Annotated in this window: 57 protein-coding genes (2 of these 57 running past the window's edge); 29 read left to right on the top strand and 28 right to left on the bottom strand. The window is 70.8% G+C overall.

The window, feature by feature from the left end:
• From ACFTXQ_RS06940 to ACFTXQ_RS06930, 3 genes are all read left to right on the top strand, one after another.
• On the top strand, positions 1-328 hold the end of the coding sequence (locus ACFTXQ_RS06940) for a response regulator (RefSeq protein WP_382636600.1). 353 nt of this gene lie to the left of the window's left edge; only the last 328 of its 681 coding nucleotides appear in the window; the start codon falls outside the window, past its left edge; its stop codon occupies positions 326-328.
• An 89-nt stretch (positions 329-417) separates the two neighbouring features.
• The gene (locus ACFTXQ_RS06935; RefSeq protein ID WP_382636598.1) at positions 418-1,527 is read left to right on the top strand and encodes a sensor histidine kinase; all 1,110 of its coding nucleotides are present in this window, start codon (positions 418-420) and stop codon (positions 1,525-1,527) included.
• A complete protein-coding gene (locus ACFTXQ_RS06930) occupies positions 1,524-2,207 on the top strand; it encodes a YoaK family protein (RefSeq protein WP_382636596.1) in 684 nt (227 codons plus the stop codon). Before ACFTXQ_RS06935 ends, ACFTXQ_RS06930 begins: the two co-directional genes overlap by 4 nt.
• A gap of 66 nt (positions 2,208-2,273) precedes the next feature.
• On the opposite strand, the gene ACFTXQ_RS06925 is transcribed toward ACFTXQ_RS06930, so the two are convergent.
• The 8 genes from ACFTXQ_RS06925 to ACFTXQ_RS06890 all read right to left on the bottom strand — a co-directional run bounded on the left by ACFTXQ_RS06925 (position 2,274) and on the right by ACFTXQ_RS06890 (position 12,823).
• Complete coding sequence (locus ACFTXQ_RS06925) at positions 2,274-3,644, bottom strand: sugar porter family MFS transporter (protein WP_382636594.1); 1,371 nt, start codon at positions 3,642-3,644, stop codon at positions 2,274-2,276.
• Positions 3,645-3,680: 36 nt separating this feature from the next.
• Positions 3,681-4,733: a glucose 1-dehydrogenase gene (locus ACFTXQ_RS06920; protein ID WP_382636592.1), complete on the bottom strand. Its 1,053-nt coding sequence runs from the start codon at positions 4,731-4,733 to the stop codon at positions 3,681-3,683.
• A gap of 27 nt (positions 4,734-4,760) precedes the next feature.
• Positions 4,761-5,069: a hypothetical protein gene (locus tag ACFTXQ_RS06915; RefSeq protein ID WP_382636591.1), complete on the bottom strand. Its 309-nt coding sequence runs from the start codon at positions 5,067-5,069 to the stop codon at positions 4,761-4,763.
• A 206-nt stretch (positions 5,070-5,275) separates the two neighbouring features.
• Positions 5,276-6,001 (bottom strand): respiratory nitrate reductase subunit gamma, encoded by a 726-nt coding sequence (gene narI / locus ACFTXQ_RS06910; protein ID WP_382636589.1) that lies wholly within the window; start codon positions 5,999-6,001, stop codon positions 5,276-5,278.
• Entirely contained in the window at positions 5,998-6,633 is a 636-nt protein-coding gene (gene narJ, locus ACFTXQ_RS06905; protein ID WP_382636758.1) for a nitrate reductase molybdenum cofactor assembly chaperone, read from the bottom strand. Before narJ ends, narI begins: the two co-directional genes overlap by 4 nt.
• Before the next feature lie 71 nt (positions 6,634-6,704).
• Positions 6,705-8,327 (bottom strand): nitrate reductase subunit beta, encoded by a 1,623-nt coding sequence (narH, locus tag ACFTXQ_RS06900; RefSeq protein WP_382636587.1) that lies wholly within the window; start codon positions 8,325-8,327, stop codon positions 6,705-6,707.
• On the bottom strand, positions 8,327-12,016 hold the full coding sequence (locus ACFTXQ_RS06895) for a nitrate reductase subunit alpha (protein WP_382636585.1): 3,690 nt from the start codon (positions 12,014-12,016) through the stop codon (positions 8,327-8,329). Before ACFTXQ_RS06895 ends, narH begins: the two co-directional genes overlap by 1 nt.
• Positions 12,017-12,493: 477 nt before the next feature.
• Entirely contained in the window at positions 12,494-12,823 is a 330-nt protein-coding gene (locus ACFTXQ_RS06890) for a hypothetical protein (RefSeq protein WP_382636584.1), read from the bottom strand.
• Between the two features lie 141 nt (positions 12,824-12,964).
• Here ACFTXQ_RS06890 and ACFTXQ_RS06885 point away from each other — a divergent pair, with 141 nt between their 5' ends.
• The gene (locus ACFTXQ_RS06885; RefSeq protein WP_382636582.1) at positions 12,965-13,426 is read left to right on the top strand and encodes an RpiB/LacA/LacB family sugar-phosphate isomerase; all 462 of its coding nucleotides are present in this window, start codon (positions 12,965-12,967) and stop codon (positions 13,424-13,426) included.
• A 63-nt stretch (positions 13,427-13,489) separates the two neighbouring features.
• On the opposite strand, the gene ACFTXQ_RS06880 is transcribed toward ACFTXQ_RS06885, so the two are convergent.
• The 3 genes from ACFTXQ_RS06880 to ACFTXQ_RS06870 all read right to left on the bottom strand — a co-directional run bounded on the left by ACFTXQ_RS06880 (position 13,490) and on the right by ACFTXQ_RS06870 (position 15,801).
• Positions 13,490-13,960 (bottom strand): hypothetical protein, encoded by a 471-nt coding sequence (locus ACFTXQ_RS06880; RefSeq protein ID WP_382636580.1) that lies wholly within the window; start codon positions 13,958-13,960, stop codon positions 13,490-13,492.
• Positions 13,961-14,224: 264 nt separating this feature from the next.
• Positions 14,225-14,557, bottom strand: a complete 333-nt coding sequence (locus tag ACFTXQ_RS06875) for a hypothetical protein (protein WP_382636578.1) — start codon at positions 14,555-14,557, stop codon at positions 14,225-14,227.
• Between the two features lie 491 nt (positions 14,558-15,048).
• On the bottom strand, positions 15,049-15,801 hold the full coding sequence (locus ACFTXQ_RS06870) for an ASCH domain-containing protein (protein ID WP_382636577.1): 753 nt from the start codon (positions 15,799-15,801) through the stop codon (positions 15,049-15,051).
• Between the two features lie 134 nt (positions 15,802-15,935).
• Between ACFTXQ_RS06870 and ACFTXQ_RS06865 the strand changes: the two genes are divergently transcribed.
• A complete protein-coding gene (locus ACFTXQ_RS06865) occupies positions 15,936-16,289 on the top strand; it encodes a VOC family protein (protein ID WP_382636575.1) in 354 nt (117 codons plus the stop codon).
• A gap of 60 nt (positions 16,290-16,349) precedes the next feature.
• On the top strand, positions 16,350-17,429 hold the full coding sequence (locus ACFTXQ_RS06860) for an LLM class flavin-dependent oxidoreductase (RefSeq protein WP_382636573.1): 1,080 nt from the start codon (positions 16,350-16,352) through the stop codon (positions 17,427-17,429).
• 1,095 nt (positions 17,430-18,524) lie between these two features.
• Here ACFTXQ_RS06860 and ACFTXQ_RS06855 read toward each other — a convergent pair.
• Positions 18,525-18,857, bottom strand: coding sequence for a cupin domain-containing protein (locus ACFTXQ_RS06855; RefSeq protein WP_382636571.1), 333 nt, complete (start codon positions 18,855-18,857; stop codon positions 18,525-18,527).
• Positions 18,858-18,928: 71 nt separating this feature from the next.
• Between ACFTXQ_RS06855 and ACFTXQ_RS06850 the strand changes: the two genes are divergently transcribed.
• From ACFTXQ_RS06850 to ACFTXQ_RS06835, 4 genes are all read left to right on the top strand, one after another.
• Positions 18,929-19,906, top strand: coding sequence for a helix-turn-helix domain-containing protein (locus tag ACFTXQ_RS06850; protein WP_382636569.1), 978 nt, complete (start codon positions 18,929-18,931; stop codon positions 19,904-19,906).
• A 272-nt stretch (positions 19,907-20,178) separates the two neighbouring features.
• Complete coding sequence (locus ACFTXQ_RS06845) at positions 20,179-20,673, top strand: hypothetical protein (RefSeq protein WP_382636567.1); 495 nt, start codon at positions 20,179-20,181, stop codon at positions 20,671-20,673.
• Between the two features lie 147 nt (positions 20,674-20,820).
• Positions 20,821-21,261, top strand: coding sequence for a VOC family protein (locus ACFTXQ_RS06840; protein WP_382636565.1), 441 nt, complete (start codon positions 20,821-20,823; stop codon positions 21,259-21,261).
• Positions 21,262-21,510: 249 nt separating this feature from the next.
• Complete coding sequence (locus tag ACFTXQ_RS06835; protein WP_382636564.1) at positions 21,511-22,722, top strand: hypothetical protein; 1,212 nt, start codon at positions 21,511-21,513, stop codon at positions 22,720-22,722.
• Positions 22,723-23,349: 627 nt separating this feature from the next.
• On the opposite strand, the gene ACFTXQ_RS06830 is transcribed toward ACFTXQ_RS06835, so the two are convergent.
• The 5 genes from ACFTXQ_RS06830 to ACFTXQ_RS06810 form a co-directional block, all read right to left on the bottom strand.
• Positions 23,350-24,339 (bottom strand): helix-turn-helix domain-containing protein, encoded by a 990-nt coding sequence (locus tag ACFTXQ_RS06830; protein ID WP_382636562.1) that lies wholly within the window; start codon positions 24,337-24,339, stop codon positions 23,350-23,352.
• 651 nt (positions 24,340-24,990) lie between these two features.
• Complete coding sequence (locus tag ACFTXQ_RS06825; protein ID WP_382636560.1) at positions 24,991-25,824, bottom strand: PIG-L family deacetylase; 834 nt, start codon at positions 25,822-25,824, stop codon at positions 24,991-24,993.
• A gap of 692 nt (positions 25,825-26,516) precedes the next feature.
• Positions 26,517-26,744, bottom strand: a complete 228-nt coding sequence (locus tag ACFTXQ_RS06820; RefSeq protein ID WP_382636558.1) for a hypothetical protein — start codon at positions 26,742-26,744, stop codon at positions 26,517-26,519.
• 197 nt (positions 26,745-26,941) lie between these two features.
• Positions 26,942-27,082: a hypothetical protein gene (locus ACFTXQ_RS06815; protein WP_382636556.1), complete on the bottom strand. Its 141-nt coding sequence runs from the start codon at positions 27,080-27,082 to the stop codon at positions 26,942-26,944.
• 115 nt (positions 27,083-27,197) lie between these two features.
• The gene (locus ACFTXQ_RS06810; protein ID WP_382636554.1) at positions 27,198-27,650 is read right to left on the bottom strand and encodes a YbhB/YbcL family Raf kinase inhibitor-like protein; all 453 of its coding nucleotides are present in this window, start codon (positions 27,648-27,650) and stop codon (positions 27,198-27,200) included.
• Positions 27,651-27,760: 110 nt separating this feature from the next.
• Between ACFTXQ_RS06810 and ACFTXQ_RS06805 the strand changes: the two genes are divergently transcribed.
• Both ACFTXQ_RS06805 and ACFTXQ_RS06800 read left to right on the top strand, forming a co-directional pair.
• Positions 27,761-28,303, top strand: coding sequence for a nucleoside-triphosphatase (locus ACFTXQ_RS06805; protein WP_382636552.1), 543 nt, complete (start codon positions 27,761-27,763; stop codon positions 28,301-28,303).
• A 132-nt stretch (positions 28,304-28,435) separates the two neighbouring features.
• On the top strand, positions 28,436-28,714 hold the full coding sequence (locus ACFTXQ_RS06800; RefSeq protein ID WP_382636551.1) for a GlsB/YeaQ/YmgE family stress response membrane protein: 279 nt from the start codon (positions 28,436-28,438) through the stop codon (positions 28,712-28,714).
• Positions 28,715-28,800: 86 nt separating this feature from the next.
• Here the strand turns inward: ACFTXQ_RS06800 and ACFTXQ_RS06795 are convergent, their stop codons facing one another.
• The gene (locus ACFTXQ_RS06795) at positions 28,801-30,087 is read right to left on the bottom strand and encodes a peptide ligase PGM1-related protein (RefSeq protein ID WP_382636549.1); all 1,287 of its coding nucleotides are present in this window, start codon (positions 30,085-30,087) and stop codon (positions 28,801-28,803) included.
• A gap of 329 nt (positions 30,088-30,416) precedes the next feature.
• On the opposite strand from ACFTXQ_RS06795, the gene ACFTXQ_RS06790 reads away from it, so the two are divergent.
• From ACFTXQ_RS06790 to ACFTXQ_RS06780, 3 genes are all read left to right on the top strand, one after another.
• On the top strand, positions 30,417-31,307 hold the full coding sequence (locus ACFTXQ_RS06790) for an SDR family oxidoreductase (protein ID WP_382636547.1): 891 nt from the start codon (positions 30,417-30,419) through the stop codon (positions 31,305-31,307).
• Positions 31,308-31,411: 104 nt separating this feature from the next.
• Positions 31,412-32,608, top strand: a complete 1,197-nt coding sequence (locus ACFTXQ_RS06785) for an amidohydrolase (protein ID WP_382636545.1) — start codon at positions 31,412-31,414, stop codon at positions 32,606-32,608.
• A gap of 99 nt (positions 32,609-32,707) precedes the next feature.
• Positions 32,708-33,034, top strand: coding sequence for a plasmid stabilization protein (locus ACFTXQ_RS06780; RefSeq protein WP_382636544.1), 327 nt, complete (start codon positions 32,708-32,710; stop codon positions 33,032-33,034).
• A gap of 73 nt (positions 33,035-33,107) precedes the next feature.
• Here ACFTXQ_RS06780 and ACFTXQ_RS06775 read toward each other — a convergent pair whose 3' ends face one another.
• The 3 genes from ACFTXQ_RS06775 to ACFTXQ_RS06765 are packed head-to-tail and all read right to left on the bottom strand — an operon-like array spanning position 33,108 to position 34,245.
• Positions 33,108-33,593 (bottom strand): DUF488 domain-containing protein, encoded by a 486-nt coding sequence (locus tag ACFTXQ_RS06775; protein WP_382636542.1) that lies wholly within the window; start codon positions 33,591-33,593, stop codon positions 33,108-33,110.
• Between the two features lie 20 nt (positions 33,594-33,613).
• A complete protein-coding gene (locus ACFTXQ_RS06770; protein WP_382636541.1) occupies positions 33,614-33,988 on the bottom strand; it encodes a profilin family protein in 375 nt (124 codons plus the stop codon).
• 26 nt (positions 33,989-34,014) lie between these two features.
• Positions 34,015-34,245 (bottom strand): DUF6480 family protein, encoded by a 231-nt coding sequence (locus ACFTXQ_RS06765; RefSeq protein ID WP_382636539.1) that lies wholly within the window; start codon positions 34,243-34,245, stop codon positions 34,015-34,017.
• A gap of 460 nt (positions 34,246-34,705) precedes the next feature.
• Here ACFTXQ_RS06765 and ACFTXQ_RS06760 point away from each other — a divergent pair, with 460 nt between their 5' ends.
• Positions 34,706-35,266: a hemerythrin domain-containing protein gene (locus tag ACFTXQ_RS06760; protein WP_382636537.1), complete on the top strand. Its 561-nt coding sequence runs from the start codon at positions 34,706-34,708 to the stop codon at positions 35,264-35,266.
• Positions 35,267-35,347: 81 nt separating this feature from the next.
• On the opposite strand, the gene ACFTXQ_RS06755 is transcribed toward ACFTXQ_RS06760, so the two are convergent.
• On the bottom strand, positions 35,348-35,938 hold the full coding sequence (locus tag ACFTXQ_RS06755) for a TetR/AcrR family transcriptional regulator (RefSeq protein WP_382636535.1): 591 nt from the start codon (positions 35,936-35,938) through the stop codon (positions 35,348-35,350).
• A 108-nt stretch (positions 35,939-36,046) separates the two neighbouring features.
• Between ACFTXQ_RS06755 and ACFTXQ_RS06750 the strand changes: the two genes are divergently transcribed.
• From ACFTXQ_RS06750 to ACFTXQ_RS06735, 4 genes are all read left to right on the top strand, one after another.
• Complete coding sequence (locus tag ACFTXQ_RS06750) at positions 36,047-37,015, top strand: NADP-dependent oxidoreductase (RefSeq protein WP_382636533.1); 969 nt, start codon at positions 36,047-36,049, stop codon at positions 37,013-37,015.
• A gap of 255 nt (positions 37,016-37,270) precedes the next feature.
• Positions 37,271-37,789: a hypothetical protein gene (locus tag ACFTXQ_RS06745; protein ID WP_382636531.1), complete on the top strand. Its 519-nt coding sequence runs from the start codon at positions 37,271-37,273 to the stop codon at positions 37,787-37,789.
• A 79-nt stretch (positions 37,790-37,868) separates the two neighbouring features.
• Positions 37,869-38,210: an STAS domain-containing protein gene (locus ACFTXQ_RS06740; protein ID WP_382636530.1), complete on the top strand. Its 342-nt coding sequence runs from the start codon at positions 37,869-37,871 to the stop codon at positions 38,208-38,210.
• 218 nt (positions 38,211-38,428) lie between these two features.
• Positions 38,429-38,785: a hypothetical protein gene (locus ACFTXQ_RS06735; protein WP_382636529.1), complete on the top strand. Its 357-nt coding sequence runs from the start codon at positions 38,429-38,431 to the stop codon at positions 38,783-38,785.
• A 247-nt stretch (positions 38,786-39,032) separates the two neighbouring features.
• Here ACFTXQ_RS06735 and ACFTXQ_RS06730 read toward each other — a convergent pair whose 3' ends face one another.
• Positions 39,033-39,923, bottom strand: coding sequence for an SMI1/KNR4 family protein (locus ACFTXQ_RS06730; RefSeq protein ID WP_382636527.1), 891 nt, complete (start codon positions 39,921-39,923; stop codon positions 39,033-39,035).
• Positions 39,924-40,033: 110 nt separating this feature from the next.
• Between ACFTXQ_RS06730 and ACFTXQ_RS06725 the strand changes: the two genes are divergently transcribed.
• Positions 40,034-40,447 (top strand): CBS domain-containing protein, encoded by a 414-nt coding sequence (locus ACFTXQ_RS06725; protein WP_382636525.1) that lies wholly within the window; start codon positions 40,034-40,036, stop codon positions 40,445-40,447.
• A 429-nt stretch (positions 40,448-40,876) separates the two neighbouring features.
• Positions 40,877-41,878, top strand: a complete 1,002-nt coding sequence (locus ACFTXQ_RS06720; protein WP_382636524.1) for a PHP domain-containing protein — start codon at positions 40,877-40,879, stop codon at positions 41,876-41,878.
• A gap of 338 nt (positions 41,879-42,216) precedes the next feature.
• Here ACFTXQ_RS06720 and ACFTXQ_RS06715 read toward each other — a convergent pair whose 3' ends face one another.
• Entirely contained in the window at positions 42,217-42,729 is a 513-nt protein-coding gene (locus ACFTXQ_RS06715; RefSeq protein WP_382636522.1) for a PadR family transcriptional regulator, read from the bottom strand.
• Positions 42,730-42,832: 103 nt separating this feature from the next.
• Between ACFTXQ_RS06715 and ACFTXQ_RS06710 the strand changes: the two genes are divergently transcribed.
• The 3 genes from ACFTXQ_RS06710 to ACFTXQ_RS06700 all read left to right on the top strand — a co-directional run bounded on the left by ACFTXQ_RS06710 (position 42,833) and on the right by ACFTXQ_RS06700 (position 46,044).
• On the top strand, positions 42,833-43,387 hold the full coding sequence (locus ACFTXQ_RS06710) for a hypothetical protein (RefSeq protein WP_382636520.1): 555 nt from the start codon (positions 42,833-42,835) through the stop codon (positions 43,385-43,387).
• The gene (locus tag ACFTXQ_RS06705) at positions 43,384-44,703 is read left to right on the top strand and encodes a carotenoid oxygenase family protein (RefSeq protein WP_382636518.1); all 1,320 of its coding nucleotides are present in this window, start codon (positions 43,384-43,386) and stop codon (positions 44,701-44,703) included. The genes ACFTXQ_RS06710 and ACFTXQ_RS06705 overlap by 4 nt, the downstream gene beginning before the upstream one ends.
• 114 nt (positions 44,704-44,817) lie before the next feature.
• Positions 44,818-46,044, top strand: a complete 1,227-nt coding sequence (locus tag ACFTXQ_RS06700) for a cytochrome P450 (RefSeq protein ID WP_382636517.1) — start codon at positions 44,818-44,820, stop codon at positions 46,042-46,044.
• 47 nt (positions 46,045-46,091) lie between these two features.
• Here the strand turns inward: ACFTXQ_RS06700 and ACFTXQ_RS06695 are convergent, their stop codons facing one another.
• Together ACFTXQ_RS06695 and ACFTXQ_RS06690 are read right to left on the bottom strand one after the other, a co-directional pair.
• On the bottom strand, positions 46,092-47,819 hold the full coding sequence (locus ACFTXQ_RS06695; RefSeq protein ID WP_382636515.1) for a right-handed parallel beta-helix repeat-containing protein: 1,728 nt from the start codon (positions 47,817-47,819) through the stop codon (positions 46,092-46,094).
• 198 nt (positions 47,820-48,017) lie between these two features.
• Positions 48,018-49,001 (bottom strand): LuxR family transcriptional regulator, encoded by a 984-nt coding sequence (locus ACFTXQ_RS06690; protein ID WP_382636513.1) that lies wholly within the window; start codon positions 48,999-49,001, stop codon positions 48,018-48,020.
• 155 nt (positions 49,002-49,156) lie between these two features.
• On the opposite strand from ACFTXQ_RS06690, the gene ACFTXQ_RS06685 reads away from it, so the two are divergent.
• The 4 genes from ACFTXQ_RS06685 to ACFTXQ_RS06670 all read left to right on the top strand — a co-directional run bounded on the left by ACFTXQ_RS06685 (position 49,157) and on the right by ACFTXQ_RS06670 (position 52,108).
• Positions 49,157-50,569 (top strand): aminopeptidase P family protein, encoded by a 1,413-nt coding sequence (locus ACFTXQ_RS06685; protein ID WP_382636511.1) that lies wholly within the window; start codon positions 49,157-49,159, stop codon positions 50,567-50,569.
• A gap of 137 nt (positions 50,570-50,706) precedes the next feature.
• Entirely contained in the window at positions 50,707-51,075 is a 369-nt protein-coding gene (locus tag ACFTXQ_RS06680; RefSeq protein WP_382636509.1) for a hypothetical protein, read from the top strand.
• Between the two features lie 89 nt (positions 51,076-51,164).
• Positions 51,165-51,740, top strand: a complete 576-nt coding sequence (locus ACFTXQ_RS06675) for a hypothetical protein (protein WP_382636508.1) — start codon at positions 51,165-51,167, stop codon at positions 51,738-51,740.
• Complete coding sequence (locus ACFTXQ_RS06670) at positions 51,737-52,108, top strand: peptidase inhibitor family I36 protein (protein ID WP_382636506.1); 372 nt, start codon at positions 51,737-51,739, stop codon at positions 52,106-52,108. The genes ACFTXQ_RS06675 and ACFTXQ_RS06670 overlap by 4 nt, the downstream gene beginning before the upstream one ends.
• A gap of 11 nt (positions 52,109-52,119) precedes the next feature.
• On the opposite strand, the gene ACFTXQ_RS06665 is transcribed toward ACFTXQ_RS06670, so the two are convergent.
• Together ACFTXQ_RS06665 and ACFTXQ_RS06660 are read right to left on the bottom strand one after the other, a co-directional pair.
• Positions 52,120-52,851, bottom strand: a complete 732-nt coding sequence (locus tag ACFTXQ_RS06665) for an SDR family NAD(P)-dependent oxidoreductase (RefSeq protein ID WP_382636503.1) — start codon at positions 52,849-52,851, stop codon at positions 52,120-52,122.
• A gap of 158 nt (positions 52,852-53,009) precedes the next feature.
• A protein-coding gene (locus tag ACFTXQ_RS06660; protein ID WP_382636501.1) for an IPT/TIG domain-containing protein crosses the window boundary here: on the bottom strand, positions 53,010-54,606 show its 3' portion. The gene runs 236 nt beyond the window's last position; 1,597 of the gene's 1,833 nt are visible here — the last part of the coding sequence; its start codon lies off the right edge, out of view — the gene reads right to left on this strand; the stop codon is at positions 53,010-53,012.

The raw sequence follows: 54,606 nt of genomic DNA, 5'->3' as shown, positions 1-54,606 counted from the left end.
CGCGCTGCGGGCCGTACGGGAGGGGAACGCGGCGCTTTCTCCCCCGGTACTGCGGCAGGTGCTGGAGTCCTTCCGATCGCCGGCGGCGGGGCAGAACCGCCGTGCCCGGGCCCGGCTGGAGGCCTTGACCCCGCGGGAGGGGGAGGTTCTCGGACTGGTCGCGGAGGGGCTGTCCAACCAGGAGATCGCGGAGCGGCTGGCCATGGCCGAGGCCACGGTGAAGGCCCATGTCAGCCGCATGCTCACCAAGGTGGGCGCCGCCAACCGGGTGCAGCTGGCGCTGTTGGCCCACGAGGCCGGCCCGGGGGTGCCGGAACCCCCGTCATGACGGCCCCGGGCGCCCCACCCGGGGGCGGGGGGCGGCGGGCTACGGGCTACGGCCCGTGGGCGTTCGGCGAGCGCGGGACGGATGCGGCGGTGGCGCTGTTCACCGCGGCGTACGGCGTCCTGAACGCGTACGCGGGGCAGCGCCACGGACTGCTCGATGACCCCGATCCGTTGCCGTCGGTACTGCTGTCCCTGCTGGTCGGTGCGGTGCTCCTGGTCCGGCGGAGGTTTCCGCTGTGGGTGGTGGCGGTGGTGTACGCGACCGATCTGGTGCGGGCCGACCCGGTGGCGATGGGGGTGGTGGGCTTCACCCTCGGATCCTTGCCCGGCGGCCGCTACCGGTCTCTGCGACCCTTGGCGCTCGGCGTGGGCGTTCTCGTGCACACCTTCTCGCAGGTGTCGGGTCTGCAGCAGGTCGGCGTGGCGCGGGCGTTGGTGTACTCGGCGGGCATCGTCGGCGGTGGCGCGCTGGCCGGTCTGTACCTGGGAGCCCGTGAGGCGCTGCTGACGCGGGCCGTGCGGGAGGCGGCGCTGCAGCGGGAAGGAGCCCGGGCTGAGGAGCGGCGCCGCATCGCGTGGGAGATGCACGACGTGGTGAGCCATCGTGTGGTGCAGATCGTCATGGATGCCGATGTGCTGGCGCTCGGGCTGCGGCCCCGGGACCCGGAGCGGGCGGCGGAGGCCGGTGAGGTCGCGGCGTTGGGGCGTCAGGTGCTGGAGGAACTGCGGGAGACGTTGGGGGTGCTGCGGCGCGGCGACACCCCGGTGACGCCGCTGCCGACGCTGGCGGATCTGGCCGAGCTGGTCGAGCGGGCCCGTGAAACCGCGGGGACGCCGGTGCGGCTGCGGCAGGGGCCGGGGCTCGGGCAGGTGCCCGCCGGTGTGCAGCGTACGGCCTATCGGGTGGTGCAGGAGGCGTTGACGAACGCGCTCAAGCACGCGCCGGGCGCACCCGTGGAGGTGGAGCTGGCCCTCGCGTCCGACGGCGGTGCGGCGGGGGCGGGTGGGGTGTTGCGGGTGCACGTGGGCAACGGTCCTGCCGCTGGCGGGGCGCGGGTAGGCGTGCCTTCTGGCGGGAACGGCCTGGCCGGGATGGACGAGCGGGTCCGGGTGGCCGGGGGCCGTCTGGTGGCCGGGCCGCGGCCGGACGGCGCGGGTTTCGACGTACGGGCGGACCTTCCGCTGACGGGAGCGCGGTGAGCGGCGGGCGACGACGGGCTCCGTGGGCTGCCCGGTGGCTGTTTCCCGAGCACGGCGCGTACGCCCGGCTGGCACCGCTGCTGCTGGTGCTGACGTTCACGAGCGGGCTCGTGGACGCGGTCAGCTTCCTCTCTCTGGGCCGGGTGTTCGTGGCCAACATGACGGGCAACGTGGCCTTCCTCGGGTTCGCGCTGGCCGGGTTCGCCGAGCTGTCGGCGCCGGCGTCCGCGACGGCTCTGGGATCGTTCGTGGCCGGCGCGGTGGCCGCGGGCCGCTGGCCGAGAGCTGCCCGCGAGGGCGGGCTGCTCGCCCGGCTCGTCGCGGTGCAGGCGGCGCTCGTGGGGTCGGCGCTGATGTGCCTGGTGACCGGCGGCGGGCGGTACGCGGTACTGGTGCCGCTGGCGGTCGGGATGGGCCTGCAGAACGGCGTGGCGCGGCGGCTGGCCGTTCCGGACCTGACGACCACGGTGGTCACCCGGACCCTGACCGGCCTGGCCGCCGCCCGACGAGCACCGGAGGCGGTACGGCGGGCAGCCTCGGTCGGGTTGGTGTTGCTCGGCGCGTACACCGGGGGTCTCCTGCACGGCGGGCCAGGCCCGGGCTGGGCCCTGGGCGTGGTGCTCCTCCTGCTCGCCGGGGTCGCGCTCGCGGCGATGCGGGTGGACCCGCCTCCCGGGTGAACCGCGGGAGGCGGGCCGATGGACCGTGCGGGACCGGCGGGACGGGCGCCGGGGTGCTGGGTGCGGTCAGGTGAGTGCGGCCTGGATCTGGGCCGCGTTGCGCCCCTTGGTCTCGGGGACCCGGCGGCGGACGAAGACGAAGCCCAGTACGCAGGCCACCGCGAAGAGCCAGAACGTCTCACCTTGGCCAATACCGGCAGCGACCGACAGGAAGAATTGTCCGACGAGGAGGTTGCTGATCCAGACCACGGTCGTGGACAGGCCCATTCCGGTAGCGCGGACGCTCGGCGGGAAGATCTCGGAGGCCAGCAGCCAGAACACCGGCCCCATGCCGATCGCGAACGCGACCACGTAGCCCAGCAGGGCCACGAGGGCGATCACGTGCGAGGCGGGCAGGTGCCAGACGAACGTCGCACCGAGCGGCACCAGGGCGATGAACATCCCGGCCAGGGAGACCAGCAGCAGCGGACGGCGGCCCCAGCGGTCGACCAGGGTCATCGCGACCACCGTGGCGATGACGTTGATGACGCCGATCGCGACGGAGTAGGCGATGGAGTTGGAGGCGTTCAGGCCGGTTCCCTTCATGACCGTCGGCGCGAAGTACATGACGGCGTTGATGCCCACGAACTGCTGGAGGACGGCCAGTGCAACGCCTACGACCACGGCCCGCTTCACGGCCCGGCCGGTCAGGCTCCGCAGGCCCTTCGGGCCGTCGGCCCGTTCTGCGCGTGCGGCGTGGAGGCCGGTCAGCACGGCATCGGCCTGCTCGCGGCTCTGGATCCGCTCCAGCACGGCGCGGGCCGCGCTGGTCCGGCCGCGGGCAGCCAGCCAGGACGGGGATTCGGGCAGCCTGGCCAGTCCGAGCAGGAGCAGCAGGGCCGGAACGAGCGCTACGGCGAACATCAGCCGCCAGTCACCGGAGCCCGACAGGGCCCAGTCGACCAGGAACGCCGCCAGCAGGCCCAAGGTCAGGAGCAGTTGGTTGACGGAGACGAGGCGGCCGCGGATCCGGGCCGGGGCGAGTTCGGCCAGGTACATCGGCACCAGGGCGGAGCCGATGCCGGCCGCCGCGCCCTGGATGGATCGGCCGACCAGCAGAACGGTGAGTCCGGGAGCCGTGAAGGCCAGGACGGTGCCCGCCAGGAACAGCACGCCGACGGCCAGGAAGGTACGGCGCCGCCCGAGCCGGTCGGCGAGCCGGCCGGCGGTCAGCGCACCGGCGGCGGCACCGGCCAGGAACAGGGAGACCAGGGCGCTCTGGGCGACCGTGCCCAGGTGCAGGTCGTCCCGGATGAACAGGTTGGCTCCGGAGATGACGGCGCTGGTGTAGCCGAAGAGGAAGCTGGCGAGCGCGGCGGTGGCCGTCCACACCCACAACGTGCGGGGCGTACGGGTCACGAGGGCGGTGGCAGCGGCTGGGGCAGGGGTGGTACTCATGGCGGGACTCCTGGTCCGGCAGATGAGGGGTGGGGCTCAGAGGTCGAGCACGACCTTGATGTCGGAGCGGTCGCCGGGGGCGAAGGCATCGGTCGCGTCTTCGAGGGGCAGGCGGCGTGTGATGAGGCGCTCCAGCCATCCGCGGTCGGCGCGGGCGAGCTGTTCGGCGGCGAGCTCGTAGTGGCGGCGGTTTGCGTTGACGGAGCCGAAGATGACGTCGTTCTCCAGGACGAGGTTGCGGTTCAGGGCACCGGCGTCGATGGCGACGGGGCGGCGGCCGGTCGGGGAGACGCCGGTCAGGCAGACGATGCCCGCCGGGGTGGCGGTCTCCATGGCGCCCAGGGCGACCGCGGAGTTGCCGGTGGCTTCGATGACGATGTCGGGCGCGATGCGCTGGGCGATGTCGGTGACCTCACCGCTGTGGTAAGTGGCGCCGAGGGCCGCGACGAGGGCGGGCTTGAGTCCGTCGGTCATGCGGTCCATGACGTGGACGTCCAGGCCGCGCTGGGTGCCGAGCATCGTCGCGAGGAGGCCGATCGGGCCGGCTCCGGTGACCAGGACGGACTCGGGCTCCCACCAGGCGCGGGCGCTGATCCGCTCGATCTGGTCCCAGGCCTTGGCCACGACGGTCGTGGGTTCCATCAGCATGCCGACCGGCGCGAGTACGGGGTCGAGCCGGACCGCGTAGTCGGCTTCCACGGTCCAGCGCTGGGAGCCGTAGCCGTCGAGCTGCTTGATGCCGCGTTCGGTGTAGCGGCCGTTGCGGCACATGTCGAACTCGCCTCGGGCACAGGCTCCGCACGGTTCGGGGTCGGGGCGGCGGACGATGCCGACGACGAGATCGCCGGTGGTGAAGCCGCTGCCCTCGGGTGCGGTCAGTACCCGGCCGAGGGATTCGTGGCCCAGGACGAGCCGGTCGTGGCCTCGGGGGAGCCAGCCGTAGGCGCCGGAGGCGATCTCCCGGTCCGTTCCGCACACGCCGAGGGCCAGGGCGTCCACGAGCAGCTCGCCGGGGCCGGCGACGGGATCGGGGACATCGGTGACGGCCAGGGACCGGGCTTGCCCGGGAACAAGGGTCAGGGCACGCATGGCGCTCTCCTTCGGGAATATCAGGAATCAGGCGGCGTGGCGGTGGAGCCAGGGGAAGAAGTGCCGACGGGGCGACAGGGGGGCGAGATGGGCGGCGCCGTAGCCGTACTCGTCGCGGACGTCCGCACTGCCGCATTCGGGGCACATGGAGCGGGCCGGGGTGACCGGGACTCCGTGATCGGTGTAGACGTCGTGCTCGAGGGCCAGATAATCCAGCCGACAGGTGACGTCATATTCGTCACGCCAGGTGTTTGCACAGGTCAGACAGGTGTGACGGTCTGTTTCGTGGACGCTTTCGCCGGGTTCCAGTCGCGGCATGGTCTGCATGGCAGTCATGGTCTTTTCCTCGATTCAGGATGTAACTTGATAATCCGCCGGGAGATTTTCTGACCCGGTCGGCCTTCTCTTCCAGATAACACCCTGGCAATACCCCGAAACATCGGGCGATGGGCCTTTAAATAGCGGGACCGCCTACTACTTTCGTATCCGTACGAAAGCAGTAGGCGGTCCGAAACGGGTCCGCTATGGGTTTTCCGGAGGGTTCAGCGGTCGATGCGTTCCCAGCCCCGGCGTGGGATGCGGCCGGTCAGTTCTTCGGGGTCGCGCGTGCGGTAGAGGATGTAGGGGCGGAAGAAGTACTGCACGGGTGCGCTGAACATGTGCACCAAGCGGGTGAAGGGGAGCATCGCGAACAGCAGCATGCCGATGAGGGCGTGGACCTTGTAGCCGAGCGGGACGTGGTCCATCAAGGACACGTCCGGTTCCAGCCGGAAGAGGCTGCGGGCCCACGGGGCGATGGTGGTGCGGTAGTTGTAGCCGGACTGGAAGTCCGAGTGGATGAACTTGTTGGTCAGGCCCCAGACGATCGCGCCGACGAGCACCACGTACATGGCCTTGTCGTTTCGGGTGGTGGCACGGAATACGGGGGCCTTGGTGCGGCGGCGCCAGATCAGGGTCAGGATGCCGAGCACGGCGAGGGTGCCGGCCAGGCCGCCGCCGAGCAGCGAGAAGAGGTGGTAGGTGTGCTCGTCGATCCCGACGGCCGCCGTCCATGAGGAGGGGATGAAGAGGCCGATGAGGTGGCCGGCGAGGACGGAGAGGATGCCGTAGTGGAAGACCGGGGAGGCGATGTTGAGGATCCTCGACTCGTAGACCTCGGAGGAGCGGGTGGTCCAGCCGAACTTGTCGTAGCGGTAGCGCCAGAACAGTCCGGTGACCAGCACCCCGAAGACCAGGTACGGGAGGGCTCCCCACAGGAAGGTGTTCATCGGCTGTCTCCGGTGATGAGGGGCAGCTGGGTCAGGTGGGCGTACGGGGGCAGGTCGTCCAGCCCGACGCTCTCCTGGGGCGGGCCGGCCAGGGCCAGGGCGCGGGCCTCCGCCCGGTCCTTGGGGGTGGGGCCGGGCAGGGTCGCCGAGACCGCGGCCACCACCGCGGCGTACGGGGTGCCGTGTTCGGCGAGGGCCAGGCGCAGGAGTTCGAGGCCGGGTCGATGCCGGGCCAGCAGGCCGGCGTCGGCGGTCGCGGCGGTGAATTCGAGTACGGCGGGCAGGAAGTCGGGCAGCTCCTCGCCGCTGAAGAGGAGGCCCCGGGCCCGGTAGGCCTCCTTGAAGGCCAGGAGCGAGCGGCCCCGGCGGCGCGTGTCTCCGTCGGCCCACCAACTGAGGTACAGGCTGTGCCGGGTCTTGAAGTCGAAGACGGCGACGTAGTGTTCGCCGAGGGCGGCCGCGGGGGTGGCGGCGGCGTGTTCGAGGAAGGGCCCCAGGGCGGCGGCGGCCGGGTGGGGTTCCGCTTCGAGGGCCCGGCGCACCAGGTGCATCCGTTCGTGCCAGCCGTCCCCGCCAGGGTAGAGCAGGCAGTGTGCGGCGGCCTGGTGGAGGAGACGGGCCGGCCGGTCCAGCGGGATGTCCACGCCGTTCGGCGGCCGCGGCGACGATGCCGGCCCTGTCGGGGCCGTGGAGTTCGTGGAGGTCACTGCACGTCCTCCTCGCGGTCGGCGGTCTGCCGTTTGCGGGTGGCGTGGAAGTTCTCGATCGTGACCAGCGGCAGGGACTTGCGACCGGAGTCGTCGCCGAAGGGGCCGGACGCGCCCATGCCCGGGCCTCCGTCGTAGTCCAGCGAGCAGCCTTCCGCGAGGGCCGCTTCCTCCAGCGCCCGTGCCTGGCCGATGGCGGCCGTCGGGATGACGTAGCGCTCGTCGTACTTGGCCAGGGCCAGCAGCCGGTACATCTCCTCCAGTTCGGCCGCGGTCAGCCCGACGGCCTCGGCCGCCTCCCCGGACGGGGTGCGGCCCAGGTTGTGGTCGCGCATGTGGGAGCGCATCGCGGCGAGTTTGTCGAGGGAGGCGCGTACGGGGGCGGTGTCGCCCGCGGTGAACAGCTCGGCGAGGTACTCCAGCGGGATGCGCAGGGCGTCGATGGCGCCGAACAGGTTGCCGGCGTCCTCTCCGTCGTGGCCGGAGCGGGTGACGGCCTCCACGACCGGGGAGAGCGGGGGGATGTACCAGACCATGGGCAGGGTCCGGAACTCCGGGTGCAGGGGCAGGGCGACCTTGTAGGTGCTGATCAGGGCGTGGACCGGGGAGCGGCGGGCCGCCTCGTACCAGTCGTGCGGGATGCCGTCGCGTTCGGCCGCACGGCGTACCTCGGGATCCTCGGGGTCGAGGAACACGCCGAGTTGCGCCTGGTACAGGCCGTGGTCGTCGGGGGTGGAAGCGGCGGCGGTCACCTTGTCGGCGTCGTACAGCATCACGCCGAGGTAGCGCAGTCGGCCGACGCAGGTCTCGGAGCAGACGGTGGGCAGGCCGACCTCGATCCGCGGGTAGCAGAAGGTGCACTTCTCGGCCTTGCCGGTCTTGTGGTTGAAGTAGATCTTCTTGTACGGGCAGGCTGTCACGCACTGGCGCCAGCCGCGGCACTGGTCCTGATCGACCAGTACGATGCCGTCCTCGGCGCGCTTGTACAGGGCTCCGGAGGGGCAGGCGGCCACGCAGGCCGGGTTGAGGCAGTGCTCGCAGATCCGCGGCAGGTAGAACATGAAGGTCTGCTCGAACTCGAAGCGGATCTTCTCGCCGACCTGGTCGCGGATGCGGGCGACGACCGGGTCGTCGGGCCCGTGCTCGGCGGCCCCGCCGAGGTTGTCGTCCCAGTTGGCGCTCCACTCGATCTTCATCGGCTTGCCGGAGAGGAGTGAGCGGGGCTCGGCGACGGGGTAGTCCTCGCCGAGGGGGGCGTCGGTGAGGTTCTTGTAGTCGTAGGTCCAGGGCTCGTAGTAGTCCTTGATCTCCGGCAGTACGGGGTTGGCGAAGATCGATGCCATCTTGAACAGGCGGCTGCCCTGGCGGAGTTTGAGCCGGCCGCGCCGGTTGAGTTCCCAGCCGCCGCGGAACCGCTGCTGGTCGGACCAGCGGCGAGGGTACCCCTGGCCGGGCCGGGTCTCGACGTTGTTGAACCAGACGTACTCCATGCCCTGCCGGTTGGTCCACGTCTGCTTGCACGTCACCGAGCACGTGTGGCAGCCGATGCACTTGTCGAGGTTCATCACCATGGCGACCTGCGCCATGACGCGTCCGATGCCCGTCGCGTCGCGAGCCATCAGTACTGCACCTCCTGGTTGCTGCGGCGCCGGATGACGGTGACCTCGTCGCGCTGGTTGCCGGTCGGGCCCAGGTAGTTGAAGGCCCAGGTGAACTGGGCGTAGCCGCCGATCAGATGCGTGGGTTTGATCATCACGCGGGTCAGGGAGTTGTGGATGCCGCCCCGCTTGCCGGTGGTCTCGGACTTGGGCACGCCCACGGTCCGCTCCTGGGCGTGGTGCATGAAGACGGTGCCGGCGGGCATTCGGTGGGAGACCACCGCGCGCGCGGCGACGACGCCGTTGCGGTTGACGGCCTCGATCCAGTCGTTGTCCTTCACCCCGATCGCCTCCGCGTCCTGGACTGACATCCAGATCAGCTGCCCGCCGCGGGAGAGGGAGAGCATGAAGAGATTGTCCTGGTACTCGGAGTGGATGGACCACTTGTTGTGGGGGGTCAGGAACCGGACCGTGACCTCCCGCTGCCCGTCGGCGCCGAGCCTCGGTTCACCGAAGAGCCGGTGGATGTCCAGGGGCGGGCGGTAGACGGGCAGGGCTTCGCCGAGCTCGTGCATCCAGTCGTGGTCGACGAAGAAGTGCTGGCGGCCGGTCAGGGTGTGCCAGGGTTTGAGGTGTTCGGTGTTGAGGGTGAACGGACTGTAGCGGCGGCCGCCCGCCTCCGACCCGGACCATTCCGGCGAGGTGATCACCGGGACGGGGGCCGCCTGGGTGTCGCGGTAGGAGACGCGTTTGCCCTCGTGCTCGGCGGCCAGGTGGGCCATCTCCTGGCCGGTCCGTTCCTCCAGGGTGTGGAAGCCCTGGGTGGCCAGGCGGCCGTTGGTGGTGCCGGACAGGGCCAGGATGGTGTCGCAGACCTTGACCGCGGTGTCCAGGGCGGGCCGGCCGTCGGCCACGCCGCCGCGGACCACCCCGTTGAGGTGCCGCAGCTGGTCGACCTCCTCGTCGGGGCGGAGCGCGATCCCCTTGATCGGCAGCCCCAGCTCCTCGGCGAGCGGCCCGAGGGAGGCGAGCTTGGCGCTGGTCGCCGGATAGTCGCGCTCGACGACGGTGAGGTGGGGCATCGTCCGTCCCGGGACGGGCTCGCACTCCCCCTTCGCCCAGTCCAGCGCCACCCCGCCGGGCTGGGCGAGTTCCCCGCCGGCCGTGTCGTGCTGCAGTGGTGTGGCGACCAGGTCCTTGCGCACCCCGAGGTGCGTGGCGGCCATCTCGGAAAAGCGGGCGGCGATGTCGTGGAAGGCCTCGAAATCGGTGCGGGTCTGCCAGGGCGGGTCCACCGCGGGGGTGAAGGAGTGCACGAAGGGGTGCATGTCCGTGGAGGACAGGTCGTGCTTCTCGTACCAGGTCGCCGCCGGCAGGGTGATGTCGGACAGCAGGGTCGTCGACGTCATCCGGAAGTCCAGCGACAGCAGCAGGTCGAGCTTGCCCTCCGGAGCCTCCTCGTGCCAGCGCACGTCACGCGGGCGGACCTCCGGCCCGGCCTCCTCGGCGCGCAGCGTGTGGTGGGTCCCCAGCAGGTGTTTGGAGAAGTACTCCGCTCCCTTGGCGGATGACCCCAGCAGGTTCGCCCGCCATACGGTCATCACCCGCGGCCAGTTCTCCGGCGCGTCCGGGTCCTGACAGGCGAAGTTCAGGCTCCCTTCCTTCAGTTCGGCGACCGCCGAGGCGACCGGGTCCGCGGCCTCGCCCAGGGCGAGGGAGCTGCGGTCGAAGGTGGGGTAGGAGGGCATCCAGCCCATCCGGGTGGCCGCGGCCAGGCAGTCCGCGGCGGTCATCCCCGCAAGGCGGCCCTCCCCCAGTGGGGAGGCCAGCACGTCGGAGTGGAAGCGGTCGTAGCGCCACTGGTCGGTGTTCAGGAAGAAGAACCCGGCTCCGATGCCGAAACGGGGCGGGCGGGACCAGTCGGCGCCGGACGCCACCGTCGACCAGCCGGTGATCGGGCGGACCTTCTCCTGCCCGACGTAGTGCGCCCAGCCGCCGCCGTTGCGGCCCTGGCAGCCGGTCAGCTGCAGCAGCGCCAGGAACGAGCGGTAGATCGTCTCGGAGTGGAACCAGTGGTTGGTGCCCGCCCCCATGACGATCATGCAGCGTCCCTCGGTCTCCTCGGCCGTGGACGCGAATTCCCGGGCGATCCGCACGCATGCCGCGGCCGGGACCGAGGTGTGCTCCTCCTGCCAGGCCGGGGTCCCCGGGTGGGCCGCGTCCTCGTAGCCGGCCGGCCATGAGCCGGTCAGTCCCTCCCGCCCCACCCCGTACTGCGCGAGCAGCAGGTCGTACACCGTGGTGACCAGCGGGCCGCCCTCGCCCCCGATGCGGACCGCGGGTACACCGCGGCGCAGCACCTCGCCCCGGCCCTGCCCGTGCTCCCCGCCCTCGGTGTCGAAGCGGGGCAGCAGCACCGGGACGCCGACCGGGTCGTCCCCGTACAGCGACAGCTTGGGCTCGATGCCGTCCAGGTCGAGGTTCCACTTGCCCTTGCCGGACTCGGTCCAGCGGAAGCCGAGCGAGCCACCGGGCACCACCGGCGCGCCGGTGCGCCCGTCGAGCATGACCGTCTTCCACTCCGCGCCCTCCCCCGTGTCGCCGATGTCGGCGGCGCGCAGGAACTTGTGCGGGACGTACGCCCCGTCCCGCTCCGCCAGGGTCACCAGGAACGGCAGGTCGGTGAACTTCTTGACGTAGCCGAGGAAGTACGGGCTCTGCTTGTCGACGAAGAACTCCTTGAGGACCACGTGTCCCATGGCCTGTGCGAGGGCCGCGTCGGTCCCGGGGTGCGGGTGCAGCCATTCGTCGGCGAACTTGGCGTTGTCGGCGTAGTCGGGCGCCACGACGACCACCTTCTGGCCGCGGTAACGGGCCTCCGCCATCCAGTGCGCGTCGGGGGTCCGGGTCACCGGGACGTTCGACCCCCACATCATCAGGTACGCCGCGTCCCACCAGTCCCCCGACTCCGGCACATCCGTCTGGTCCCCGAACACCTGCGGCGAGGCCACCGGCAGGTCGGCGTACCAGTCGTAGAACGACAGCATGCTGCCGCCGATCAGCTCGATGAAGCGGGAGCCGATCGCGTACGACACCATCGAGAACGCCGGGATGGGAGTGAAGCCGACGATCCGGTCCGGGCCGTGCTCCTTGACGGTGTGCACGTGGGCGGCGGCCACCATCTCCACGGCCTCGTCCCAGCCCGCCCTCACCAGGCCGCCCTTGCCGCGGGCCCGCTGGTACGTGCTGCGGCGCTCGGGATCCTGCTGGATGTCGGCCCACGCCAGCACCGGATCGCCCAGGCGCTGCTTCGCCTCCCGGTACATCTCCAGCAGCACGCCGCGAACGTACGGGTAGCGGACGCGGGTCGGAGAGTACGTGTACCAGGAGAACGAGGCACCGCGCGGACAGCCGCGCGGCTCGTACTCCGGGCGGTCCGGGCCCACCGACGGATAGTCCGTGGCCTGGGTCTCCCAGGTGATGATGCCGTCCTTGACGTACACCTTCCACCGGCACGAACCCGTGCAGTTCACCCCATGGGTCGAGTGCACGACCTTGTCGTGGCTCCACCGGTCCCGGTAGAAGACGTCACCCTCACGGCCGCCGGTGATCGTCTCGCTGTGCCAGTCGGCCGCGTGCTCGCCTGGACGGAAGAACCGCCCGGTCCTCAGCAGCAGCTCCCCCGGCTCGGTCGTGGTCGGCTCCGGCACATCGGCCTCCTGGCCCCGGTCGTCGTTCCGACCAGCAAATCAGCTGGCCCGGACAACGGCCCGCCGGATGGTCGGGGACCAGGACCGAATGGAGTACGGGGGGGAGGTGGGCCGGCCCGGCTGCGCTACGGCAGGTCATAGCGGCGAGTCGCGAGAAGTGTCCGTCATGCGGCGCGGCAGGCGGGGCAGTGCGGCGAAGCCGGCGGGGAGGGCGGCACGGCTGCGACGATCTCCGCGCGGGCTGTGCCGACGTGATCCGGGACCGGGACGAGGAGGGCGCGCTCGCCCACGGAATCCTCCACCTCTTCTGCACGGCAGAGCATCCCGGCTGCGAGAGCGTCTTCAACCGCGCGGATGAGTACGCAGCAGCAACCGCCCCGTCCTGCGGTAAGCCACACGCGGTAAGCCACGCAGCACCAAGCACTCCGGCTCAGGGCCGGAATTGCCGACATGGCTCCGGCCCTTGAGTCGGGTGGGTCAGTGGGACGAGACGAAGCCGGCTGACTGGTCGAGGTGGAACGGCGAGCCGGGGCTCGCGGGTGTCCAGCCGTCGGCGAGAGCGGTGCGGATGCCGTCAGCCACCTGGGCGGGCAGGACCGGGCTGCCGGCCGTTCCGAACCAGTTGCTCGGGTGCGGCTGGTTGGTCGTGATCACCAGTGTGGTGCCGGAAGCCTGGGCGTGTTCGACCGCGTAGGTGAGGGGTGACATGACCAGGCTTTGGCCGTAGGTCGGCCGTCCGCGGAGCCGCCACCGGTAGGTGGTTCCATCCACGGCGATGAGCCGTGACCCCTTTCGGACCAGTGTCATTGTCCACGTCCTTTCCCACGTGACAGTAGTGAAGGGCAGCTGATCGTGTCACCCCGGTTGCCGGTCAAGCGCGGCAGCGCAGAGGTGCTCGTTGCGCGACTTGCGGCGAGCGGCCGTCCCGCGGCCGGATACCCTCGGGGCATGCGGATCTCCGTTTCCTCGGACATGGACGAACCCGTGGCTCGCGCACTCCTCCGGCAACTGCGCGACCGCGGACACGACGTGGTGGCCTACGGGGCGCTGAGCCCTGGCGACGATCCGCAGTGGGCAGCCTGCTCGGAGGCGGCAGCCCGTGAGGTCGCCGCCGGGAACGCCGACCAGGCCGTCGTGTGCTGCTGGACCGGTACCGGCGCATCGATCGCCGCGAACAAGGTTCCCGGCGTACGCGCGGCCCTGTGCACGGACGCCTACACGGCGGACGGTGCGCGCCGCTGGAACGACGCCAACGTGCTCGCGCTCAGCCTGCGCCTGACATCGGAACCGCTGCTCAAGGAAATCCTCGACGCCTGGTTCGCCGCCGAGGCGAGCGCGGACGCCGAAGACCGGCAGAACGTGGCGCGTCTCGAACGGCTCGACAACACCAGGACCACACCCATCGGCTGAGTGTTGTAGGGCGTAGGGGCCGGCACGACCGGACGGCCCGTGCCGGGCAGGGGTCGTCCTCAGTCACCGGTGGTCGGGGCTCAGCAGCGCGGCGGCCGCGGCGATGAAGGCTACGGATGCTTCCTTGGCCGCGTGCCGCCGGGCGTCCAACTCGGCCCGGTCGATGGCTTTGCGCAGCGCGTACGTGGCGTCTGCGGCCTGCTGGGCGGGGCCGGCCAGTTCGGGGACCAGGACCTGAAGGCGGATGTGGGGCGCGGTGATCGCCGCCCGGGTGTCGTGGGACCTCGTCTGGGACTCCAGCTGGTGCTCGGTGCCCGCCTCGGTCAGTGTCAGACGCTCCCGATGGAACATCGCCGAGCGGTGCGCGTCCAGGGCGGCCGCGAAGTCGGTGACGGCGCCGAGCTGGTCCTGGCGGTGGCTTTGGGCGCGCTCCTCGGCGCGTGCGGTGCGTGCCGAACGGTGCTGGAGGAGTCCGGCGGTCAGGGCACCGGCAAGGGTCCCGAGTACCGCAACGATCGAAGGCCATATCGACATCAGGTGTGGGTCCTCTCGGGTGGTCGGTTGGGGGGTGAGGTCGACGGACCGCCGGCGCGACGTCTCGTCCCCCAACGCTGATCAGCGCGGCATTGAAGGTGCTCGACCTCGTCGACGGCCCTCTGCACGAGGAATACCGCAGGACCCGACACGGCTTCATCGACTCGGTTGCCGCGGCGCGCTGACACCGGGTGCCCCACACCCGACCATCCGGGGCAGTGGGGCCCACTGAACGTCGGTCACGCCGGGCTCGTGGGGAAACCGTCACGGCACCGTGAACCAGCAGATGTCGCCGGAGTCGGGCAACCGGGAATGCGCGTCAACCTCTGCCTCGATTCGCGCCAAAGCCGCGGCCTTGTCCGCATTCCAGGGCAGGAAGTGATCCTGATCCGACTCCGTCAGGTCGCCTGGTCGCACCCCGGCGTCGTGCAGCTCGGCGACGATCCGCAGGAGCAATGCCAGCTGTTCCTGGAATGAGGCGCCTCGTCCGAGCAGGCCGCCCACGGCTCCGCTGACGACCGAGAAGCCGAGCCAGTCGTGGTGTGCGTATTGGCTGAGGTAGTCCAGCTCTCGGCGGTACGCCTCGTCGTTCACCATGGCTCAGTTCCCGTGCTGTGGGATGTGAATCGCTCCTCGCCCCTCGTCTTGCCGTCGCTGTCGACCGCGGTCTCGCGTGCGGAATCATGCCGGAACTGGTCGTCGGGGTCGAGGCACTTCAGTCCCAGCGGGTCCAACCGGACGAAGGGGTTGGGGGTCCGCCGATCGGGAGCAGCCGCGAGGCCCTGCTTTGCTTGCTGACTCGCGGCGGGATCTCCTTCCAGCACACGGGGGCCTGGAAGGAGTTTCCCGGACCAGTGCCCGGACCCGAACTTCGACGCCAAGCCGGAGCGGCTCGAGTACGCGATCCACGTGGGGCCCAACCGCACGTGCACGTTCGAATTCGTGTTCGACGAGTTCGGCACGCTGGGCATCCGCCCGACCGTCGGCTCCTGCTGGGCAGAAGAAGACCGTCCCGACCGGCTGTCGGCAGATGTTGGGGCGTCAACCCGCCCGCATGCGACTGCTCATGCGCTTGCGGGCGGATGCGGTCAACTCGTCAGACGGAAGTGAACGATGGTGGCCTCATCGGTCGACTTGATGTCGGGGTAGTGGAACCGCAGCCTGTCCTGCAGCTCGGCAAGGTCGCGGAACCCGTCGGCGATGGCGTCCGCCTCGGTCAACTCGGCAACGCTTTTGGAAGTGATCTGAGTGATCACACCCGGCAGCACCACCTCCTCGTCCAACTCGAACACCATGTTCACCGGGCCCGTCTCCACTGGGTCTCGGAACCGCACCGTGGTCATCTTCCGCCCGGTGCGTACAGCATCGAGATAGGCGCGATGGAAATGCAGGGCCTGTATCGCGGGCGAGCGCAGCGCGCTGTCGGACCCTGCGGACTGCTCCCCCCAGACATAGGCATGCGGCAGAAGGTCGGAGACCGCGACACTTCGAATGCCGCCGGCTACCGGCACGAGGACGCGGATGCCCGGGTGATAGTCCAACAGGACCTGCCGGTCCCGGCCACACGGCGCGAGCACGCCGCGCCCCGTGTCGCCGACGGCGACGATCGCCGTCAGGTCACGTGCTCCCGCAGCGCGCGCATTCCCGAGCGCCACCAACTCCGCGCAGGGTCCGCCCGTGAAGTGATAGAGGTTGATGCCACCGAACATCCGGCCCTGCGCGTCTCGCACGGCTGCCCCGACGGTGTGCACCTCCCCGTCGCCGTTGGCCTCAACAATGCGCTGGGCGAACTCGACCAGCTCCAGATCTTCTTCCGTCGGCATATGCATCGTGCTGTCCATCCAACAGACACTACTCATGCACGCCCCCGAGCCATGCAACCCGGTGAACGTTCACGGTCACAGCACCAGCCGAAGTCCAGGTCATGGGCGCGGTGTCCCCAACCTCGACGACGGGGCGTGCGAGCATCGGGGGCATGCTCTCAGGCGCACACGTGATCCTCTACTCCCAGGATGCCGAAGCCGACCGGGCCTTCATCAGGGACGTCCTCGGCTTCGCCCACGTCGACGCGGGACACGGCTGGCTGATCTTCAAGCTGCCGCCCGCCGAGGTCGCCGTGCATCCCACCGACGGCGCGCCTAAGCACGAGTTCTACCTGATGTGCGACGACCTCGACGCCGTACTCGTCCAGCTGGCGGAGCGGGGCGCGGAGCTCACCGGCGAGGTGACCGAGGAGCGGTGGGGACGCCTTACCGCCGTACGCCTCCCCAGCGGCAGTGAACTGCCCCTGTACCAGCCGCTGCACCCCGTCGCGCACAGCCTCGACTGAACCTTCGCCGCCACCACGTCACCGCGGGGACTGCCCCGGCCCGTCCGCCTTGGAGGTTTGATGCGTGCAGGCGTCGTTGTCGCCGCGCAGCCCGGTGTGGAGGACCTCGCCGCGCGGGCCGAGGAGTTGGGCTTGCACAGCTTCTGGGTCAACGACACCCCCATGGTCCACGGCGATCCCTTCGTCGCCTTGAGCCTCTGCGCGAGGGCCACCAGCCGCATCAGGCTCGGCATCGGCGTGACCTCACCGGCGCTGCGCTCGGCCCCGGCCGCCGCGAGCGGGCTCGCCAGCCTCAACGCCCTGGCCCCGGGCCGGATCATCTGCGGAGTCGGCACGGGAAACACCGCCCGGCGCACGCTGGGCATGCGGCCGACCACGGCGGCGAGGCTGGAGGACTTCACCGTCGCACTGCAGGACCTGTGCGCAGGGCGTTCGACCCGGTACCGCGAAGGCGACCGGGTCCGCGACATCCGGTTCCTGCACGAAGGGACGCACGTGAACACCGCCGACCCGATCGAGTTCGTCGTGGCCGCGCTCCTCGGACCGAAGGCCGCCACCGTCGCCGGCCGCCGCGGCACCGGTCTCATCTCCTTCGGCCTGCTGGACCCCACCGCCTGGCACGGGCTGCACGACACCCGCCGCCACGCCGCCCAGGACACACCGCACGTCCCCGACTCCCCCACGGACTCCCGGGCGAACTCCTACGTGGTCACCTCGCTCCACCTACTCGACGAGGACGAGGACCCCCACGGCGACGCGGCCCGGGACGCGACGGGCCACCTCGTCCTGTCACTGCTGGCCTTCGCCGCCGACACGGCCGCCGACACACGCGCCCTCGCCGAGCAACTCGGCCCCGAGGAACGCGAGGCGGTGCGACGGCTCCTCGACCGGCGCGGCACTACCGCCACCGCCCCGGACCGGCACACCAAGCTCTACCCCAACTACCTCGGACGCATCGCACCGCAGGAGCGGGACCTGGTTCTGCCGTCGCTGATGAACACCCTGGCCCTGGTCGGCACCCGCGACGACCTCCTGGCCCGTATCACCACCCTGGAACGGGCCGGCGTCGACGAACTCCTCATCCAGCCGGTGGTCGACCCGCCCGCCGAGATGGCCCGGCTCGCGAAACTCCTCGCCTGAGCGGACCCCGGCAGTCAAGCGCCGTTCCAGGGGGTGTGTGGCGTGAGCATTTCGTGGAGGCAGCGGCGCAGTCCGCTGCTGGAGTCGACCGGTGGGAGCCACGGCACCCGCTGAAGCAGGTCGCCGAGTTGATCGGTGCTCGGGTCGGACAGCAAGGCGCGGAGCTCGTCCGGGACAGGGTCGCCAACCAGGCACAGCCAGGCACAACCAGGCGAGGCCGGCGCCGACGCGAACCTCGGGCGGCCGGCCGGGGTCCGACCACAGGTCGCGGGCCCACACTGGAGCGTGCTCATCCCGGTGTTCGCGGGCGAGTTGGGCGATCGCCAGGATCAGGCTCACCCGGACCACCGGATCCGTTTCCACCGCCAGACTGCGGTGCAGCGCTGAGGAAACGCGTGGGACCTCGCTGGTCGTCGCCGCCAGGACGAAGGCGCTCGCGGAGCGCACGTCGGGCTCGGGGTCGGGGAGAAGAGGAAACAGGAGGTCCAGGTCGCCGGTGGTGGCCTCGCAAGCGGCCTGAACCGTCCAGTCCACCGGGCACTCCGTGGTGCCCTCCATCAGGAATGGGTCCTCGGAGACTTTGAGCAGGCCTTCGCGTGCTCCGTCCCCGTGGTGCTGTCCTCGTCCGATCTCGGCGACCAGGCGAAGGGTTTCCGCCCGGAGCCCGGGGGAGCCAGTAGCCGCGATCCGGAGCAGGAAAGGTACCGCCAGTGCTCCCACCGCGATCGTGCTGCCCTGATGGTGAAGATCTATCCGCAGCTGCCGCAAAGCCTCACGGGCGGCTTCAGCTTCTCCGAAGGCGAGCGTCGCAAGGAGTCCGGGAATCTCCTCGCCAGGGCCATAAAAGTGCGGAAAGCGCTGCCATGGGATCGCGTCGTACTTGAACTCGTCCTTGATCTCTCGCGGGATCGCGCTCACGACCGTACGCATGTCGCAATCCGTGCCTGCCCACGGCTCCGGCCACCTGGACCAACGGTGGTAGCCGCCAGCTACCTTGTCCTCTCTGCCTGTTCCGGTGGTCCGGCAACCGCGTCTGCCGACCACGCACCGGCAGGGACGCCTCCCTCGTAGCGGCCGGGGACCAGGGGGCTGCGGTCAGTGTGCCCGCACCGTGACCCCGAGCATCCGTGCTCCCACCTCCGTGCGGGGTCGGTGCCGGCTGCCGGGGGCGAACACCACGTAGGTGCCCGGGCCATGACGTTCCTCTCCCTCGATCACCTCGCCGCTCAGGACGTAGTACCGCTCCTCGGTCGCGTGGACGTCGACATCGGGCCACCGGGTGCCGGGGGCGAAGTCGATCAGCCAGCCGGAGGCGAACTCGGTCGCCGGGAGCCGGCGGCGGACGATGCCGGGGGCGACGTCGGCCGGCTCGATGTCGTCGATGTGGACGGTGGTCTTCAACGGACCCGTACGTGTCGTTTCGCTCATGCGCCCACGATCGCGCGGAGCGGGTACCGGAGCCCAGAGTCTGGAATGACACCAGCAGGTACATTCCTGCCATGAGCCGTCATCGCGTGGTCGCGCTGCTGAACGCGCCGCAGTCACCGTTCGAACTCGCCTGCACCGCCGAGGTGTTCGGAACGGTACGGCCGGACCTGCCGGTGTACTACGACTTCACGGTCTGCGCCGAGCTTCCCGGAGTACTCCCGGCCACAACGGGGCCCGCGATGTACGTCGGGGCGGGGCTGGAGGCGCTGGCCGACGCGGACACCATCGTCATCCCGGGCTGGCAGCCGACCGGGGCAACCGTGTCACCCGGCGTCCTGAGCGCCCTGCGCGCGGCGCACCGCCGCGGGGCCCGGGTGGTGTCCATCTGTACGGGGGCGTTCGTGCTGGCACAGGCCGGGTTGCTGGACGGGCGCCGGGCGACAACGCACTGGCGGCGCGCAGGGCAGTTCGCCGCCGCGTTTCCGCAGGTGGAGGTCGACGCGGACGTGCTGTACGTCGACCATGGCGACGTGGCCACCAGCGCCGGGTCCGGGGCGGGCATCGACCTGGCCCTGCACCTGGTCCGCCGCGATCACGGCGCCGCCTACGCGGCCCAGGTCGCCCGGAGCATGGTGCTGCCGCCGCACCGGGAAGGCGGCCAACTGCAGTACGCCGCCCAGCCTGTGCCCAGGACCGAGGAGTCGCTCGCGCCGCTGCTGGAGTGGGCCCTGTCCCGGCTCGGCACCGAACTGACCGTGACGCGCCTCGCCGAGCGGGCGGGTGTGTCCAGCCGCACCCTCGCCCGGCGATTCGCCGAACAGCTCGGACACAGCCCCGGCCAGTGGCTGCTCACCCAGCGCCTTGGCGCCGCTCGGGTCCTGCTAGAGCAGACGCAACTGCCGGTCGAGGCCATCGCGATACGGGTCGGCCTGTCCTCCGCCGTCAACCTGCGGCGCCGCTTCCGGACCGCGCTGGGCACGACGCCCGGCGCGTACCGGAGAACCTTCAGCGGCCAGAGTCCTCGGATGCGCCCTGAGGGGCTGCGGTAAGGGTGAGGCGGACTGCCGCGAGCAGCTGTTCGTCGCCGGCGCCCATTTGGCGTGCGGCCGTGACGTAGGTGAGGGCAGCCTGGGCGAGTTGGCTGTCGATGGCGGGACGCGGGGGTGCCGGTGGAGTGGATGCTGTCGCTGGCCTACGACTCCCCGCCTCCGGGTTCGCCAGGGCTGTCCGGCATCCGCTGCCCGGAGGTGCTGGGGTACGTCGTTTTCGGCATCCACACGTACGGGCCGAAACGATCACCCGCCCGGATCGTTGGCGGAACATGAATCACACCACGCGTGGTCTCGCCCTCGGCACGCTGATGGCGACAGCCGCCCTGCTCACGGTCCCCTCCGCGAACGCCGTCGACCACAATATGGAGAGCGCGGGAGTCGTCGACACCTGCGGTGGCCGGCTCGCCGACTACCTCGCCACAGCCGAAGGCACTGCTGACACTGCTTTCGCCGGCACGCTGACCGTGGCCGGCGGCGCCTCGCCCATCGCCATGACACTCGCTCCGCAGACCTTCGGAGAGGCGATCCCCAACGGTTTCGTCCGTGCCGAGTTCTCCCACCCGGCCATCTCGGATGACGCCGTAACCTCCGCCCCGACCCTGCTGGAAGACCAGTACGGCAGGAGTCTGATCAGGTTCGTGACCCCGTGGGGTTCGACCCTCGCCACGGCTGGATGCGGCGATGCCATGTCCCGGGTCACCGAGCTGACCGGCGACGTCACCTCTCGCGGGGTCACCTACCAGTACACCCTCACCCGCCCGTGATGACCTGTTCCTGGCAGACACCGGGCCGGTGACGGCCCGGGCGCAGACGGCGTCGGGGTCCCGGGCGTCCTGATCGCCGAAGGGGCCCGCGCGACGCGACCGGCTGACGATGCCGGCCGGCCGCATGAAGGAGAAGGAGAAACCGGCATGGCGATTCAGCGGATGGACAACGTCGGCATCGTCGTCGAGGACTTGGATGCCGCCATCGCGTTCTTCGTGGAACTCGGTATGGAGCTGGAGGGCAGGGCGGAGGTGGAGGGCCCCTTCGCCGACCAGTGCACGGGACTCGACGGCGTCCACTGTGACATCGCAATGGTGCGGACCCCGGACGGTCTCAGCCGGCTCGAGCTGGCGAAGTACCGCAGCCCCGCGGCGATCAGTGCCGGGCCGCGCAACCGACCGCACAACATTCTGGGCACGCACCGCGTCATGTTCGCCGTCGACGACATCGAGGACACCGTTGCCCGCCTGCGCCCTCACGGCGCCGAACTCGTCGGCGAGATCGCCCGGTTCGAGGAGAGCCATCTCCTCTGCTACCTCCGCGGCCCGGAGGGCATCATCGTCGGGCTGGCCGAGCAACTGCGCTGAGAAGAGAGACCGGACCATGCGGCCGAACGAGATCATCGAGGCTCTGAGCCGCCTGATAAGCCACCCCGCGCGATGTACCGATCGCCTTCACCTGGAACCGTCGAACGTGTGGTCTCACGCTGCATCCTGCAGCACACCCGGTACATCACCGCTTCCCGGTCTCACAGGGAGATCAGAGTCGGCGCCAACCCCGCTGAACTCCACCGACAAGACGCCGCAGATGACCGCCCCGAGCCGTAGCATCGACCGATGCGGAAGATCGACACGCTGATACCGGAGCGGGGGCAGCCTGACACCGTTGCCCTGCACGCCCACGACCCCGACGCCCTCGCCCTCTACGTCCTGGACACCGGCAACGCCTGGTGGCGCCGGCGGATCTGCGTCCACGCGCTCGTCGGTCGGGTCCCGGAGGCCCGGGTCCCCGGCCTCGTCGACCGGATCCGGGACGAGGACGAGACGGCCGAGGTACGCATCGCGCTCCTCGACCTCCTTGCCGGCCGGGCGCAGCTCCTGCCCTGGCTGCGCGACCAGGAGCTGCGGGGGAACGGTTCGTACGGCGTCGCCGAGGCGGCCCTGAAGGCCCGTGGCCTGCTCGGCGATCGAACCGCCGCCCCCGGCCTGCGCACCCTCGCGGCCTCGCCTTGGCAGCGGTGGCGGGAGATCGGGGAGGCGGGCCTGGACGGTCTGGTGGAGCACCACGGCGCCGACGCGGTCCTGGCCGAACTCGGCGAGGGCGAGGAACGGCCCGAGGACCGCCGCTTCAGGCTCCGGATGTTGCACCACGCGGGGCAGGACGTGACGGCGCACCTGGCCGATCCCGACCGCGGCATCGCGTCTCTCGCCGAGTCGCTCGTCGCGGACGTGGACCGGCTGCGCGCCTTCCTGGACGAGGCGCCCGCCCCCGAGGCTGCCGTGAGGGCCGCCTGCGCCATGCATCGGCTCACCGCGGACGCTGCGGAGACCCGTCGGATCGACGAGCGGCTCGGCAGGCCGCGGACCGAGGTCGACGGCCTGGACGAGCAATTGCGCCGGGTGATCGTCCACGAGTACGCCGCGTGGTGCGAGCCGCAGAGCGACCCCCGATGGCGCCTCGAAGCCGTGTGCACCGAGCCGCCCGGTCGCCCAGACCTGTTCGACCAGCTCGCGCGTGCGACCGCCGCGTTGACCGCGGCCGGCCTGGCCCCGGACCCGCCGGTCTCCGCAGGGGACCACCACCAGCAGGGCGACGGCACCTATCACGTGATCTCGTGCGGCGACGAGGACCTCTACATCAGCGCCCTCGGGCGCTTCGTCACGGGCCACGACGACCGGCACCCGGCCCGGCGGATCCTGGAGGAGGCCGGCTTCCGCTGGATCGACGGGGCCACCGGCGGCATCCGGGTCACCGGCCTGTGCGTGTATTACTTCGGCAAACGCGAGCCCCTCGACGTCGACACCCTGCTGTTCTACTGGCAGGACTGAGCAGACAACACCGAGGAGGCCCCGCGCGCCGAATCCGGTGTGCGGGGCCTGCTCGGACGTCGCACCCGTCAGGACCCACCACCCGGCCCGGGGCCCGGCGGCCTTCAGAGGCCCGGATCCGGATGGGGCCAGGTTTATCGCCCCGGTCAAGCCGTTGCAGGACTTGGAGCTCACACTGGCTCCGGTTGACGGTCGGCAGCATCCGTTGCAGCTCTTCAAGAACTGCATGGTGCGTATCGATGGGTCCGAGGCTCGCCTCCGCTACTGACCGTGCGTCTGGCCGTTCACTGGAGACGGCGTAGATCGGCGTGTCGTTCGTAGCGGGTGCGGAGCCGTTGGAGGCGGTGCAGCCAGGCGAAGGCGCGCTTGAGTACTTAGCGCACCGTGCCAAGTCCGGAGCCGTGGGCGACGCGGGCGACACCGCGCCGTGCGATTTGCGCTTCTTGTATCCGTCCTCATCGAAGCCCGGTGGCCAGCCGCCTCGCGATCCTTCGCGTAGGCGGGCGGCCTGGCTGCCGACCCCACTCCGCTCCCGACAGATCACCGCGTTCACCCCGCCCCATGCACGGGACAAGGATCTGACCAGGCGACAGTCACATGATCGGCCGGGCAGCTCCTGGAAGGGCACTACTGGGGCGCGCCCAGGACGCTCTGGCGGTGTTCGGTGGGGGTGGTTCCGTAAGCCTCGCGGAACGCCCGGCTGAACGCCGTGGCGGTGCGAAAGCCCCAGCGGGCCGCGATCGTCTGCACGGGCTGGCCTCTCAAATCCGGGCGCGCGAGGTCGGCGTGCGCTCGTTGCAGTCGGCCTTGCCGGATCCGTGCCGCCACGCTCATGGGCTGGTCGCGGAAGAGGACGTAGAGGCTGGACAGTGAGATGCAGTGTCGATCGGCGATCACCTGTGGGGTCAACTCCGGATCACCCAGGTTGTTCTCGATGAAGCGGCTTATCCGTTGCAGCATCTCCTGGGCACGGGCCTCCGCGGGTGCCAGTTCAGGGGTTCCAAGCTGTCGCGCCAGGCAGGCGGTGGCCAGGTCGAGAGCGACGGAGCCCATGCCGAGCAGCTCCTCGGGCTGGCAGCTCGGCCCGTGGGCGAGCAGCGTGCGCAGGAACCCGGCGAGGATCGCTGCCGATCCCTCGCCGGCGCGGATCTCCCGAGCGAGGAGACGGTCCGCCCGATCCGGACTCAACAACAGGTGTGAGCGCGGAATCTGCAGTACCAGCGCCTCGGCCAGCCCCGCGGCGCCGACTGACTGGCTCTCCATCGCACGGGATGTGTCGGTCAGCACCAGGCTGTCGCCCGTCGCTATCGATTCGGTGCCCCGCTGCGAGGTCCTGATAGCACCTCGTGTGATGAGCGCCAACTGGAACTGCTCGGGATCACCCCGTCGGACATGAGCCGACGTACGGCGTGCGAGCACCGGTGAGTAGGCGAACGCCGTCAGCCTCACGGCTCCGAGGTCCAGGTCCGTGATCTTCGCTCGAAAGTCGGCCGTGTGCCGCGGGCTGAGCGCAAGGGGCATCAGATCGCTGGTCAGCGCCTCGTAGAACCACTCGAACCTGTCCCCACACGGCACAGCGGCAGCCGACACCACAGAAGACCCCACCCAGACCCCCACACCCTGAATGTGGCGGCGAACCGGTCTCTCACCGGCAGGTTGCACCACCACATGATCAATTATCAGCCACTGACCGCCGCCCCGGGTCCGAGTGAAGCGCCGTACCGCGGGGGCGCATCAGGCCCTTTCCGAGGCCGAGCACCGGCGAAACCGGCCCCCGGCGAACCCGGCAGATGGTGCTGCAAGAGCCGATCTCCGGATGTCGCCGACGATCGCTGGGCACGTTCGGCCCGGCCCCGGCGGAGGGTGGCGGCCTCGGTGGCCGCCGCCTGCAGGCGGCGCCGCGCGCGGGCGTCGTGGATCGGCGTCGGCGCGGACTGCCGGACGGCCCCCGGGACGGGGTACGCACCGCCGGGTCTGCCGCACCGACGCATCCGCGATGGCAGCGTCCACCGCCGCCGGGCGGAGCGGCGCGCGGCGGTAGCCGTCCGGTGCTGGCCCTTCGTACCCGGTCAGCGGGATCGGATGGGGCTGCCGCAGCATGGGGGCCGCCACGACGCGGGCCGGCTCCAGGCGTGCCTTCGTCGCCCGAGCTGATGAGCGGGTCCCGCACGGTCGGGCGGACTCCGGGGCGAAGTCGACGGCTGCCGGGCTCCCAGGGCCGCCCGATCGCGCCGTGCGGCCGGTGAGCTTCCTGCTCGGGCGGGCGGATCAGCGCAGGCCGGCGAAGAGGTCGTTCTCGGGTACGGCCGCGTCGGTGACGTCCTTGACGCGTACGAAGGTCTCCATGCCCATCAACTCGCCGAACCGCTCCTTGCCCATCCTGAGGAAGAAGATGTTCTCGCCCTGGCTGGCGTGGGCGGCCAACGCGTCGAACTTCTGACCGCTGAACGCGGTGGTGTCCACCCACGTGGTGATCTCGTCGTCGGGGAGGCCGATCTCGGCCATCGCAGCGGCTTCGGCGGGATCCGGCTCCGGCATGTCCTCATGAAACTCACGCATGATCTCCCCGAACCGCCGCATCCCCGAGCGGGGCATCGTCGTCCAGTACACCTTCGGTGTCAGCTCGGTCATCTCCAGCGCCGCCATCGTGATGCGGTGGGCCTGGATGTGGTCGGGGTGGCCGTAGAAGCCGTTCTCGTCGTAGGTGACGACCACATCGGGGCGGTAGTGCCGCATGAGTTCCGCAAGTCGGGCGGCGCCCTCCTCCACGGGGGTCTGCCAGAAGGATCCGGGGGCGTCATTGCTCGGCCAGCCCATCATCCCGGAGTCGGCGTAGTCCAGCATTTCCAGATCGCTGATCTTCAGGACGTCACAACTCGCTTCGAGTTCTTGACGTCGCATCAAGGCGACGGCCGCCGGATCGTGCCCGGGATCACCCGGCTTGACGCCCCCCGGGCCGTCACCGCAACGACCGTCGGTACACGTCACGAGAACGGTCCGGATGCCTTCCGCCGCGTACCGCGCGAGGATGCCTCCGGTTCCGGTGGCCTCGTCGTCGGGGTGGGCGTGCACTGCCATGAGTGTCAAAGGCCGGTCAGTCATGAAGAGTCCTCCTGAAGAAATGCGTCGTGGTCCGAGTGCACGGCGGGCGTACCGCGATCCGGGGGCCGGATCGCAGTGGGGCGGAGGACCTGGTGGTCTCCGTGCTCCTCGCCCGTCGCTCCGGCCCCTCGGTCCATGCAACCGCGCCGGCCGGCCCGGCTGTTCCCGGCATGGCTGCTCGGCCTTCCAGGACGTACGCGTTGTGATCCTCGACGCATCAACAAGGGCTGCCTGCCCCGCTTTGCGTGACGATCACGGGCTACGTAGGTACGAGCGAGCAGCGATGCTGCTGACTCCGGACATCGGTTAACCCCTGAGAGGGCGCGCAACGCACTCAGATCACTGGAGCTCGACGATGCCGGAGTCGATTGGCCGGGCATGGAGCGGAGTTGAGCCCTGAACTCGCCCGGTGACCGGCGAGGCATGAACACGCCCAGGTCGGAGAACGGTAGGGCCGCCGCGGGCACGGTCGGTCAGATCCGCGACGCACTCGACGGCCGGACCCGGCACGAGAGGGGCAAAGGTCCCCGAACTCCGTCACCGTCATGGACGCGTCTCATTGAACCCCTTGCTGCCGGTTCCACGATCCAGGCTTTCGTTCCGCAGCGGCCCTGCAAATAGGATCAGGCCCCGGCCGCGTCCGGGACTGCGGATGGCCTCGGCCAGGTCGGATCCGTAGGAGGCCCAGCAGATCACTGAGCCGTCAGCGTCAAGCTGACCCAGAACCACTCGTCGTCGTCTCTCACGAGGCACAGTTCGTGGAACGCAAGAATCACATCGGGTTGGAGCAGCTCGTAGTCGTCCTGACCGGCAACCTCGAGGACTACGCGCCGATCGAAGGAGAGCGGGGCGGCGCTCGGGTCTCCGGAAAGAACGCGCAAGCGTTCGATCGTCCATCCGGCGGGAAGTACTGAGTTCACCGCCCCATGGTCGCAACCGGGTGCCCGTCACAGCCACTCGTTAAGTACTGCGACCAGCACGGTCGCTTCGTAGCGGACACCGGCCGAGCCCATGGTCGGCCGGCTCGAGGAAGATGCCGCCGGGTGGTTCCTTCTGGAGATCCCCCCTTTTTTTCGCCGCCCCGGCGGCGTGCTGGTGAGATCGGCAGACCGTGGAGTCAACGCACGTCCCAGGTGATCAGACCCTTCGCGTCTGCCTCGGCCTGGAGCCGGGCGACGATCCGGACCCAGGTGCCGTCCCGCTGCCGGCGCCGGAACACGTCATAGACCCGGTCCCACGGGCCATAACGTTCCGGCACGTCACCCCCCCCCACGGCAGCAGCGGCTCAAGCCGGGCCCACTGGCCGTTCGTCAGATCCCCACGCCCCCCAGCGGACGATCATCAACGAACAAGATCGGCTTTCGCAACAGACCCTAGCGCTCGTACGTCCCGACCAACGTGCCGGAGGCCAGCTCCCTGCCCTTCAGGGCGCGGTGGACGTCCTCGACGCCCGGCCGGTCGTGCAGCGGCAGCGGCTCGGACAGGGCGTACAGGTGGAAGAAGTAGCGGTGCGGGCCATGTCCCGGGGGAGGCATCGGCCCTCCCCAGCCCATGCGCCCGAAGCCGTTGGGCCACGGCAGGCCGCCCGGGGGCTTCTGGTCCTCCGCCACCCCGGTCGTCCCCGGGTCGATGCCCGTCACCAGCCAGTGCAGGAAGGTCGGCCCCGGGGCGTCCGGGTCCTCGCACAGGAGGACCAGCTCTGTCGTCCCGTCCGGCACCCCCGACCAGGTCAGGGGCGGTGAGATGTTCTCCCCCTCCCCGCTGTACCGACGGGGGATCACCGTGTTGTCGCCGAACGCGGTACTGCTGAGTTCGATTCCGCTCATGCGCGCGCCATACCCGCGCACGGGGGCGCCGGCACCGGCCCGCACGCCAAACCCCCCGTACGGCCGAGCCCGCGCCGCCAGCCGCCGGGAGCGGGGGTGAGGATGGCAGTGTGCCGACAAGGATCCTGCTCGAAGGCCGCCCCGGCTCGGGCAAGACGACCGCTCTCCGCCGGCTGGCCGGGCTGCTGCCCGCCCGCGTGGCCACCGGCTTCACCACGGAGGAGATCCGGCAGTCCGGCCACCGCGTCGGCTTTGCCCTGGAGACCATGGCGGGCCGGCGGGAGGTGCTCGCCCATGTCGACCTCCCCGGTCCGCCGCGGGTGGGGAAATACGGGGTCGACCTGGGCGTCATGGAACGCCTGGCGCTGCCGTCACTCCGGCCGGCCACAAGCACCGAGGTGACGGGGCGGCTGGTGCTCATCGACGAGCTGGGGCGGATGGAACTGGCGTACGGGGCGTTCCGGGACGCGGTCATCACCCTGTTCTCCGCGGACGTCGACGTCGTGGCCACGGTCCACGCGCAACGCGATACGTTCACCGACGCCCTCAAGCGGCGCGCCGACATCGAGGTCGTCCACCTCACCCCGGCAAACCGAGACTCCCTGCCCGAGGAGCTCGCCGCCCGACTGCGGCGAGGGAAACCTGACCGGTGAGGAACCGGTGCAGATTCCTTCCGCCTGCGCCCCTGATCGAGCCGCCGCTCTGCGCTGCGCACGTTTGAGGGGGCGAAACGCGTGAAGACGAGACTTGACACTGGCTATATCTCACGAAACAGGAGAAACCCCATGGGCATCATCGCTTGGATCCTCATCGGTCTGTTTGCCGGCCTCATCGCCAAAGCGATCATGCCGGGCAAGGACCCGGGCGGCATCATCATCACCACGCTCATCGGCATAGCCGGCGGTCTCCTCGGAGGATGGCTCGGCAAGGTCATCTTGGGGGTCGACTCCATCGACGGCTTCTTCGACCTGTCCACCTGGATCGCCGCCATCGTCGGCTCCGTCATCCTCCTTTCCTTCTACCGCCTGGCAATCGGCGGCGGACGCTCCCACCGGCATGTCTGATCGCGGCTGCGATCCGTACGGTCCGCAGGGAGGGGGATGTCCGGCGCCGGCGAGGCAGTGCGCCCGTCTTGCTCGCTGGAGCCACGTCAGGCCTGCTCGAACTCCAGGGCTTCCGCCAGAGCGTCTTCAAGTTCGCGCACACCGCTCTCGCGCGCGGCGACCACCGCGTAGCGCCAGGAGTGTCCGTCCGGCGGCGCGTCCGCGTAGAGGACCACTCCTTCGCCACGTTCCGGGTCGAAGGCGACACGGTGTTCGCGCAACTGGGCATGGGCTTCTTCGAAGCCGACGGAGCGTCGAGTCCGCCTCTTCGACACCGCCCAGGCCGGCCGCGCAAGACCGGCCGCCGCTGTCAGTCGGGTGACCATGGCGTGCGGTGTGGTGGTGGCGGTACGGCGCACGTTGCTCTCACTGGCGTACGTTACGCCGTCCGCGCTGATGAGAGCGTCCAGGCCGAACGGGCCGAGATATCCGCGGCCGGCCAGGTGGCGGCCGAGCCTCCTCCCCCACTCCTCCAGTTCGGCTGCCGCGTCCGCGCAAGACGGTGGTAGCGGCGAGACGTATCCCGTGAAGGATCCCTGCTCCGTTCGCATCGCACCGCTGAACAGGGCCCGCGTTCCTGAATGGGTGTTCTCCATCTGAATGCTGACCGATTCGGCCACCGGTACGCACTCCTCGACCACCCACGTCCCCTGTGGGCCGCCGACCGTGTCCAGGGCCAGGCCGCCGCCGCCCTGCACGTCGCGTCGCGAAAGGAAGCGCAGACCGTGGCCCCCTGCGGAACGGTCGGGCTTGACCACCACCCGCTCGTGCTGCGTGAGCAGCTGCCGCACCACCTCCTCCACCTCCGGACGACGACACACCCGCCCCGCCGGCAGACGCATGCCCGCCCGCTCGGCGGCTTGGCGGAAGCCGGCCTTCGTGTTCAGGAGCATGGTCGTCGGCAGGGCGGCCATCGCGTCGTCAACCGTCGCGTAGGGGTGGACGGTCAGCCCGAGTTCTCGGGCGAACGCCAGGGCGGACGCGTCCTGGGCCGTAGGCAGCAGGGCCATACCCGGTCGAGCCGCGTGAGCCCGTACGCGCGCGAGGAGCCCGGCCCGGCGGACCGCTTGCGCGAGTGGGACCGCGTCGAACGACGGCACCTCGATGAGCGTTGTCCGCTCGCTCGGCACCCCCGTCAACTCGCTCACGTAGCGCCGGAACTCTTCGCTCAGCCGGCCGGGAGTCACCAGTACGTCGCCGTCCCGCAACAGCCATGCCTTTCGTGGCGCCTGCTGTGCCCACTGCGCCAGAACCCGGGCCTCTTCAAGATCTACTGCCAAGTCCGAAAGGAAGTTGGCGAAGACCATCAAGGGACCTGCGTCTGGTTCGCTCACCGCTGGTCCTCCCACCTCTTCCGGCGTGTCGGCGCCTTCGGCGGAGCTGCCGGCCGTGGGGGTCCGCGTCACGCGGGATCCGGCCGAGCCGGACGTACGGGACTCGAAGGCGGCGTCGTCCCACGGCCCGGGCTGCGCCCCGTCCCGGCAGCCGAACCGTCCGGCAAGGTGGCCGCCGCGTTCTCACACTATCTTCGGCGCGCGCCCGCGGGCGCGCGCCCGGCCCGTCGGCGTGAGATGCGGGCAGATGCGGGCATATGCGGGTACGCGCACCATGGCCTTGACGCCACGACCCTGATCCGCCCGAGAAGGGCGACGACGGAGATCCCATGCCCCAGGAAGCGCCCCGGGCCCCCGACCCGGTGACACTCCACCCCAGCCCGCCCTTTCCCGACCAGGACCAGGACCATCCCGGCTCCACGGAGCAGATGCGGCCACGACCGGACCACGGCGAGGACTCCTACCAAGGTCACGACGTCCTGCTCGACCGGGTGGCGGTCGTCACCGGTGGCGATTCGGGAATCGGCAGGGCCGTCTGCCTGGCGTTCGCCCGCGAAGGGGCGGACGTCGTCTTCACCCACCTACCCGAAGAGGCGGACGAGGCAGCCGAGACGGCGCGCCTGATCCGCGCCGCGGGCCGCAAGGCCGTACCGGTCGCGTGTGACATCCGTGACGAGGAGCAGTGCGTGGCCCTGATCGACCGGGCCGTGGACGAACTCGGGCGCGTCGACCTCCTCGTGAACAACGCCGCCTACCAGATGTCCCAGCCCGACGGCATCGAGGCGATCACCACGGAGCAGTTCGACCGCGTGATGAAGACCAACCTGTACGGGATGTTCTGGCTCTCCCGGAAGGCCCTGGCCCACATGCCGCGCGGCGGGACGATCATCAACACCACCTCCGTGCAGGGCTACCAGCCGAGCCCGCACCTGCTCGACTACGCGATGACGAAGTCGGCGATCATCTCCTTCACCCACGGGCTGGCGCAGATGCTCGCCGAGCGCGGCATCCGCGTCAACGGAGTCGCACCCGGGCCGGTGTGGACCCCGCTGATCCCCGCGACCATGCCCGACGCGACGAAGTTCGGCGAACAGTCACCCCTCGGCCGACCCGCCCAGCCCGCCGAGATGGCACCCGCCTACGTGTTCCTGGCCTCGCCCCAGGCGAGCTACATCACCGGGGAGATCGTCAACGCCACCGGCGGCACACCTCTGCCCTGACCCCGGGCAGGACCGGGCGGGCCGGTCCTTCGACGGCTCGGTGCCCGCGCGCGTAATCGGCCGCCCTCTGGACAGAAGCGGGCACGAGGCCGCGAGGAGGCGACGTGGGCGATCCAGCCGATGACCTGTACGCGCGACTGCGACGCGAGTGCCGCCGCCGGGCGGACGATCTGTGGGCGGTCAGCCGCGCCCTGCACGCGGATCCCGAGCTCGCCTACGAGGAGCACCGTGCAGCCCGGCTGCTCACCGGCGAACTCCGGCGGGCGGGGTTCGCCGTCGAGCCGGGGGTCGCCGGACTCGACACGGCTTTCGTGGCCCGTGCGGGAAGGGGACGGGGGCGATGCGCGGCGCTGCTGCTGGAGTACGACGCGCTGCCGGACCTGGGACACGCATGCGGACACAACCTGATCGCCGCGGCCGGACTGGGGGCCGCACTGGCGCTGCGCAGCGTTCTGGGGGAGGAGTTCGACGGCACGGTGCTCACCGTGGGGACACCGGCGGAGGAGCGGGGCGGGGGCAAGGTCACCCTGGCCGAAGCCGGCGTGTTCGACAGTGTGGACGCCGCGTTGATGTTCCATCCCGGCGTGCACGACTGGTCATGGGCGCCGCTGACCGCGCAGACCCAGGTCCGTGTGGGGTTTCACGGCCGGGCAGCGCATCCGACGGGCGATCCCACCCGCGGGATCGATGCCCTGGCCGCCCTCATCCAGCTGTTCAACACTGCGGCCGTGATGAGCAGGCGGTTGCCGTACGGCTCGCACGTCCAGGGAATCGTGACCGAGGGTGGCAGCGCGACCAACATCGTGCCGGCCTTCGCCGAAGGGCTGTTCGGGCTGCGCGCGGCCACGAGCACCGCGCTGGATGCGCTGGTCGCCGACGTACGCGGCTGGGCCGAAGGCGTGTCGGCCGCGACCGGCACCAAGGTGGAGGTGACGAGGATGGGCAGGGGTTACGCCCACTTCCGGGACAACGACGTCCTCTCGGACCGGTTCAGTCTCCACATCGCCCACTCGGGCATCCGACTCACGCAGCCCGTCGCCGGGGTGTTCCTGGGGTCGTCCGACATCGGCGACGTCAGCAGCCGGGTCCCCGCCATCCATCCGTTCGTCGCAATCCTGGGCGACGAGGACTCCGACCACACCGCCGCCTTCGCGCGGGCCGCCGCCTCGGAGCGGGGGCGCGGGGTGATGCTGGCGGCAGCCGAAGCCCTGGCCTGCACGGCGGCCGACGTCCTCACCGACCCCGAAGTCGCCGCCAGGGCGTGGGCCCGCCAGCGGGAGAAGGCGGCGGCCGGCCTGTGATTCCGCACCAGCGCGGCCGGTCCGAATTGCGTGAGATGCGGCGTGATCGGGGTACCCGCACCATGACCAGGAACACCCCGTCGATGAAGGGTTTACGTCATGCCCCGAGGATCCAGCCCCAAACGCGAGCGTCAGTACGAGCACATCAAGGAGTCGGGTGAGAAGCGCGGCATGTCGGAAGGCCGGGCAAAGGAGATGGCCTCCCGCACGGTGAACAAGGAACGCGCACGTTCGGGCGAGAGCAAGACGGCGAGCCGCAGTTCCACCCAGGGCAAGTCCGCCTCTCAGCGCGGCGGCGAGAAGTCCCGTGGCGGCGGCTCCTCGGAACGCACCAAGGACGACCTGTACCAGGAGGCGAAGAAGCGCAACATCGAGGGCCGCTCCACGATGACCAAGCAGCAGCTCAAGAACGCCCTCGGCCACTGACCGCGCGAGGTACGTACCGCTTCGGCGGGGCCGGTCCCTCCTGGACCCGCGAGCGCCGGAGCGGGGCACGGATTCAGCCCGGGCGAATGTTCGTGACCGGCATGCCGTGCTCGGTCCGGAGGCGTTCGGCGACGAGTGAGCGGTGACATGCCTCCGGATCCCGCTCGACGCAGAAGAGGGCGGTCACCGAGCGGCTCGGAAGGTCGGCCACGAGCGCGCCGAGGTCGAACGGGTCGAGGATCTCGCGGGTGTAGCGCTCGGCGTACTCGGCCGCCAGCGTGATGCGGTTGCGTTTGCCCACGCCCTGGCGGTCATCCTCGCGGTACTGGAGGTGCCGCAGTTCCGTTGTCGGCGCCAGCCCCTTCACGTGCCGGTAGCCTACGCCCGCGGCGGCGAGCGAGCGCTGGAGTCGCGCCGAGTTCGCCCAGGAGTAGTCGGAGCCCCGAACACCGCGGAGCTGGCGGAGGTCGAGCAGCAGACCCACCCGCCCGTCGGCGAGCTTCTCGAGGAAGGCGCCGGCCGTGAAGCCGTAGACGCCGATCGTCGCGATGCGCTTCATCGCAGCACCCCTCGGTGCCTTCAGCCGCCTGCGAGGAGGTCGGCGAGGTTCGCTACCGAGAGGACGGCGTCCGCTGGTCGATGACCCTCGTCATAGCGTGCCACGACGATGTAGGGCGGGCTGTTCACGGCCACTACACCGCCGTGCCCGCCACGCCTGCCGTGCAGGAGTCGTCGGTCGGCTTCCGCTGCCACGTAGGTGAGCCCGCCGACGGTGATGCCCTCGGCGATCGTGTCCGTGGGCGCCTGGAACTGGCTCACCAAACGTCGGCCCTCCGCCACCGTCGTCAACGGTCGGCCCGTCGCGGCACGCAGGGATCCGTCCATGCGCAGGACCTCGATGTCAGCCAGCCCCACGGCTGTGAGCATCTGCTTGAGGTCCGCCGCCTCATCCACGTCAATCACCTCCACCGGGCGGGCGGTCAGGTGTTGAGCACGATGGCGTAGACGAGGAAGAACAGTGCACACAACACCGCCAGCACAACGATGATGACGAGCGGGCTCTTCGCCCAGCCCCGCTTCAGGGGCCGGTACGGGCCCGCGCCGGAAGCGGTGCTCGCCTCGGCCGGTGGGGTCTCACCGGGCGGGACTCCTCCGCCGACATCGAGTCCGGGTGTGTTGCGCGGATCCGGGTCCGGGTTGGATGTGGTCATGGTTCTCAGTCCTCTGGCTCGACGGCCAGGCCTTCCGCGCGACAGGACGGCGGTCCGAACGACACCGGCCCGGATCCTGGTGCGGCGGGGGCTCTCTGGCTTCGTCCTTTAAGCCCATCGGCAGGCCCCTACCCAGGACCTGCCCCCGGACTCACCGGGACGAGGAAGTAATCCGCCCGGCCCGAGGCAAAGGGAATGCGCGCCGCCGTTCTCCCGCGTGCTGAGGGGACGAGATCGTTCACCGCCCCAGTCGATTACTCAAATGATGCGCAACGTTTCTTTACGTATCAGGCCATCAGGCCTGGGCCGGCACGAACGAAGGCGCCATTCGGACCGGCAGCGGTCTTCGATCGGGTGGGGCTGCACACATCAGGTGCTCGTGCGCTGCCGGCGGGGGATCACTGAGTGCCGAGCGGGATGCATCCGGTCCCGGCAGCAACGAGTGAGAGGCGGACGAATAGTGGGACACGGCGGGAATGTGCTCGAGGAACTGATGGCGGACCACCGGGAGGTCGAGGAGATCTTCGCCCGGATCCGGGCCATGAGCGGCCGGGGGCAGGAACTGCGTGACCTGGTCGACGAGGTCACCATCGAGCTGGTGCGGCACTCGGTTGCCGAGGAGGAATACCTGTATCCGGCGGTCCGCGAGCACATCGAAGGCGGTGACCGGCTGGCCGACAAGGAGATCGCCGACCACAGCCGCGTCGAGAAGATCCTCAAGCAGCTGGAAAAGACGAACGCCGACGACGCGCAGATGAGCCCACTGCTGCGGGAGCTCATGGACGAGGTCGCAGCGCACGTCCAGGACGAGGAGAACAGCCTCTTCCCGATGCTGCAGCGCACCTGTTCCGCCGAGGCGCTGGCTGAGCTCGGGGACAAGGTGCGGCGGGCGAAGGCCATGGCCCCCACCCGCCCGCACCCCTCCGCGCCGTCCACCCCACCGGCGAACAAGCTCCTCGCCCCAGGGGTCGGTCTGGTCGACCGAGCCCGTGACTTCGTGACCGGCCGCGGAAAGTCCTGACCCCCTGTCAGCGGTCATGTAATTCCCCACGCACGGAAGGGGGCTCGTGTAGCGCCAGGAGCCACGGGCTGTGGGGCAGGCTCAAGTCGGCCGCGGGCTCAGTCCATCCATCACCAGACGGAAGAGATGTTCCCGGCGCTCGGCAAGCGTCGGGGCCTGGTCGGCGATCCAGCTGAGGGCGTTGGCCAGTGCGAACAGGTCGATGGGCGCCACGTCCGGCCGGATGCTCCCTGTTCGCTGGGCCGCATCGAGCAGTCGGCCACCGGCCTGGCGCATCGCCAGGCAGCTGTCGTGCAGTGGTGATTGTGGGTCGTTCAGCGTGGCCATCAGGGTTGCCGGCAGGCCCTGGTAGGCACCGGCGCCGAGGGTGAACTCGTAGAGCCACTCGCCCAGTGCCTGCTCGGGCGGCGCGGTGGCGGCGAGTGCGTCCGCTCGTTCGGCGAGCTGGATGAAGCGCTGGTGCAGTAGGGCCTCCAGCAGGGCGTCCCGCTTGGGGAAGTGCCGGTAGAGCGTGCCGAGGCCGATCCCGGCGCGCCGGGCGATGTCCCGCAGGGAGGCCAGGGTGCCCTGTGCTGCGACTGCCTCTGCGGCCACTTCCAGGATGCGGTCGCGGTTGCGCTGCGCGTCGGTGCGCGGTGCGCGCGCGTTTCCCGGGCTCGATTCGATGGACATGAGGATCCCTGCCGTTGACAACCGGAGCACTGCTCCGGTTATCTGTTCCGGAGCAGTGCTCCGCATCCTATCCGGGGTGCTCAGTACTGGGACTTCGGGGAGGTAGTCATGGGCACGGCAACGATGCGAGCTGTCCGCCTGCACGCGTTCGGCGAGCCGGAGCAACTGGTCTATGAGGAGGTGGCCCGGCCCCGGCCCGGCCCGGGTGAGGTGCTCGTGCGGGTCCACGCGGCGGGCGTCAACCCGCCGGACTGGTACGCGCGGCGAGGCTTCGAGAACATCCCGGCCGAGTTCCGGCCGAACTGGACGCCGCCGCTCATCCTGGGCAGCGACATTTCTGGCGTGGTCACGGCCCTCGGCCCGGGTGTCACCGAGTGGCGGCCCGGCGACGAGGTCTTCGGCCTGGTCAACTTCCCCGGCCGTGCCTCCGGGTACGCCGAGTACGCGGTCTCACCCGCCGCCCACCTGGCCCGCAAGCCATCGGCCTTCGGGCATGTAGAGGCCGCCGCCGTGCCGATGGCCGGGCTCACCGCCTACCAGTACCTCTTCACCCACCTGCGTGGTGCCGCCGGCTCCACCGTCCTGGTCAACGGAGCGGCGGGCGGAGTCGGCCACTTCGCCGCGCAACTCGCCCGGGTGGCCGGTGCGAAGGAGGTCATCGGTGTCGCCTCCGGGCGACACGAGGAGTTTCTGCTGGGCCTGGGTGTGGACCGGTTCGTCGACTACACCCGGACGCCCGCCGAGGAGGCCGTCCACGATGTCGACCTGCTGATCGACACGGTCGGCGGCCCCGACGCACACCGCCTGCTGCCCGCCGTACGACGCGGCGGCCGGATCGCACCCGTCTTCCTGGGGGACTACCGCCCCGAGCGCGCGATCGAACTTGGGATCACCGTCGCGACATGGCAGGTACGTTCGAGTGGTTCGGATCTCGCCGAGCTGGCCGCTCTCATCGACGCCGGCCAGGTGCGCGTCGGCATCGACAGTGTCTTCCCCCTGAGCAACGCGGCCGCTGCCCACACCCGCGCCGAGCAGGGACACCTCCAGGGCAAGATCGTCCTGAAGATCGCGGACTAGGGTTACGTGACGTGTGCCCTGGGGAATTACGGGACCGTCGACACCCCGGCAACCCCGTATCCCCGGCGCGTGGGGCCGGCCGCTGCCGGCGGTCGGTCCACAGGCGCCCCGCGGGGGTGTGACGCGGGTCACTTCGCGGGGCGGGGCGGCCACCTACACTGGTCGGTCACGAGCGGGGCAGCGCGGCTCCGTACACCACAGCCCGCCCCGGCGACCGACCCTGGGTGAGCCCCGCCACGCGAAGGCCGATCGCCCATGCCCGCCGACCTGACTGCGCTCACAGCCGCCTGCACCCGCTGGCTCCTGGCCGCCTACCCTCCCCCGTCGGGCGCGCTGAGCCGCGCGCTGGCCGAGGCCCAGGCCCGGCAGGCCACCGTGCTCGCGGCATCCCTGTGCTACCCCACCAGCATGGACGTGGAGCTGCTCCACCTGCTCGCCCCCAGCGGGTCCCACCGGCTGGACTGGCTCACCGGAAGCGAGCCCCACCCCGACGACCCCGACACCGCCTGGCGTACCTGGGTCGACGAAACCGTCGTCAGCTGGGCAGCCTGCCTCCTGGCCGAGCCCGCCCTCGCCACACGCGCCCGGCAGGCCATGGCCGCGACCGAGCACCACGCCGAAACCGGCAGCCTGCAACGCCTGACGAGCCCCGGCGCACGCGACAGCGAAGCCGCCGCCCTGCTGCGCCACCCCGACCTCCTCGAAGACATAGCCGGGCTGCACCGCTCCCAGCTCCTCCAACGACTGAACGTCCAGGGAGCCACACCGTCGTAATACCGCCGACCGGAGGAAGTAGCGGCGAAGAGCACCGCCCGGCTGACGCCGGAACCCGGCCTGCCGCATAGTGAGCGCCATGGGAGATCAAGAAGACGGCAGCTCCGGCGTGTGGGTGAACGACAGCGGCGACGGGCGGCTCGTCGTGTTCGTCGGCGGTGAGATGGACATCGAGCGGGCCCCCATGTTGCGCGACGCCCTGCACACGGCGATCACCCAGCCCGGCGGCCCCGGCGAGATCGTCGTCGACCTGGCCGAATTGTCCTTCTGCGACTCCGCCGGCCTCAACGCCCTCATCCAGGCCCGCCACACCGCGCAGGAACACGGCAAACACATCAGCCTGCGCGCCCCACGGCCGCAGTTCCTGCGCCTGCTGGCCATGACCGGCACCGACACCCTCTTCCCCATCACCGACACCTGACGCCGGCGACATGGGGCAGGGCTCAAGAAGCCACCCCGGCCGAGCACTGCGGCGCACCGCGCGTCGGTCCGTCGTTCGACATCGGCGGTGGCCACGGTCAGACCGGCATGGAAGCCCTCACCTGATCCAACTGACGCCTAGACGTTGTTTCATTTGGTTTAAGTCCGTGCCGTTGACGGGCGCAGACGAGTGTCAGTGCTGTGTGGGAGCCTCCGGGCATGAGCTACGACTTGGCTGTGTGGGAAGGCGAGAGGCCGGCGGATGACAAGACCGCTGGCCGGGCCTTCAGAGACCTGTACGACCGCTATGTCAACAGCGAGGTCGAGGAGCCTCCATCCGAACGCATAGCGGCCTACGTCGCGGCGCTTCTTGAGCGGTGGTGCGACCTCACCGAGGACGAGGAGGACACTTCACCCTGGTCGACCGGCCCGTTGATCGGCGAGGCCAGTGGTCCGTTGATCTACTTCCCGATGCGGTGGAGCATGGCCGAAGAGGCGTCGGCCTACGCGGCAGCCGTGGCGGAATCCATGGGGCTGGTCTGTTTCGACGTGCAGCAGGACCGGCTCAGGCCTTGAGCAGGGCCGCCCATCGGCGATAGCCGATGAAGGATGCGGCTATGCCGACCAAAGCAGGGAAGTGTTCGGCCTTGCGTTCGTGGCGTCCACAACTGGCGCAGGCAACCCTCCCGCTCGACGAGGCGGAGGACGGTCACCGTTGTGCCAGCCGAGAGGCGACCGGCCGAGCGCTGCGGCGCAGCGCCGGCGAGCGGGCCGCGGCCAGCCGATCCCTTGACGTTGCGTGTTCACGGTGGGAGCTCTCTTGCTACTCCTCGTCGTCCTCGTCCGTGGCCGTGTCCCAGGTTGGTAGTGACGTTCCGGCAGCGGTCGTGATCCCTAGAACCTCGCATCCCATGCGGTGAACGGCGGCAAAGAGCCGCTGCTGGACCTGCCCGCTGTCTTCGGGTGGGAAGTCGATGCGGATTTGGTGGGGGCGGGAGGCGTCGTAGGTGAGCAGCCAGTCGGCATCGACGGTCGCGAAGTGGTCCTGTCCCATGTCGTCGTGCGTAGAGCGCCACGAGCCGCGGTCGGTGGTGGGAGCCAGTGCCTCGCGCAGGAGCTCCAGGCGCTCGGGATGACGGAAGGGGCCTTCGGACAGGAGCAGGCACCGGTGGGTGCGGGAACGGAAGGTGTTAAACCACGGTGCCAGGTCCGGCTCCATGTCTGTGAGCAGTTCGGAGCCTGCCTGTCCGCAGGCCCAGCTCTCGATGAACTCGGCCGCGCCCATGGCGTGCGTCTCGTACCAGCCCTCGCTGCTCCACACCACGACGGGCCAGTGCTCTGGTGTCCTGTCGGTGAGCCAGCACAGCCGGTCGGCGTTCATGGTGGTGCCCCAGATCAACAGCGCGCCGGGAGCCGGGTGCAGAGGGTACGGGTAGCGCTCACGGTCCCGTTCGGCAGATTCCGTGGGGCGGGCGCTCTGCCACGCGATGCCGTTGTGCTTGCTCGTACCGAACGGCGTCTGGAGGTAGAGGAAGTCGCAGAACTCTCCCCAGCCGTAGGTTTCGACGAGTCGCTTGTAGTCGTCGGGCAGCGGGGTACCGATCGCTGCCTCCACGGCGGCCCAGTCCCCCTGGGCGTCCACGGGTCCGGCCGGCGGTGGCACGAGCCGAACCAGCCTGTCGCAGTCGGTCGCGGCGGTGTTCGTATCAGCCATGGAGGCAGCGTAGTCATCTCCCCGCAGTCTGAGCCCCTTTGCGTACCGGAGGTCAGGTGGGGCAGGCGCAAGGGGAACAGTCAACTGCGGCAACGTGAGAGAGGAGCATCATGACGACTGCACGCGAGATCATGACTCCGGACGCGACCTGTGTCGGCGCTCAGGAGACGGTGCTGGAAGCAGCGAAGAAGATGACCGCGCTGGGGGTGGGGGCGCTGCCGATTTGCGGTGAGGACAACAGGCTCAAGGGCATGCTCACCGACCGGGACATCGTGGTGAAGGTCCTGGGCGCCGGAAAGGACGCCGGACAGACAAAGGCTGGCGATCTGGCCCAAGGAGAAGCCGTCACCATCGGCGCCGACGACGACGCGGAGGAGATCCTGCGCACCATGAGCGAACACAAGGTTCGCCGCCTGCCGGTCATTGACGGCCATACCCTCGTCGGAATCGTCGCCCAGGCGGACGTGGCGCGCTCGCTGCCTGACCCGCAGGTCGGGGACCTTCTCCAGGCCCTTTCCTCCTGACCCTTGGGGCGAGAAACGGCCCACCGGCTCCCGGGGGTGGGCCCGTTTCTCGGCGTCCTGACGCCTGTCGAGGTGTCCGCGCCGCCCTCCGGTCGAAGGCTGTCACCGGCCGACGGGAGCGCATGCCCGGCATGGTCTGCCCAGGGCGGGTAGGCGCGGTACATGAGCCAGAACCGAGCGCGCGAGCGTGCAGCCCGTGCGGGCGGACCTGCGCAGCTACCGGCGCTCAACGCCGGAAAACGGAGCCCGGATCCGCCGACCGCCCCCGCTGAGACCCCGCCCCTGAGCACCGTGCCGGAAGGAGCCTGCGATGACGGCCCGTAAGCAAGCCCTCCTCATCGATCCTGTGGGGCTCTCGACCGAGGCGACGTACCCCCGCCCCGGCCACGGCGAAGTCACCTGCCGGGGCCACGGCCCCCTGCACGGGCCATGACCCCCGACGAAGCTCTGCGCCGGATCGCCTTCCTCCTCGAATGGCGTGGGGCGTCCCCGTACCGGGTGCGGGCCTTCCACACGGCGGCCGACGCCGTCCGCGGCCTGCCGCCCGGGCCGGTGGACGCCGCGCAGGTGGGACGCCTGCGCGGGGTGGGCCCGGTCACCGCCGAGGTGATCTCCCAGGCTTCCACCGGCGCGATGCCGAGGTACCTCGCCCGGCTGCAGGCCGAAGCCGAGCCGGGCGCCCGAGCGGGCTGGGACCTCGCGGCTGCGAGCACCGGGGACTGCCACCTCCACTCCGACTGGTCGGACGGTGGCAGCCCGCTCGAGGAGATGGCCGGTGCGGCCCGCGCCCTGGGGCACCAGTGGGCCGTGCTGACCGATCACTCGCCACGGCTGACGATCGCCCACGGACTGAGCGCCGAGCGGCTCGAAAGCCAACTGGAAGCCGTGGCCGCCGTGAACTCCGAGATGGGTCCAGGGTTCCGGCTGCTGACCGGCATCGAGTGCGACATCCTCGACGACGGCTCACTCGATCAGGACGAGGGCCTGCTGGGCCGGCTCGACGTCGTCGTGGCGTCCGTGCACTCCAAGCTCCGCTCGGATCCCGGACCGATGACCGCCCGCCTGCTGGCTGCGGTGCGCAACCCGCACGTCGACGTGCTGGGGCACTGCACGGGACGGATCATCACCGGTCGGGGTCGCCCGCAGTCACGCTTCGACGCCGAGGCCGTGTTCGGCGCGTGCGCGGAGTCCGGCACGGCGGTGGAGATCAACTGCCGGCCCGAACGGCGCGACCCGCCGGACGACCTGCTCGTGCAGGCCGCCGCCGCGGGCTGCCGGTTCGCCGTGGACACAGACGCCCACGCCCCCGAACAGCTGCACTGGCAGAGCACGGGCTACGCGCGCGCGGCACGGATCGGCCTGGGAGCGGACCGGCTGATCACGAGCTGGCCCCTGGCACGGTTGCTGACCAGCAGAAGCGGCCGGCAGTAACGGCCTACCCGGTTCGGAACCGCTTCGCTCGGTCCGGCTCGACGGCCACAGGCTGCACGGCGGCTACTGGCTGCTGGTCAAGCACGCCGACGAGCACACCTCCTCCACCGGTACGTCAAACCCCCGGCTGGCGCGCTCGGTCCGTACCGGCCGGCCCCTGAACCAGGTAGCCGCCGCCCCGACCCCGGACCGGCTGGCCAGGAGCGCCCGTCGCGGCGGGTGCCGGCCGCAGCAGACGCCGCCGCCCCTGCGGAGGAGCAGCACGCGGCGGGCACTGGCCCGTCAGGCAGGGAGCCCGACGGGGCGCGACGTGCCACCGTCAACCGTGCGCGAGCCCGTCAGCGGAGCTGGGTCGCCGCCCAGTCGGCCCACTCGCGGCTCATCGCGTTGAAGCGGAGCCCGTACTCCAGGACGATCCGGCCGTACACCGACAGCTGGTCGTCGCCCCAGTCGATGGACTGCTCCAGCCGGCGCAGCTCCTCGTACTCCCGCTCGGACGTTTCCATCAGCTCGGTCAGGTAGCCGCGCGCCTGCTCCGGGGTGAGCACCCCGAGGAAGAAGACCCTCAGCAGGGTGTCGCTGCGGGGGTTGCGCTGAGGCTTGGGCTCCGTCAGCCAGTGGCGCAGCTCCGTCAGCCCCTCGTCGGTGACGGTGTACTCCTTGCGGCCGCGCGGACCCTCCGCCGAGACGCTGATCAGCCCGGCGGCGGCGAGTTTGGTCAGCTCGCCGTACATCTGGCTCTGCGTGGCGGGCCAGACGTTGGCCAGCGAGGTCTCGAAGCGCTTCAGCAGGTCGTAGCCGCTGGCCGGGCGCTCGGCGAGGAGTCCGAGGAGGGCGTGTCGAAGGCTCATGATCCCCACTCTACCTTCCTCCCTTGACATGTCAGTTCTGGACGGTCTACTTTCGACATGTCAGAACAGGAATGTCAGAGCAACGAGCAGCCGGGGGCCTTCGATGTCGTACGTACGCACCTTCCTCCCATGGATCGTCTTCGCGGTGATCCCCTCCGCCCAGTGGCAGTGGGGCGCGCTCGCCGCGCTGGTCGCCGCGGTCGCGGTGGCCGTCCAGCAGCGCCGCGAAGGGGCCGGCTTCGACGCGCTGATCATCGAGATCGGCTCGGCGGTGTTCTTCGCGGCCCTGGCGGCCATCGCCTTCGCCGACCCGCAGTCGGCCGTGCACGGCTACTCGGCGGCCCTGTCCTCGGCCACCCTGGCCCTGATCGCCGGGGTCTCGCTGCTCATCCGCAAGCCCTTCACCCTCGGCATCGCCAAGCGCACCACGCCCCGCGAGGTCTGGGGGCTGCGCCCCTTCGTGCGGGCCAACACCGTCATCACCGCCGGCTGGACCGTGGCCTTCGCCCTGACCGCCGGCGCGCTCGCACTCCTCGCCCACGCGGGCCAGGGTCACTCGACGACCGCGACGCTCGTTCAGGTCGCCGGTTTCGTCCTCCCCATGCTGTTCACCTCCCGCTACGTCGCCTCCCTCCAGACCAAGGCCGGTGTCCGATGAACCCCTCCCCCACTCCCCGCCACCTCTCCGGCAACTACGCCCCGGTGATGGAAGAGGTGACCGCACACGACCTGCCCGTCACCGGGCGGATCCCCGACGGGCTCACCGGCTGGTACCTGCGCAACGGCCCGAACCCGGCCGACGCCGCCTCCGGCCACTGGTTCTTCGGCGACGGCATGGTCCACGGCGTACGGCTGGAGGGCGGCCGGGCCGTCGCGTACCGCAACCGCTGGGTGCGTACGAGCAAGCTGACCGACGGGGCCCGGATGTACGACGAGCAGGGCCGGCGCGACCTCACCGCCGGACCGGCCAACACCCACGTCGTCCGCCACGCCGGCCGCACCCTCGCCCTCGTCGAGACGGCCCTGCCCTACGAGCTCACCCCCGCACTGGACACCGTCGGCCCGTACGACTTCGGCGGCCGGCTGACGACCGCGATGACCGCACACCCCAAGACCTGCCCGGTCACCGGAGAGCTGCACTTCTTCGGCTACGGGATCGCCGAGGCGCCGTACCTCACCTACCACCGGGCCGACGCCTCCGGGGAGCTGACGGTCAGCCGGCCGGTGGAGGTGCCCGGGGCGACGATGATGCACGACTTCGCCCTCACCGCCGGGCACGTCGTCTTCCTGGACCTGCCGGTCGTCTTCGACTTCGGCCTCGTCGGCACCGGCACGATGCCGTACCGCTGGGACGACGGGTACGGGGCCCGGCTGGGCGTGCTGCGCCGTGACGACCCGTACGGCAGGGTGCGCTGGTTCGGCGTCGACCCCTGCTACGTGTTCCACGTGCTCAACGCGTACGACGCGCCGGACGGGACGATCGTCGTGCACGTCATGCGCTACCCCGAGCTGGGGCGGCGCGCCGCGGACGGGACGGTCGACCAGGACCGGAAGGCCGTGCTGTGGAAGTGGACGGTCGACCCCGCCACCGGGACGGTCCGGGAGGAACAGTGCGACGACCGGCCCGGTGAGTTCCCCCGGGTCGACGACCGGCTGGCCGGCCTGCACGCCACGCACGGGTACGTGACCTGTGGGAACTCGCTGGTGCGGTACGACCTGGGCACCGGGTCCTCCACCGCCCACGACTTCGGGCCGGCGCGCACGCCGGGTGAGGCCGCCTTCGCCCCGGCTGACGACGGCCCATCCGGCCCGTCCGGCTGGCTCATGACGTACGTCCACGACGCCGGCACCGGGCGCAGTGACCTGGTCGTCCTCGACGCCGCCGACCTCGCGGCCGAGCCGGTCGCCACGATCCACCTGCCGGCCCGGGTCCCGCAGGGATTCCACGGCAACTGGCTGCCGGACCTGCCGTAGGGAGCCGCCCGCCCTTTCGGCCGGGAGCCGGTGTCGGGCAGGATGCCCGTCGCACCGGAAAGTCCGCCGGGCGCCACCCGCGTACGGTGGCGCCGACCCCGAGAGGGAGGCCGTGTGTCAGCAGGGGACCAGCAGGCAGCGCGGGACGCGTTCTACCGCGATCCCTATCCGCGCTACGCCATCGCCCGCCGGGCCGGCGGGCTGACCTGGGTGCCGGAGGTCGAGGCCTGGCTGGTCGCGCGGGACGCCGACGTACGGGAAGTACTGCGGCGCGCCGAGGACTTCTCCTCCGCCAACGCGCTGCTGCCGGACATCCCCTTATCGGAGGGCGCGCTCGGCGTCCTTCCCCGCGGGTTCGGGCCGCGGCCGACCGTGGTGTCCTCGGACGGCGCGCCCCACCGCCGCTACCGGATGCCGCTGAACCGCGGACTGTCCTCCGGCCGCGTCGAGGCAGTACTGCCGTACGCCCGCGAGCAGGCGCGCGAGCTGGTGGAGGCCTTCGCCGCCGACGGCTCCGCCGAGCTGGTGGAAGCGTACGCCCGGCGGCTGCCCGGGCTGGTCATCGGGCGGCTCATCGGGCTGGATCCCGCCGATGTCCCCGCGGCCGTGCACGGCGGCTACCGGGCCGAGGAGCTGTTGTTCCGGCCCCTGTCCCCGGCGGGGCAAGTGGCCGCCGCCGAGGATGTCGTGGCGCTCCAGCACCTGTTGGACGGCTACGTCCGCGACCGCCGGGCCCGCCCCCGCGAAGACCTGTGTTCGGACCTCGTGGCGGCCCTCGCTCCCGGGGACGGCGAGTTGAGCCTCGAACAGCGCCACGAGCTGGTGGCCAACCTGCAGAACCTGCTGATCGCCGGCTTCCTGACGACGAGCGCGCTGATCTCCACCGCCGTGATGCATCTGCTCGCGGACCGGGAGCAGTGGTCCCTGCTGTGTTCCGATCCGGCGCTGATCGGGGCTGCCGTGGAGGAGTCCACCCGCTTCGATCCGGCGATCCAGGGCTTTCGGCGGGTGACCACGCGGCCGGTGACCCTGGGCGGTACGCGGCTTCCCGCAGGAGCGACCGTTCTCGTGGCCTACGCCTCGGCCAATCGGGACGAGCGCCGGCACGCGGATGCCGACCGGTTCGACATCCGGCGCCCCGAGGACCGGCGCCACCTCGGCTTCGGGCACGGGCCGCACAACTGCCCGGGCTCCCGCCTGGCGCGTGCGCAACTCCACCTGACGCTCGAGCTGTTCTCCCGCACCCTGCCCGGTCTCCGGCTGGACGGACGGCGGCCGGCGGCGTCGATGCGCCCGACCCTCATCCACCGCTCCCCCGAGACCCTGTACGTGACCTGGTGAGCCGTCGGCAGGGCCTGCGGCGCGGGGTGCCGCCGCAGGCCCGGGCCTCAGTGGGCGGCTGCCGGCCGGTGATGGCCTGGCTTGTGCGGCTTGTGCGGCTTGTGGTGCTTACCGGGCTTGTGGTGCTTGCCCGGCTTGTGAGGCTTGTGGGGCTTGTGGGGCTTCTGCTCTTCGCAGTGCTTGCCGCCCTTGATCGTGGTGGGGTCCGTGGCGGTGTGCGTCGCGCTGTCGCCGCCGCCGGTGACCGTCACCGTGTCGATCCCCTCCTCCGTCTTGCGCAAGCACGGCACGTTGACGGTGAGCGTGATCACCGGGTAGCTGGCCCCGGCGGCCAGAACGTCGCTGCGCGTGCAGGTCAGCGTGGCCACGGAGCAGGTCCATCCGGTGCCGGACAGGCTCACGGCGGTCAGCCCCTGCGGGAGGACGTCACGGACGGTGACCGTGCTGCCGTCCGTGGCGCCCGGCCCGGTGTTGCGGACCGTGATCGTGTACGTGCCCTTGCTGCCCCCGGTGAAGTCGCCCTTGTGCGTCTTCCTGACGGTCAGGGAGGGTCGTGCGGGGCACAGGGCTGCCGGGTTGCTCGTCGCGGCCTGGTTGTCCGTCCAGGTGTTCGCCGTCCCGGCCGTGCCGGTACCCGTGGTGAGGTCTTCGCAGTCGTACTGGCCGCTGTTCCGCAGCACGTTGCGGGTGACGACGTTGTCGCCGTTGCCGCCGTTGTCCTCGATGAGGGCGCCGTCGCGCCCGCTGCCGGTCACGCTGTTGTCCGAGACGGTGGAGCGCGTCAGCGAATTCGGACCGGCGGAAATACCGTCGCGCGTGACGTTCCGGATGGTGTTCTGGTCGATCAGTACCTGATCGCTCCCCGCGGGCGAGAAGGTCTGTGAGCGGATTCCGTCGCGGCTGCCCCGGATGTCGTTCCGCAGGACCTGGAGCCCGTGGTTGTCGTCGCCGATGAAGATGCCGGCTCCGGTGTTGTCCACGGCCTGGTTGTCGGCCACCACGCTGTCGTCCGAGCGGAAGATGTTCAGGAGCGAGGCGTCCTGGTGCGAGACGTTGTGGTTGATGTCGACCCGCACGGTGTTCTGGTACTTGTCGAGGGTGATGGCTCCGTTCTTGTTCTGGAAGAACGCGTTGTTGTCGATCAGCGCGTTGTCCAGGCCCTGGTCGGAGTAGATGCCGTTTCCGGCGGCCGGCTGTTGCTGGAATCCGGTGTTGTTCAGGCGGATGCAGTTGCGCGTGACCCGGGACTGCGTCGTGCCGCTCGAGTTGTAGTACATCCCCGCCGGGTTGCCCTGGATCACGTTGTTGGTGACCAGGTAGCCGGAGTGCGTGACGGCCGTGTTGATGCCGTAGCCGCCGAAGGCGAGGGAGCCCTGGTTGTTCTGGACCGTGAAGCCCCGGACCGTGATGCCGTCCTCGCGGAGGTTCACGATCCCCTCACCGACGTTGTGCGTGGCCTCGATGATGGAATCGACCGTCGGGTCGGGCGCCGCGAACTGGTCACAGTCCGCCGGAAGGGTGGTCTCGCCCTCCAGGGTGAGATTCGCCTTGGTGACCTCGACGATCTCGTTGTAGGTGCCGGGGCACACGTGGATGGTGTCACCTGCCGCCGCCGCTGTGATGGCGGCCCCGATCGTCGTGAACGTGGCGTTCGGGCAGTGCGCCGTGACTCCGGTGGCGGAGACGACGAGCGTGGAGGCGGCATAACTGGGTGTGGCCGGGAATGCCGTGGCCGCCACCGCCACCACCGGCAAAAAGGCGTAGAGCTTTCGCATTACCTCACCTGTTGATCATCGCGGCAGAACGGCGCGGGTTCGGTCTCGCCGCCCGGACCGCACTGTGTGATCACGAAAGCCCCCGGGGCAAGCTGCCCCGCTGGGATGGGAGGAGGATCTACCAGTACGGTGGTATTCCCCCGCAGCCCGCCGCACCCAAAGGGTCGATTAAAGCGATGAGATGACCGTCGCCCCCGTTCACAGCCAGCCGTGGCGCTGCGCCTGGAGGCCCATCTGGAAGCGGTTCTCGGCGCCCAGGCGGGCCATCAGGATCTGGAGACGGCGGAAGAACGTACGGCGGCTGACGCCCAGTTCGCGGGCGATGACCTCGTCGCTCGCGCCTCCGGCGAGCAGGCGCAGCAGTCGACGGTCGGCCGGCGGCAGGCCGGCCGGGCGGGTGGAGCGGCCGTGCAGGGGCAGGGCCGCCTGCCAGGTCTGCTCGAACAGGGCGACCAGTGCGGAGAGCAGACCGCACGGCTGGACCACCAGCATCGTGTTGTGCACGTCCGCCTCCCTGATCGACAGGGACACCAGCGCGTACGCCTCGTCGATGATCACCAGCTTGACCGGCACCGCCGGCGCCACCTTGGCCTGCTCGCCCGCCTCGATGCACGGTTCGATGGCCGTCTCCAGCTGCCCGGGCACCTCCAGCGACGCCTTCGAGTAGACGACGCGCTGCGTCACGCCGCGGGCGAGCGTCGCCAGTGCGTCGTCGGTGGCGCCCGTCAGCGGGAAGTACGGCGGCGAGTCCAGCTGCCGGATCTGCTCGCGGGCGCTGGCCCACGCGTGGCGCATCCGCGGGCCGATGGCGTCGCCGGTCACCACCTCGACGAGGTTGTCGTTGTACGCCGCGAGCCGCTGGCGCCGGAACGACTCGAACGCACCGCCCACGGTGATGCGCGACTCCTCCAGCTCCGCCGCCCGGTGCCGGGCGAGGATCTCCAGGCCCGCGGCGGGCGGCACCGGCGCCACGACGTCCGCGCCCTCCCCGGCGGCGCTCGCCAGCCCGGCGTCGACCAACTCGCCGTACGCCGCGGCGAGCCCGGCGCCGTCCAGTCCGGCCGCCGCCCCGATCGCGCCGAGCGGAGCGGGGGCCAGTTCCAGGAGTGCCAGGTACACGCGGGCCGCCACCGGATCGACCCCCAGCAGACGCAGGGCCTCGCCCAGCTTCGTGTTCGCCATGTACCGCATTATCGACGCCCGCCGGGCAGGAGTGGCCGATCAGTGCCACCGGCACCGCCGGCCCTCCTCGGCGCGCCGTGCCGCAGTACCGTCCGGGAGTCGCCGAGCCTCGCGCGGCAGTCGAACCCACACCCATCCGGAAGAAGGTGCACGACGTGGCGAAGGGTCGGAAGAACGGCCTCTACTCGGGGATCTCCGAGGAACTGTCCGCTCTGATGAAGACGGGCTGGGCGGACACCGAACGGCGCGACCTCCCGCTCGACGAACAGGCTCCGTACGCGGCCCGCCGCCGCGCCGCGCTCTCCGCGCGCTTCCCCGGCGAGCGGCTGGTGATCCCCTCCGGCAACCTCAAGGCCCGCTCGAACGACGACACCTACCCGTTCCGCCCGTACTCCGGCTACGTCCACATGACCGGGGACCAGGCCCGCGACGGTGCGCTCGTCCTCGAACCCCGCCCGGACGGCGGCCACGACGCGTACTGCTACCTGCTGCCGCGGGACGGCCGGGACACGGACGAGTTCTGGCTCGGCTACACCGCCGAGCTGTGGATGGGCCGGCGCCCCTCCCTCGCCGAGTCCGAGCACCTGCTCGGGCTGTCCTGCCGCGACGTCCGCACCGCGGCGAGCGACCTGTCCGCCGCCCCTGACGCGCCCACCCGCATCGTGCGCGGCGTCGACCCGGCGCTGGAGGCCGCCGTCACCACCGACGCGGAGCGCGACGCCGAACTCGAGGAGGCCCTGAGCGAGCTCCGCCTGGTCAAGGACGACTGGGAGATCGGTGAGCTGCGCAAGGCGGTGGACTCCACCGTTCGCGGTTTCACCGACTGCACGGGCGAGCTCTCGCGGGCGGTCGCATCCTCCGAGCGGTGGATCGAGGGCACCTTCTTCCGCCGCGCACGGCTGGAGGGCAACTCGGTCGGCTACGGCTCGATCTGCGCCGCGGGCGACCACGCCACGATCATGCACTGGACCGAAAACGACGGGCCGGTCCGCCCCGGCGAGCTGCTCCTGCTCGACGCCGGTGTGGAGACGCACACCCTCTACACCGCCGACGTCACCCGCACCCTGCCGATCAGCGGCACGTTCACGCCCGTGCAGCGCACGGTGTACGACGCGGTGTACGAGGCCCAGGAGGCGGGCATGGCCGCCGTGAAGCCGGGGGCCGCCTACCGCGACTTCCACGTGGCGGCGCAGCGGTACCTGGCGGAGAAGCTGGTCGAGTGGGGCTTCATCGAGGGCCCGGCGGACCGCGCGTACGAACTCGGTCTGCAGCGCCGCTTCACCATGGCCGGCACCGGGCACATGCTGGGCCTGGACGTCCACGACTGCGCCCAGGCCCGCACCGAGGAGTACGTCGACGGCGTGCTGGAGCCGGGCATGGTGCTCACGGTGGAGCCCGGCCTGTACTTCCAGCCGGACGACCTCACGGTGCCCGAGGAGTGGCGCGGCATCGGGGTCCGGATCGAGGACGACCTGCTGGTGACGGCCGACGGCCACGAGAACCTGTCGGCGGGTCTGCCGCGCTCGTCGGACGAGGTCGAGGCGTGGATGGCCCGCGTCGCGGGCTGACCGGTATCCCGGAAGCCCCGGTAGCGGAAATTGCTCCATGCCCTTGCCGGGGCAGTCGAACTCGTCGACGATGCTCTCCGACCCCGGCCGCCGCGGCGTCCCACCCGCCGGCCGGGCATCGGAGAACAGGAGAGACAGTGACCAGGAACAGCAGTCCCAGCAAGCGCTCCGCAGCAGCGGCAGCGCTCGTACCGCTCTTCGTGCTCGCCGGGCTGTTGCTGGGCCCCGCGGCGACCACCGCGGCAGCCGCACCCGCCGCACGACAGGCCCCCGCCGCGGCGGCGCTCGCGCACGACACGCTCGCGGTCGGTGCCGAGGCGGCAACCGGCCTGCGCGCGCCGGTGTCGTCCCCGGTGCGGGCGACCACCGGCAACAAGAAGGGCAAGAAGAAGAGCAAGAAGAAGGGCGGCTTCTTCGGGAAGCTCGTGATCATCGTGCTCGTCGTGATCGTGCTGCTCGTGGTCCTGTACGTGGTCCGCCGGGCCCTGCGGCGCAGGTCCGCCTAGATCCGTCACCTCCGGGTGAATCGCGCACCCAGTCGGGTGATCCGGAGCCCCCCGCCCTGTCGCGCGCGGGGCTCCGGCGGCTAGACAGCATGCCTGTGATCAAGGAATTGCCCGCAGCCCGGACGCGCCCCCGCTCGCGCCGGGCCGGCGGGCTGCCGGCCGCCGCCGCTCTGGCCTGCGCGCTCCTGACGGGCTGCGCCGCCGGAGGCGCGGAGCCGGTCGGCGCCCCGGACGAGCTGATCAAGGCCGCCGCGCAACGCCTCACCGATGCCTGCCTGATCCGCCAGGGCCTTGTTCCGCCCCGCAGAGTCCCGGGCCGGCAGCCCGGCAAGGACGACGAGCGGGTCAGTGCGGCCCTCTTCGGGTCGGGTCCCGCCGAACTGTCCGTCGCCCTGCCCACCGGCTACGTCGTACGCGCCCACACCGACGGGTGCCTGGCCGCCGCCCAGCAGCGGCTGTACGGGGACCAGCCCGGCTGGTTCCGCGCCTCGGTCGTCGTCAACAACCTCCGGCCCGAGGCCGCCCACACCCACCGGGACGTCGCCGAGGTCCGTGCCCGCCATCACGCCGAGATCGCCGATTGGCAGCGGCTGCGCGCGCACGCCCTCACGGAAGCCACCGCCGTTCTCAAGTCCCCACCACCGAAGGGAAACCCGCCCGTATGAAGCGCTTCACCACCCTCCTCGCGACCGCCGTGGTAGCCGCCGCCGCGATCCTCTCCACCTCGGCCGCCGCCGAGGCGGCGGACTGCCGGAGCGGCTACTTCTGCGTCTGGACGGACGCCAACTTCGACGGGATGAAGATCGAGCACAGCGGCGACGACCGGTGGTGGGAGGGCGACATGTCCAATCAAGACTCCTCCTGGGCGAACCACGGCGTCTCCGGCCCCGGCGTGCCCGATCACGTGAAGGTGTACGACGGCCGTGAGCTGACCGGCGCCGTCACCCTCTGCCTGGCGCCCGGGCAGGAGGTCGGTTACGACGCGGGCGCCAACGACCGGGGCAGTTCCCACACCTGGTCCACCGGCTGCTGAAGGCTTCCCCGTCAGACCTGTTGGGCGCCGCCGTCCACGAAGAGTTCGATGCCCGTGATGTAGCTGCTCTCGTGTGAGGCGAGGAACAGTGCGGCGGCGGCGACCTCTTCGGGGCGGCCGGGGCGGCCGAGGGGAACGCGGCCCGTAGCCTCCTCGACGACCTCGGCGGGAGCCTGCGCCAGGGACGCGGTGGCGATCGGGCCGGGGCTGAGGGTGTTGACGCGGATTCCGCGGCCGGCCAGTTCCAGGGCCATACTGCGGGCCATCGAGCGGACGGCGGCCTTCGTCGCGGCGTACACGCCGAAGCGCCTCGACGCGGCGGAGCCGGCAGCCGAGCCGAGCAGGATGATCGAGCCGCCGTCCTTGAAGAGGGGCAGTGCGCGCTGGACGGTGAAGAAGGTCGCCTTGAAGTTGAGGTCCGATGTCACGTCGAACTGGTCCTGCGTGAGATCGGCGAGTCCGGTCGGCCGGCCGCCTCCGGCATTGGCCACCAGGACGTCCACGGGGCTGCCTTCCGCCTCCACCGCCGTGTAGAGGCGGGCGAGGTCGGCCTCGCGGGTGACGTCGCTCGGGACGGCGATCGCCGCGCTGCCCAACGCGTCGGCGGCCGCGGCGAGTTCCGCCTCCCGTCGGCCGTTGAGGAAGACCCGGGCGCCCTCCTGGACGAAGCGGGCGGCTATCGCCAGGCCGATGCCGGACGATGCGCCCGTGACCACCGCGACCCTGCCGTCGAGCTGTCCCATACGGTCCTCCGCGCTGTGGGCCCCCGAGGAAGCGGGCGGGGGGTGCGCCGAGGGTCGAGCAGAGGCCGGCCAAAGTCAAGGAATCCGTCGCGATGGCCCGGTACGGACGCGGCCCCGCGAGCCGGTGGGCTTGCGGGGCCGCGGGTGCTGTCCGGGGATCAGGGACAGGTGGCCAGGAGGACGGAGACGACCGTGCAGGTGGCGGTCGCGCTGTCGTTGAGCGTGTTGGGGTCGACCGGAGCGGACACCGTCCGGGTGGCGGTGACCGAGACCCGGCCGAGCGAGAGCAGGCCCAGCGGTACCCGGAACGTCTTGGCGGAAGCGGTGCCGGCGGCGATGGTGCCGTAGACGCAGGTCACGGTGGCCCCCATCGCGGTGCACCCCGGGGACAGCGCCGAGGCGGACGAGCCCGGCGGCAGCGTCGCGGTGAGCGTGGCCGAAGTGACCGTACCGGGACCGGTGTTGTGGGCGGTCAGGGTGTAGGTGAGGTACGGGACGAGGAGGCTCAGGCCGGGCTGCGCGGTCAGGTCCACGTCGATGTCGGCGGGCGGGAGCTGGTACGTGTACCGGCCCGCGGCGGCCACGGCGCTGGTGCCGCCGGGCGTGGTGACCTGCACGTCGACGGGGCCCGCGGCGTGCGCGGGTGCGGTGGCCGTGCACGTGGTGGCGGTGCAGGACAGGCCGCCGGCCGGGTTGCCGTGTCCGAAGGTGAGCGCGGTGGCGCCGCTCAGGCCGGTGCCGCCCACCGTGACGACGGTACCGCCGTCGGTCGTGCCCGTGGACGGGCTGAGCGAGGTCACCACGGGTACGGGAACGTAGGTGAAGCGGGCGGCGGGGGACGGCGCACTGGTGCCGCCGGGCGTCGTGGCCTGTACGTCGACCGTCCCGGTCCCGGCCGGTGCGGTGGCGGTGCAGGAGGTCGGGGTACAGGAGACGCCGGTGGCGGGGTTGCCCGCGCCGAAGGTGAGGGCGGCGCCCGCCAGGTTGGTGCCGGTGACCGTCACCGCCGTGCCGCCTGCCGCGAGTCCGGTGTCGGGGCTGATGGCGGTGACCGTGGGCGCGTCCCGGTGGAAGGCGAACACGATCCGGCCGTCTCCGGCGTTGGCCCCGTTGGTCAGGGTGACCGGGGAGCCGGGGACGGTACCGGAGGCCAGGCTGGATCCGCCGCCGCCTCCACCGCCTCCGCCACCGGTGGTTCCGTACCGGCCGCCGGCCCCGCCCCGGCCGCCGCCGCCGTACCCGGCTCCGCCGCGCCCGCCGGCGCCGGTCGGGCTGAACACTCCCTGCGCGGCGGAGCCGCCGGAACCGTTCGGGTAGGCGCCGGGGGAACCGTTCGCGCCCTCGTTGTCCGCGCCGGGCCCTCCGGTCCCTGCCGTCCCGCCGGCGGTGTCGGTGCCCGGGCCTCCGCCCGTACCGCCCTGCGCGTCGGGGACCAGACCGTTGCCGTCGGCGCCCGCGCTGCCGCTGTCACCGCCGGCTGCTCCCGGGTAGGCCGGGGAGCCGATGCCCGGTCCGCCCGCGCCGCCGCCCGAACCGGCGGTGAGCAACGGCGTGTTGGTGCCAGTGGTCACCGCGACGAGCGCGCCGCCGGACCCGGGCGCGCCGAACTGCGGGTTCGCGGCGGCGTTGGCGCCGCGTTTGCCGACGGTGACGTTGAACGTCTGCCCGGGAGTCGCGGGGACGGTCGCCACGAGGTGCGCGCCCTTGCCGCCCGGCGTGCCGTCGTAGGCGTTCCCGCCTCCGGCCCCGTCGAGG

The organism is Streptomyces sp. NPDC057010, assembly GCF_042673805.1.
Taxonomy (GTDB): Bacteria; Actinomycetota; Actinomycetes; order Streptomycetales; family Streptomycetaceae; genus Streptomyces.
The sequence above is the reverse complement of the archived record's forward strand: the minus strand, read 5'-3'. Positions and strand labels throughout refer to the sequence as shown.

Bases quoted from the DNA above. Each gene is read 5' to 3' on its own strand.
- ACFTXQ_RS06925 (WP_382636594.1), bottom strand. From the start codon at position 3,644: ATGAGTACCACCCCTGCCCCAGCCGCTGCCACCGCCCTCGTGACCCGT.
- ACFTXQ_RS06920 (WP_382636592.1), bottom strand. From the start codon at position 4,733: ATGCGTGCCCTGACCCTTGTTCCCGGGCAAGCCCGGTCCCTGGCCGTC.
- ACFTXQ_RS06915 (WP_382636591.1), bottom strand. From the start codon at position 5,069: ATGACTGCCATGCAGACCATGCCGCGACTGGAACCCGGCGAAAGCGTC.
- narI (WP_382636589.1), bottom strand. From the start codon at position 6,001: ATGAACACCTTCCTGTGGGGAGCCCTCCCGTACCTGGTCTTCGGGGTG.
- narH (WP_382636587.1), bottom strand. From the start codon at position 8,327: ATGGCTCGCGACGCGACGGGCATCGGACGCGTCATGGCGCAGGTCGCC.
- ACFTXQ_RS06890 (WP_382636584.1), bottom strand. From the start codon at position 12,823: ATGACACTGGTCCGAAAGGGGTCACGGCTCATCGCCGTGGATGGAACC.
- ACFTXQ_RS06885 (WP_382636582.1), top strand. From the start codon at position 12,965: ATGCGGATCTCCGTTTCCTCGGACATGGACGAACCCGTGGCTCGCGCA.
- ACFTXQ_RS06880 (WP_382636580.1), bottom strand. From the start codon at position 13,960: ATGTCGATATGGCCTTCGATCGTTGCGGTACTCGGGACCCTTGCCGGT.
- ACFTXQ_RS06875 (WP_382636578.1), bottom strand. From the start codon at position 14,557: ATGGTGAACGACGAGGCGTACCGCCGAGAGCTGGACTACCTCAGCCAA.
- ACFTXQ_RS06870 (WP_382636577.1), bottom strand. From the start codon at position 15,801: ATGGACAGCACGATGCATATGCCGACGGAAGAAGATCTGGAGCTGGTC.
- ACFTXQ_RS06865 (WP_382636575.1), top strand. From the start codon at position 15,936: ATGCTCTCAGGCGCACACGTGATCCTCTACTCCCAGGATGCCGAAGCC.
- ACFTXQ_RS06860 (WP_382636573.1), top strand. From the start codon at position 16,350: ATGCGTGCAGGCGTCGTTGTCGCCGCGCAGCCCGGTGTGGAGGACCTC.
- ACFTXQ_RS06855 (WP_382636571.1), bottom strand. From the start codon at position 18,857: ATGAGCGAAACGACACGTACGGGTCCGTTGAAGACCACCGTCCACATC.
- ACFTXQ_RS06850 (WP_382636569.1), top strand. From the start codon at position 18,929: ATGAGCCGTCATCGCGTGGTCGCGCTGCTGAACGCGCCGCAGTCACCG.
- ACFTXQ_RS06845 (WP_382636567.1), top strand. From the start codon at position 20,179: ATGAATCACACCACGCGTGGTCTCGCCCTCGGCACGCTGATGGCGACA.
- ACFTXQ_RS06840 (WP_382636565.1), top strand. From the start codon at position 20,821: ATGGCGATTCAGCGGATGGACAACGTCGGCATCGTCGTCGAGGACTTG.
- ACFTXQ_RS06835 (WP_382636564.1), top strand. From the start codon at position 21,511: ATGCGGAAGATCGACACGCTGATACCGGAGCGGGGGCAGCCTGACACC.
- ACFTXQ_RS06825 (WP_382636560.1), bottom strand. From the start codon at position 25,824: ATGACTGACCGGCCTTTGACACTCATGGCAGTGCACGCCCACCCCGAC.
- ACFTXQ_RS06810 (WP_382636554.1), bottom strand. From the start codon at position 27,650: ATGAGCGGAATCGAACTCAGCAGTACCGCGTTCGGCGACAACACGGTG.
- ACFTXQ_RS06800 (WP_382636551.1), top strand. From the start codon at position 28,436: ATGGGCATCATCGCTTGGATCCTCATCGGTCTGTTTGCCGGCCTCATC.
- ACFTXQ_RS06790 (WP_382636547.1), top strand. From the start codon at position 30,417: ATGCCCCAGGAAGCGCCCCGGGCCCCCGACCCGGTGACACTCCACCCC.
- ACFTXQ_RS06780 (WP_382636544.1), top strand. From the start codon at position 32,708: ATGCCCCGAGGATCCAGCCCCAAACGCGAGCGTCAGTACGAGCACATC.
- ACFTXQ_RS06775 (WP_382636542.1), bottom strand. From the start codon at position 33,593: ATGAAGCGCATCGCGACGATCGGCGTCTACGGCTTCACGGCCGGCGCC.
- ACFTXQ_RS06765 (WP_382636539.1), bottom strand. From the start codon at position 34,245: ATGACCACATCCAACCCGGACCCGGATCCGCGCAACACACCCGGACTC.
- ACFTXQ_RS06755 (WP_382636535.1), bottom strand. From the start codon at position 35,938: ATGTCCATCGAATCGAGCCCGGGAAACGCGCGCGCACCGCGCACCGAC.
- ACFTXQ_RS06750 (WP_382636533.1), top strand. From the start codon at position 36,047: ATGGGCACGGCAACGATGCGAGCTGTCCGCCTGCACGCGTTCGGCGAG.
- ACFTXQ_RS06745 (WP_382636531.1), top strand. From the start codon at position 37,271: ATGCCCGCCGACCTGACTGCGCTCACAGCCGCCTGCACCCGCTGGCTC.
- ACFTXQ_RS06740 (WP_382636530.1), top strand. From the start codon at position 37,869: ATGGGAGATCAAGAAGACGGCAGCTCCGGCGTGTGGGTGAACGACAGC.
- ACFTXQ_RS06735 (WP_382636529.1), top strand. From the start codon at position 38,429: ATGAGCTACGACTTGGCTGTGTGGGAAGGCGAGAGGCCGGCGGATGAC.
- ACFTXQ_RS06730 (WP_382636527.1), bottom strand. From the start codon at position 39,923: ATGGCTGATACGAACACCGCCGCGACCGACTGCGACAGGCTGGTTCGG.
- ACFTXQ_RS06725 (WP_382636525.1), top strand. From the start codon at position 40,034: ATGACGACTGCACGCGAGATCATGACTCCGGACGCGACCTGTGTCGGC.
- ACFTXQ_RS06720 (WP_382636524.1), top strand. From the start codon at position 40,877: ATGACCCCCGACGAAGCTCTGCGCCGGATCGCCTTCCTCCTCGAATGG.
- ACFTXQ_RS06715 (WP_382636522.1), bottom strand. From the start codon at position 42,729: ATGAGCCTTCGACACGCCCTCCTCGGACTCCTCGCCGAGCGCCCGGCC.
- ACFTXQ_RS06710 (WP_382636520.1), top strand. From the start codon at position 42,833: ATGTCGTACGTACGCACCTTCCTCCCATGGATCGTCTTCGCGGTGATC.
- ACFTXQ_RS06705 (WP_382636518.1), top strand. From the start codon at position 43,384: ATGAACCCCTCCCCCACTCCCCGCCACCTCTCCGGCAACTACGCCCCG.
- ACFTXQ_RS06695 (WP_382636515.1), bottom strand. From the start codon at position 47,819: ATGCGAAAGCTCTACGCCTTTTTGCCGGTGGTGGCGGTGGCGGCCACG.
- ACFTXQ_RS06690 (WP_382636513.1), bottom strand. From the start codon at position 49,001: ATGGCGAACACGAAGCTGGGCGAGGCCCTGCGTCTGCTGGGGGTCGAT.
- ACFTXQ_RS06675 (WP_382636508.1), top strand. From the start codon at position 51,165: ATGCCTGTGATCAAGGAATTGCCCGCAGCCCGGACGCGCCCCCGCTCG.
- ACFTXQ_RS06670 (WP_382636506.1), top strand. From the start codon at position 51,737: ATGAAGCGCTTCACCACCCTCCTCGCGACCGCCGTGGTAGCCGCCGCC.
- ACFTXQ_RS06665 (WP_382636503.1), bottom strand. From the start codon at position 52,851: ATGGGACAGCTCGACGGCAGGGTCGCGGTGGTCACGGGCGCATCGTCC.